The 46,838-nt window shown below is 67.9% G+C and carries 38 protein-coding genes; 18 read left to right on the forward strand and 20 right to left on the reverse strand.

Going from position 1 to position 46,838, the window contains the following annotated elements:
• Positions 1 to 616 precede the first annotated feature (616 nt).
• From E1J61_RS30760 to E1J61_RS30780, 5 genes are all read right to left on the reverse strand, one after another.
• Entirely contained in the window at positions 617 to 889 is a 273-nt protein-coding gene (locus E1J61_RS30760) for a hypothetical protein (protein WP_133097657.1), read from the reverse strand.
• Between the two features lie 147 nt (positions 890 to 1,036).
• Complete coding sequence (locus E1J61_RS30765) at positions 1,037 to 2,113, reverse strand: phosphotransferase (protein ID WP_133097658.1); 1,077 nt, start codon at positions 2,111 to 2,113, stop codon at positions 1,037 to 1,039.
• A gap of 50 nt (positions 2,114 to 2,163) precedes the next feature.
• A complete protein-coding gene (locus E1J61_RS30770) occupies positions 2,164 to 2,889 on the reverse strand; it encodes a histidine phosphatase family protein (protein ID WP_133097659.1) in 726 nt (241 codons plus the stop codon).
• Positions 2,890 to 2,971: 82 nt separating this feature from the next.
• On the reverse strand, positions 2,972 to 3,751 hold the full coding sequence (locus E1J61_RS30775) for an oxepin-CoA hydrolase, alternative type (RefSeq protein WP_133097660.1): 780 nt from the start codon (positions 3,749 to 3,751) through the stop codon (positions 2,972 to 2,974).
• Between the two features lie 48 nt (positions 3,752 to 3,799).
• Positions 3,800 to 5,323 (reverse strand): 3-hydroxyacyl-CoA dehydrogenase, encoded by a 1,524-nt coding sequence (locus E1J61_RS30780; RefSeq protein ID WP_133097689.1) that lies wholly within the window; start codon positions 5,321 to 5,323, stop codon positions 3,800 to 3,802.
• Between the two features lie 187 nt (positions 5,324 to 5,510).
• Here E1J61_RS30780 and E1J61_RS30785 point away from each other — a divergent pair, with 187 nt between their 5' ends.
• Positions 5,511 to 6,152 (forward strand): glutathione S-transferase, encoded by a 642-nt coding sequence (locus E1J61_RS30785; protein WP_133097661.1) that lies wholly within the window; start codon positions 5,511 to 5,513, stop codon positions 6,150 to 6,152.
• 85 nt (positions 6,153 to 6,237) lie between these two features.
• On the opposite strand, the gene E1J61_RS30790 is transcribed toward E1J61_RS30785, so the two are convergent.
• Both E1J61_RS30790 and E1J61_RS30795 read right to left on the reverse strand, forming a co-directional pair.
• Positions 6,238 to 7,410, reverse strand: a complete 1,173-nt coding sequence (locus E1J61_RS30790; protein ID WP_133097662.1) for a pyridoxal phosphate-dependent aminotransferase — start codon at positions 7,408 to 7,410, stop codon at positions 6,238 to 6,240.
• 71 nt (positions 7,411 to 7,481) lie between these two features.
• Positions 7,482 to 8,051, reverse strand: a complete 570-nt coding sequence (locus E1J61_RS30795) for a putative toxin-antitoxin system toxin component, PIN family (RefSeq protein ID WP_133097663.1) — start codon at positions 8,049 to 8,051, stop codon at positions 7,482 to 7,484.
• A gap of 49 nt (positions 8,052 to 8,100) precedes the next feature.
• Between E1J61_RS30795 and yaaA the strand changes: the two genes are divergently transcribed.
• Both yaaA and E1J61_RS30805 read left to right on the forward strand, forming a co-directional pair.
• Positions 8,101 to 8,886, forward strand: coding sequence for a peroxide stress protein YaaA (gene yaaA, locus E1J61_RS30800; protein WP_133097664.1), 786 nt, complete (start codon positions 8,101 to 8,103; stop codon positions 8,884 to 8,886).
• Between the two features lie 41 nt (positions 8,887 to 8,927).
• Positions 8,928 to 10,070 carry a M14-type cytosolic carboxypeptidase gene (locus tag E1J61_RS30805; RefSeq protein ID WP_133097665.1) on the forward strand — a complete coding sequence of 381 codons (1,143 nt, stop codon included), beginning with the start codon at positions 8,928 to 8,930 and terminating at the stop codon, positions 10,068 to 10,070.
• 92 nt (positions 10,071 to 10,162) lie between these two features.
• On the opposite strand, the gene E1J61_RS30810 is transcribed toward E1J61_RS30805, so the two are convergent.
• From E1J61_RS30810 to E1J61_RS30820, 3 genes are all read right to left on the reverse strand, one after another.
• The gene (locus tag E1J61_RS30810) at positions 10,163 to 10,942 is read right to left on the reverse strand and encodes a BspC domain-containing protein (protein ID WP_371704887.1); all 780 of its coding nucleotides are present in this window, start codon (positions 10,940 to 10,942) and stop codon (positions 10,163 to 10,165) included.
• Between the two features lie 266 nt (positions 10,943 to 11,208).
• Complete coding sequence (locus E1J61_RS30815) at positions 11,209 to 12,096, reverse strand: N-formylglutamate amidohydrolase (protein WP_133097666.1); 888 nt, start codon at positions 12,094 to 12,096, stop codon at positions 11,209 to 11,211.
• A 16-nt stretch (positions 12,097 to 12,112) separates the two neighbouring features.
• A complete protein-coding gene (locus tag E1J61_RS30820; protein WP_133097667.1) occupies positions 12,113 to 13,099 on the reverse strand; it encodes a tripartite tricarboxylate transporter substrate binding protein in 987 nt (328 codons plus the stop codon).
• A gap of 128 nt (positions 13,100 to 13,227) precedes the next feature.
• Between E1J61_RS30820 and E1J61_RS30825 the strand changes: the two genes are divergently transcribed.
• Positions 13,228 to 14,175, forward strand: coding sequence for a LysR family transcriptional regulator (locus E1J61_RS30825; RefSeq protein ID WP_133097668.1), 948 nt, complete (start codon positions 13,228 to 13,230; stop codon positions 14,173 to 14,175).
• On the opposite strand, the gene E1J61_RS30830 is transcribed toward E1J61_RS30825, so the two are convergent.
• A complete protein-coding gene (locus E1J61_RS30830; protein WP_243737055.1) occupies positions 14,172 to 15,080 on the reverse strand; it encodes a LysR family transcriptional regulator in 909 nt (302 codons plus the stop codon). The genes E1J61_RS30825 and E1J61_RS30830 overlap by 4 nt on opposite strands.
• A 105-nt stretch (positions 15,081 to 15,185) precedes the next feature.
• On the opposite strand from E1J61_RS30830, the gene mdlC reads away from it, so the two are divergent.
• The 3 genes from mdlC (at position 15,186) to E1J61_RS30845 (ending at position 19,372) form a co-directional block, all read left to right on the forward strand.
• Complete coding sequence (gene mdlC, locus E1J61_RS30835) at positions 15,186 to 16,790, forward strand: benzoylformate decarboxylase (RefSeq protein ID WP_133097670.1); 1,605 nt, start codon at positions 15,186 to 15,188, stop codon at positions 16,788 to 16,790.
• A gap of 55 nt (positions 16,791 to 16,845) precedes the next feature.
• Positions 16,846 to 18,297 carry an aldehyde dehydrogenase gene (locus tag E1J61_RS30840; RefSeq protein ID WP_133097671.1) on the forward strand — a complete coding sequence of 484 codons (1,452 nt, stop codon included), beginning with the start codon at positions 16,846 to 16,848 and terminating at the stop codon, positions 18,295 to 18,297.
• Between the two features lie 85 nt (positions 18,298 to 18,382).
• Positions 18,383 to 19,372 (forward strand): tripartite tricarboxylate transporter substrate binding protein, encoded by a 990-nt coding sequence (locus E1J61_RS30845; protein WP_133097672.1) that lies wholly within the window; start codon positions 18,383 to 18,385, stop codon positions 19,370 to 19,372.
• 256 nt (positions 19,373 to 19,628) lie between these two features.
• On the opposite strand, the gene E1J61_RS30855 is transcribed toward E1J61_RS30845, so the two are convergent.
• From E1J61_RS30855 to E1J61_RS30865, 3 genes are read right to left on the reverse strand one after another with little or no spacing between them, the layout of a single operon-like run.
• On the reverse strand, positions 19,629 to 20,804 hold the full coding sequence (locus E1J61_RS30855; RefSeq protein ID WP_133097673.1) for a VWA domain-containing protein: 1,176 nt from the start codon (positions 20,802 to 20,804) through the stop codon (positions 19,629 to 19,631).
• A 30-nt stretch (positions 20,805 to 20,834) separates the two neighbouring features.
• Positions 20,835 to 21,428 (reverse strand): GNAT family N-acetyltransferase, encoded by a 594-nt coding sequence (locus E1J61_RS30860; RefSeq protein WP_133097674.1) that lies wholly within the window; start codon positions 21,426 to 21,428, stop codon positions 20,835 to 20,837.
• Between the two features lie 14 nt (positions 21,429 to 21,442).
• The gene (locus E1J61_RS30865) at positions 21,443 to 22,333 is read right to left on the reverse strand and encodes a MoxR family ATPase (RefSeq protein WP_133097675.1); all 891 of its coding nucleotides are present in this window, start codon (positions 22,331 to 22,333) and stop codon (positions 21,443 to 21,445) included.
• Positions 22,334 to 22,878: 545 nt separating this feature from the next.
• On the opposite strand from E1J61_RS30865, the gene E1J61_RS30870 reads away from it, so the two are divergent.
• On the forward strand, positions 22,879 to 23,226 hold the full coding sequence (locus E1J61_RS30870; protein WP_133097676.1) for a cytochrome c: 348 nt from the start codon (positions 22,879 to 22,881) through the stop codon (positions 23,224 to 23,226).
• 10 nt (positions 23,227 to 23,236) lie between these two features.
• On the forward strand, positions 23,237 to 23,635 hold the full coding sequence (locus tag E1J61_RS30875) for a c-type cytochrome (protein ID WP_133097677.1): 399 nt from the start codon (positions 23,237 to 23,239) through the stop codon (positions 23,633 to 23,635).
• An 86-nt stretch (positions 23,636 to 23,721) separates the two neighbouring features.
• Here E1J61_RS30875 and E1J61_RS30880 read toward each other — a convergent pair whose 3' ends face one another.
• The gene (locus tag E1J61_RS30880; RefSeq protein ID WP_371704893.1) at positions 23,722 to 24,735 is read right to left on the reverse strand and encodes an FAD:protein FMN transferase; all 1,014 of its coding nucleotides are present in this window, start codon (positions 24,733 to 24,735) and stop codon (positions 23,722 to 23,724) included.
• 291 nt (positions 24,736 to 25,026) lie between these two features.
• On the opposite strand from E1J61_RS30880, the gene nosZ reads away from it, so the two are divergent.
• The 6 genes from nosZ to E1J61_RS30910 all read left to right on the forward strand — a co-directional run bounded on the left by nosZ (position 25,027) and on the right by E1J61_RS30910 (position 33,204).
• Complete coding sequence (gene nosZ / locus E1J61_RS30885; RefSeq protein ID WP_133097678.1) at positions 25,027 to 26,964, forward strand: TAT-dependent nitrous-oxide reductase; 1,938 nt, start codon at positions 25,027 to 25,029, stop codon at positions 26,962 to 26,964.
• 68 nt (positions 26,965 to 27,032) lie between these two features.
• Entirely contained in the window at positions 27,033 to 29,648 is a 2,616-nt protein-coding gene (locus E1J61_RS30890; RefSeq protein ID WP_133097679.1) for a NosR/NirI family protein, read from the forward strand.
• Entirely contained in the window at positions 29,645 to 30,898 is a 1,254-nt protein-coding gene (locus tag E1J61_RS30895; RefSeq protein ID WP_133097680.1) for a nitrous oxide reductase family maturation protein NosD, read from the forward strand. Before E1J61_RS30890 ends, E1J61_RS30895 begins: the two co-directional genes overlap by 4 nt.
• Before the next feature lies 1 nt (position 30,899).
• Positions 30,900 to 31,835, forward strand: a complete 936-nt coding sequence (locus tag E1J61_RS30900) for an ABC transporter ATP-binding protein (protein ID WP_195428085.1) — start codon at positions 30,900 to 30,902, stop codon at positions 31,833 to 31,835.
• Positions 31,832 to 32,671: an ABC transporter permease gene (locus E1J61_RS30905; RefSeq protein ID WP_207951284.1), complete on the forward strand. Its 840-nt coding sequence runs from the start codon at positions 31,832 to 31,834 to the stop codon at positions 32,669 to 32,671. The genes E1J61_RS30900 and E1J61_RS30905 overlap by 4 nt, the downstream gene beginning before the upstream one ends.
• The gene (locus tag E1J61_RS30910) at positions 32,671 to 33,204 is read left to right on the forward strand and encodes a nitrous oxide reductase accessory protein NosL (protein WP_133097682.1); all 534 of its coding nucleotides are present in this window, start codon (positions 32,671 to 32,673) and stop codon (positions 33,202 to 33,204) included. The genes E1J61_RS30905 and E1J61_RS30910 overlap by 1 nt, the downstream gene beginning before the upstream one ends.
• Before the next feature lie 34 nt (positions 33,205 to 33,238).
• Here E1J61_RS30910 and aroG read toward each other — a convergent pair whose 3' ends face one another.
• On the reverse strand, positions 33,239 to 34,318 hold the full coding sequence (gene aroG, locus E1J61_RS30915) for a 3-deoxy-7-phosphoheptulonate synthase AroG (protein WP_165971581.1): 1,080 nt from the start codon (positions 34,316 to 34,318) through the stop codon (positions 33,239 to 33,241).
• A gap of 470 nt (positions 34,319 to 34,788) precedes the next feature.
• Between aroG and E1J61_RS30920 the strand changes: the two genes are divergently transcribed.
• Positions 34,789 to 35,862 (forward strand): class I SAM-dependent methyltransferase, encoded by a 1,074-nt coding sequence (locus E1J61_RS30920; protein WP_133097684.1) that lies wholly within the window; start codon positions 34,789 to 34,791, stop codon positions 35,860 to 35,862.
• Between the two features lie 43 nt (positions 35,863 to 35,905).
• Here E1J61_RS30920 and tldD read toward each other — a convergent pair whose 3' ends face one another.
• The 3 genes from tldD to E1J61_RS30935 all read right to left on the reverse strand — a co-directional run bounded on the left by tldD (position 35,906) and on the right by E1J61_RS30935 (position 42,741).
• Positions 35,906 to 37,366, reverse strand: a complete 1,461-nt coding sequence (gene tldD / locus E1J61_RS30925) for a metalloprotease TldD (RefSeq protein WP_133097685.1) — start codon at positions 37,364 to 37,366, stop codon at positions 35,906 to 35,908.
• Positions 37,367 to 37,492: 126 nt separating this feature from the next.
• A complete protein-coding gene (locus E1J61_RS30930; protein WP_133097686.1) occupies positions 37,493 to 38,314 on the reverse strand; it encodes a carbon-nitrogen hydrolase family protein in 822 nt (273 codons plus the stop codon).
• Between the two features lie 53 nt (positions 38,315 to 38,367).
• Complete coding sequence (locus E1J61_RS30935) at positions 38,368 to 42,741, reverse strand: YhdP family protein (protein WP_371704892.1); 4,374 nt, start codon at positions 42,739 to 42,741, stop codon at positions 38,368 to 38,370.
• A 165-nt stretch (positions 42,742 to 42,906) separates the two neighbouring features.
• Between E1J61_RS30935 and glnE the strand changes: the two genes are divergently transcribed.
• Both glnE and rrtA read left to right on the forward strand, forming a co-directional pair.
• Positions 42,907 to 45,933, forward strand: coding sequence for a bifunctional [glutamate--ammonia ligase]-adenylyl-L-tyrosine phosphorylase/[glutamate--ammonia-ligase] adenylyltransferase (gene glnE, locus E1J61_RS30940; protein ID WP_207951285.1), 3,027 nt, complete (start codon positions 42,907 to 42,909; stop codon positions 45,931 to 45,933).
• Between the two features lie 7 nt (positions 45,934 to 45,940).
• Complete coding sequence (gene rrtA / locus E1J61_RS30945) at positions 45,941 to 46,594, forward strand: rhombosortase (RefSeq protein ID WP_133097687.1); 654 nt, start codon at positions 45,941 to 45,943, stop codon at positions 46,592 to 46,594.
• Between the two features lie 37 nt (positions 46,595 to 46,631).
• Here rrtA and mprA read toward each other — a convergent pair.
• The coding region (gene mprA, locus E1J61_RS30950; protein WP_133097688.1) for an MprA protease, GlyGly-CTERM protein-sorting domain-containing form at positions 46,632 to 46,838 on the reverse strand (207 nt) is incomplete at its 5' end.

The raw sequence follows: 46,838 nt of genomic DNA on the forward strand, positions 1-46,838 counted from the left end.
AGATGGGAAGGTCGTTTGGGCGGGTGGGGCGGATCCGCGGAGGGAGGGGGTGGCGGTGGGGGATTAAGGGGGGCGGTTTTCAGCGTGCTATCGTGGTCGCTGTTTGTGACATGCTGTCGGCCGTTGAACCGCCTGGTTCCGCCCTCCTGGGCGGGTTACTTTTTGGCCGAGCGCCAAAAAGTAACCAAAAAACGCGTCGCCTGAGCGGCTGGCTATCAAGTTGGCGGCGTGGGTGGTTCAGGCGGTGGTGATTTCCGTTTGGGCTTCGTCGCCGTTCGAGCCTGCTAACGCCAGGTGAGTTAGGGATAGTGCCTGGCGTTAATCGACTATTGAACGATCCCCATGCAGGGCGTAGGCCGCCTGCTGCATGCCGTATCGGTGGGACGCCTTCGGCTGCGCTACGCGCGGGCCCAAGGTGGAAGGGCGGCAGGTCTCGCTCTGGCTACCGTCGCCGCCCAGCGAGCGCAGCGATGCGGGTTCGGGCCAGGACACCTCACCCGCGAGACTGAGCCGCGCGCAGCGCAGCCGTAGGCGATGATGCGATACCGCAGGTAGCAGGCGGCCTACACCCGTCCTGGGGATGGTTCAAAAGTCGGGATTCGTCAGGCACCCACACTCACTCACCTGGCGTAGCAGGCTGGAATTGCGACCACGCCTCACTGAGACCAAAATCGCCCATATAACCAGAAGCGCCAAATTGGCTCAGCCAGCCGCAGGCGACGCGCTTTTTGGTTACTTTTTGGCGCTCGGCCAAAAAGTGACCCGCCCAGCAGGGCGGAACCAGGCGGCTCAACGGCCGACAGCATGTCACAAGCAACGACAGCGGACGCCTAAACAGCCGATAGCATGTCACCATCAGCGACAGCGACGCATCAACGGCCGACAGCATGTCACCAACAGCGACAGCGACGCAGCAACGGCCGACAGCATGTCACCAACAGCGACAGCGACGCAGCAACGGCCGATAACATGTCACCATCAGCGACAACAGCGGTTCAACGGCTAGCGACCAAGATGCCCGAGCATAACTATTTCCTTACCCCCCAGCCTTCCTCGCATACTCCCACCCCATCTCCGCCATCGGCCGCGCCCGCTTACCCGCATCCGTAGCCTGCGCCGACGAAGCCGTTCCATCCACCACGCGCTTCATGATCCCCTGCAGAATCCCGGCAATACGGAACATGCTGAAGGCAAGATAGAAATTCCAGTCACCAGTGATCGCACGCCCGGTGCGCTGCTCGTACATGCGGCGATACGTCGCCTCGTCAGGAATCCCCAGCCCCGCATAGTCCAGCCCCGCAATCCCGCGGAACTGCCCCGGTGCGATATGCCAGCTCATGCAGTGGTAGCTGAAATCCGCCATCGGATGCCCCAGCGTGGACAGTTCCCAATCCAGCACCGCCAGCACGCGCGGCTCGGTGGGGTGGAACATCAGGTTGTCGAGCCGGTAGTCGCCATGCACGATCGACGTCAGGTCCGCGTCTTCCTGGGGAATATGCTGCGGCAGCCAGTCCATCAGCGCATCCATGGCCGGGATCGACTCGGTCTCCGACAGCTTGTATTGCTTGGTCCAGCGCTCGATCTGGCGCTGGAAGTAGTTGCCGGGCTTGCCGTAGTCCCCCAGCCCGATGGCGTTGTAGTCGACGGTATGCAGCGCGGCGATGACGCGATTCATCTCGTCATAGATGGCACTGCGCTCGGCATTGTCCATGCCGGGCAACGACTGGTCCCACAGCACCCGGCCGGCGACGAATTCCATGATGTAGAAGGCCCGGCCAATTACCGATTCGTCTTCGCACAGCGCGTACATGCGCGCCACCGGCACGTCGGTGCCGGCGAGGGCGGCCATCACGCGGTATTCGCGCTCGATGGCATGCGCCGACGGCAGCAGCTTGCTCTTGGGGCCGGGCTTGGCGCGCATCACATAGGTCTGGCCCGGCGTGACCAGCTTGAAGGTCGGGTTGGACTGTCCGCCCTTGAATTGCTCGACGGTCAGCGGGCCGGCAAAGCCCTCCACGTGCTGGCGCATCCAGGCTTCCAGCGCGCCGGTGTCGAAGCGTTGCTGGTCTGCCACCGGGCGCGTGCCCTCGAAGTGCGATACGTTGCTCGTCATGCTGTCTCCGTTGGTTTTCTGTTCGGGTTCGGTTGGATGGCTGGGGTGACTCAGGCGGCCGGCTGGCGTCCGCGCAAATACTGGTGCAGCAGCACTTCCATGGTGGTGTGGCGCGAGCCGCTGTGGACGGGCGTGGGCGGCGAGTAGTTGGTCATGCGGACCACCCAGTCGAGCGGGCCGTCGCCCATGTCGAGCACATTGATACAGCCCGCCGTCTGCAGCAGCGAGCCGAACAGCACGCGCCGCCCGCAGGTGATGGCCTGCGACAGGATGGCGCGGTTGGTGCCGCCGTGCAGCACCATCAGCACGGTATCCCATTCCGGGTCTTCGCGCAGGCGATCCAGCCCGGGCAGCACGCGGTCGAGAAAGGCGCCGATGGTCTCGCCGTTGAGGAAGCGCTTGTCTTCCGGCACCTCGCCTTCGAAGGCGCCGACGAAGGCGTCGCGCAGGTCGGCGTCGGCGATCGCGGACAGATCGCCGCCGCGGATCTCTTGGAATTCGGGCCAGACTTCGGGCACCACGCCGTCCATGTCGGGCAGTTCGGCCAGCACGCGCTCGGCAGTCTCCACGGTGCGCGGCAGGCCGCTGACGATGACGCGGTCGAAGCGGATGTGCTCCGCGGCAAAGGCGCGTCCGGCGGCCGTGGCCTGCATGCGGCCGGTTTCGTTGAGCGGCACCATCTCCGGCAGGGCAGGGCGCCCGGCTTCATCGAAATACGAGACGGCACCGTGCCGCATCAGGTAGATGCGGCGACGCGAGGACGGCGGCAATTCCATGCGTTGTCTCCTTGTGTTGTAGCTGGCCTGCCCGTCTGCCGCGGGATTGCCATGAAGACGGGCAGCCGCCCGTCCGGGTCCGTCAGCGGTACTGCGGCTTGCGCTTTTCAAGGAAGGCGCTGATGCCTTCGCCGCCATCCGGGTGATGCAGCGCGGCTACAAAGTTGTCGCGCTCGGCCAGCAAGTGTTCGTCGAGCGAAGCCGTGGCCGCATAGTTGATCAGGCCCTTGATGCGGCCGACCGCATGTGGCGATTGCCTGGCCAGCCCTGCGGCAAGGCGCAGCGACTCGGCCAGCGCCTCGCCCGGCGGCGTGACGCGGTTGACGAGACCGAACTGGGCCAGCCGCTCGCCGCTGACGGGCTTGCCTTCCATCATCATCTCGCTGGCGAGCTGGCGCGGCAGGGCGCGCGCCAGTTCGTACGAGCCGCCGCCGTCGGGCGTGAGGCCGACCGAGACGTAGGCCATCACGAACTTGGCGTCGCTGGCCGCGACCACGAAGTCGCACGCCAGCACCAGCGACAGGCCCGCGCCCGCGGCCGCGCCTTCCACCGCCGCGATGATCGGCTTGGGAAAGGCGTGCAGCGAGCGGATAAAGCCGTTCAGCACCTCGATGCTGGCGGCCTGCACCTCGGGCGGCTGGCTGCGGTTGCCCAGCAGCCGGTTCAGGTTGCCGCCGGCGCAGAACATGCCGTCGGCGCCGGTGAAGATCACCGCGCGGATCGTATCGTCGGCGGCGGCCGCGTCCAGCGCCGCCTTGGAGCCCGCATAAATGTCCGGGTGCAGCGCGTTGCGCGCCTCCGGGTTCGAGATGGTCAGGACCAGCGTCGAGTCGACGCGTTCGGATAGCAGTTGTGCGGGCATGGGGGCGGACTCTGGAAAACCGGGCTCTTAAAACGATAAGGAACGGGCTTACTGCTCTTCGGCCAGCAGCGACAGGCCGAGGCCGGCACGGCGCCACAGCCACGGGCTCGGGCGGTAACGCATGTCGCCGGTCAGCGCTTCCATGTTGCGCAGAGTCTCCAGCACCAGTTGCGGGCCGACCGCGTCGCCCAGGGCCAGCGGGCCCTTCGGGTAGCCGAGGCCGAGGTTCACGGCAAGGTCGATGTCCGCCGGCGTGGCGATGCGCTGCTGCGCGATATCGCTGGCGATATTGATGATGCAGCAGAGCACGCGCTGGGCAACAAAGCCGGCAGAATCGCGGATCAGCGTGACCGGCACGCCGTCGCTGCCAAAAAGGCCATGCGCGGCGTCACGCGCGGCGGCGCTGGTGGCGGGCGTGGTCATCAGCGTGCGGCGCCTGGTGGCCTCGAACGGCAGCAGCGTGTCGATGGCGACGGTGCGGGCCGGGTCCAGGCCCTGCTGCAGCGCGCTGGTGGTGGCATCCAGGCCCAGCGGCGTGACGATGATCAGCGCGTCGGCCGACGGCTTGTTGCCGCCTTCCGGGGTCACGCCCAGCGCGCCCAGCAGCTTGGTCACCATGGCGTGGCCGCGCTCGCTGTCATGGCTGACCCACACGCTCGACGGGCGCGCGCCCGGCACAGCGGCGGCCGCCGGCACCTGCTTCTGGCCATCGGCGTAGCGGTAGAAGCCGGCGCCGGCCTTGCGGCCGATCAGCCCGCCGACCGCGCGGATCGCGGTGATCGGCGACGGACGGTAGCGCGGCTCCTGGTAGAACTGGTTGTAGATCGACTCCATCACCGGGTGCGACACGTCCAGCCCGGTCAGGTCCATCAGCTCGAAGGGGCCCATGCGGAAGCCGGCCTGCTCGCGCATGATGTTGTCGATGTCGGCAAACTCGGCCACGCCTTCCTGCGCGACCTTCAGGCCTTCGATGTTCATGCCGCGGCCGGCATGGTTGACGATGAAGCCCGGCATGTCCTTGCAGCGCACCGGCGTATGGCCCATGCGGCGCGACAGCGCCATCAGCGCGTCGCCCACCGCGGGGTCGCCCGACAGGCCGTCGATGACTTCGACCACCTTCATCAGCGGCACCGGGTTGAAGAAGTGGTAGCCGGCGACGCGGCCCGGGTGCTTCGCGCCGACGGCAATCGCGGTGATCGACAGCGACGAGGTGTTAGAGGCGATGATGGCGTCCTCGCGCAGGATCGCTTCCAGCTTGGCGATCAGGTCGCGCTTGACTTCGAGCTTCTCGACAATGGCTTCCAGCACCATGTCGCAGCCGGCCAGGTCTTCCAGCGCGCCGCAGGGCTTGACGCGGGCCAGCGTGGCCTGGGCGTCGGCGGCGCTGATCTTGCCCTTGTCGGCGAGCTTGGCCAGCGTGTCCTGCAGGTACTGGCGGGCGGCGGCCACAGCTTGCGGGTTGGCGTCGTACAGGTTCACGGTCAGGCCAGCCTGGGCGGCGATCTGCGCAATGCCGCGTCCCATGGCGCCGGTGCCGACGACACCCAGCGTGTCGATGGTGAAAGTGCTCATCATTCGTCCCAAAAGTTGTGGTTAAATTAGCACGATCGTACGTTTTTTGCATCTTTCCGAACAGACCGGAAGGGCAGGCGGCGTGCGCTGATCGGCCAGGCCGGACACGGCAGGCTACGGATGGTCCACAATCCCCCTCAGACCCGTGCTCGCGCGGGCGATCATTCCAACAACGGAGAGAGACGACATGCTGAAGCTCTGCGGTTTTGCCGCCAGCAACTACTACAACAAAGTGAAGCTGGCGCTGCTGGAAAAGAACGTGCCGTTCGAAGAGGTGCTCGCCTGGATCGGCGAGACCGACCCGGCCGCTTCGCCCGCAGGCAAGGTGCCCTACATGATCACCGAATCCGGCTCGCTGTGCGAGTCGGAAGTCATCGTCGAATACCTGGAGGCGGCTTTCCCGCAGACGCCGCTGCTGCCGAAAGATCCGCTGCAGGCCGGCAAGGTGCGCGAGATCGTCACCTTCCTGGAGCTGTACCTGGAGCTGACGGCGCGCGAGCTGTATCCGGAAGCGTTCTTCGGCGGCAAGGTCAGCGACAACGTCAAGGAGCGCCAGCACAAGCTGCTGACGCGCTATATCCCGGCGTTTGCCAGGCTGGCGAAATTCTCGCCGTATATCGCGGGCGAGAGCTTCACGCTGGCCGATTGCGCGGCGGCGGTGCACCTGCCGCTGGTGTCGTCGTGCACCAAGATCATCTATGGCACGGACATGCTGGCTGACCTGCCGGTCAAGGATTACCTGAAGACGCTGTCGCAGCGCGAGTCGGTGCAGAAGGTCAATGCGGACCGGAAGGCGAATACGGAACTGATGATGAGCCGGAGCAAGTAAGCGTCGGCGCATCCTCGCGACAAAGCAAAACGCCCGCGATGACATCGTGGGCGTTTTTGTTTTGGGGGCAGGGTCCGCGGCCTGCTCAGAGCCTGGCGAGCCGTTCCAGCGCCAGCGCCAGCGTCTCTTCCTTCTTGGCAAAACAGAATCGCACCACGCCCGACTCGCGCGGCTGCGTATAGAACGCCGATACCGGAATCGCCGCCACGCCGATCTCGCGCGTCAGCCACATGGCGAAGTCCGCCTCGCTCAGGTCGGAAATGGCCGAATAATCGACGCACTGGAAGTAGGTGCCATCCGACGGCAGCAGCTTGAAGCGCGAGCTGGCCAGCCCCGCGCGGAAGAAATCGCGCTTGGCCTGGTAGAAGGCCGACAGCTGCAGGTACGGCGCCGGATCGGCCATGTAGTCGGCCAGCCCGTGCTGCACCGGCGTATTGACGGTGAACACGTTGAACTGGTGCACCTTGCGGAACTCGGCCATCAGCGCGGCCGGTGCGGCCACGTAGCCGATCTTCCAGCCGGTCACGTGATAAGTCTTGCCAAAGCTCGAGATCACGAAGCTGCGCCGCGCCAGTTCGGCATGGCGCGAGACCGATTCATGCCGCTGGCCGTCGTAGACCATGTGCTCGTAGACCTCGTCGGAGAGCAGCAGGATGTCGGTGCCGGCCAGGATCTGCGCCAGCTCGTCCATGTCGCCCGCGCGCCAGATCGTGCCGGTGGGGTTGTGCGGCGTGTTGATGAGGATCATGCGCGTGCGCGCCGTGATCGCGGCGGCGAGCTTGTCGAAGGGCACGCGGAACTCGGGCGCCTCCAGCGTGACCGGCACGGCGGTGGCGCCGGCCAGTTCGATCGCGGGCAGGTAGCTGTCGTAGCAGGGCTCGAGCACGATCACTTCGTCGCCCGGGTGCACGGCGCACAGGATCGCGGTCAGGATGCCCTGCGTGGCGCCGGCGGTGACGGTGATTTCCGACTCCCAGCTGTACTGGTGGCCGTACAGCGCGGCGATCTTGTCGGCGATGGCCTGGCGCAGGCGCGGCACGCCCGCCATCGGCGGGTACTGGTTATGACCGGCGCGCATGGCCCCTGCGACGGCATCGACGATCTTCGGGTCGCAATCGAAATCCGGGAAACCCTGGCCCAGGTTGACGGCGTTCTTCTCGATGGCCAGGGCCGACATCACGGTAAAGATGGTGGTGCCGACGCCGGGCAGGCGCGAGGGTGGCGGGGTCAGCGGGGCGAGCGTGGTGTCTGCGGACATGTTGCGGGCGTATCGATGCGGTAAGGGGAGGGCGCGCGTGCCGGACCGGCCGCGCGCGCGATCCGGCAATTCTAAAGCGGATCGGCCGTGGTGTTGGCTGTGATGTCGGCGGTGCTGGCGGCGGTGTCGACCCGCGCGGCCAGCCAGGCGCCGAAGCCCGGCGGCGTCAGCACCTCGACGCCGCTGGAGCGGCGCAGCCGGCTGCGCAGCTTGAGCACCGCCTTGTCCTTCGACACCAGGCACGCCGCGCCGGCAAAGTGGGCCAGTTCGACAAACTTCTGGTCGTCGGTGTCCTTGCAGCGGGGCAGCCTGATGGCGTCGGCCTCGTCCTGCGGCGGCAGCGGTTCGAGGCGGGCCAGGCGGTCGACGGTGGCCAGCGCGGCGTCGATATCCACCTCGAAGCGGGCAAATTGCGGATAAGCCAGCACCCGGCGCAGTTCTTCACGGCAATCGGCGCGGATCACCGGGGCGATGGCGCCGGCTTCGAGCGCGTGCCGGATCGGCTCGACATGCGGGTCGCGAAATACCAGCAGGTCGACCCAGATATTGGAGTCGAGCACCACGCAGGGTGCGCCCGCTGGCGCGGATGTGATGCCGGCGGGGCTGGCGGGATGGTCGGTTCCGGTACTGTCGAGGCGCATTCGCTACAATCTTGGCTGGTTTGTCCTTGGCTATAGCCGCGATTTTGCCATGCTCATCGTTTTGTCTCCCGCCAAGTCCCTGGACTACGAGACACCCCCGCGCATCAAGACCCATACGCTGCCGCGTTTCATCGACCGTTCCGCCACGCTGATCGAGCGCCTGCGCAAGCTCGCGCCGCAGGACGTGGGCACGCTGATGGACATCTCCGACAAGCTTGCCGTGCTCAACGTCACGCGCTATGCCGAGTGGTCGCCCGAGTTCACCGCCGCCAACAGCAAGCAGGCGGTGCTGGCCTTCAACGGCGACGTCTACGACGGTCTCGACGCGAAGACGCTGAGCGCCGAGGACCTCGGCTTCGCGCAGAAGCACCTGCGCATCCTGTCCGGCCTGTACGGCGTGCTGCGTCCGCTGGACTGGATGCAGCCCTACCGGCTGGAAATGGGGACGCGCCTCGACAACGCAGCCGGCAAGGACCTGTATGCATTCTGGGGCGACGAGGTCACGCAGACGATCAACGGCGACATGGCTGCGCTGAAGCAGGAAGGCTCGCCAGTGCTGGTCAACCTGGCCTCGGAAGAGTATTTCAAGGTGGTGCGGCCCAAGGTGCTGCAGGCACGCATCGTCACGCCGGTGTTCGAGGACTGGAAGGGCGGGCGCTACAAGATCATCTCGTTCCACGCCAAGCGCGCGCGCGGCACGATGGCGCGCTACGCGGTCACGCACCGCATCACCGAGCCGGAAAAGCTCAAGCGCTTCGCCGGGGACGGCTATGCCTTCGACGCCTCCGCTTCCGACGCCGGCCGCTGGGTGTTCCGCCGCCGCCTGGAAGACTGAACCCCGGAAGACCGAACCCTAACGAAACGAGACCGCCAGCCATGCCTTCCGCCCTGCATATTTCCTCGCATTTCGATTCGGGTGCCATCGAGGTCGAGGCGCTCGACCGTGCCGACGATATCCGCCTGCGCATCCGCGCCGATTCGCACGCCGACTTCCGGCAGTGGTTCCATTTCCGCCTGCAGGGCGCGGCGGGGCAGGCGTGCCGGATGCACTTCCTCAACGCGGGCGATTGCACTTATCCGGATGGCTGGCGCGACTACCGCGCGGTGGCCTCGTATGACCGCGCGCTCTGGTTCCGCGTGCCGACCAGCTTCGACGGCAAGGTGATGACGGTGGAGTTCACGCCGGAGCACGACAGCGTCTGGTTCGCGTATTTCGAGCCCTATCCCGACGAGCGCCACCTGTCGCTGCTGGCGAGCTGCCAGCGCTCGCCGCTGGCGCAGCTGTCGCACCTGGGCAGCACCGTCGACGGGCGCGACATGACCCGCGCCACGCTGGGCCAGCCCGGCCCCGGCAAGAAGACCATCTGGATGATCGCGCGCCAGCATCCGGGCGAGAGCATGGCCGAATGGTTTGTCGAAGGCGTGCTGCAGCGGCTGACCGGCACCGGCATCTGGGCCGGCGATCCGGTCGCGCGCAGGCTGCTCGAGCGCGCCGTGTTCCATATCGTGCCGAACATGAACCCGGATGGCTCGGCGCGCGGCAACCTGCGCACCAACGCCGCCGGCGCCAACCTGAACCGCGAATGGATGTCGCCCAGCGCGGATACCAGCCCGGAGGTCTACCACGTGCGCCGCGCCATCGAGGCCACGGGGTGCGACATGTTCTTCGATATCCACGGCGACGAGGGCCTGCCGTACAACTTCGTCGCCGGCAGCGAGATGCTGCCCGGCTTTACCGAAGCGCGCCGGCGCGAGCAGCAGCGCTTCATCGAAGCCTTCAAGCGTGCTTCGCCGGACTTCCAGGACGTGCACGGCTATGCCGCCAGCAAGTACAACGCCGACGCGCTCAAGCTCGCGTCCAAGTACATCGGCCATACCTTCGGCTGCCTGGCGCTGACGCTGGAAATGCCGTTCAAGGACAACGCCGACTTGCCCGATCCGGCGGTGGGCTGGAACGGCGCGCGCAGCGCGCTGCTGGGTACGGCGATGCTGCAGGCGATCCTGGATTACCTGGGCTGAGGCGGTGTCTCTCTCGCACGCTGAGGGTTTGCTCCCCTCTCCCTGATGGGACTGATGGGAGAGGGGCGGGAGAGGGGAGACAACCAGCGAGCTTACTGCTTCTTCTTGGCCGTGCTGCTCGTCTTCGCCGACCCTGACGCCGCTTTCGACGAAGCCGACTTGGTCGACTTGGCCGCCGAAGACTTGCCCGACTTCGACGACGCCGTGCTCTTGCCCTTGCCCTTGCGGCTCTTGCCGGACGACGTGGCCTGGCTCGACGTGGGCACCGCAGGCGCGGCAGCGGGTTCGCTGATGGTGGCGCCGCCGGGGTCCTGCAGTTCGTACGCCAGCATCATGCCGTCGTCGTAGCCGCAGCGCACGCGCACGGGCTGCCAGTCGTCGCCGCGGCGCTTGTGCGCGGTGGCGTTGAACGTCACCACGGTACTGACCGGCACGGCCTGCTTGCCGGGCGAGAAGCGTCCGCTCCAGGGCTCGGTCGTGGCCTGCCCGGCGGCGAGCGCGCCGGTGGGGATCTTCAGGGCATCGTAGCTGGCCGAGCGCGGCACTACCCAACTGGCGTGCGCGGCGCAGTCGGCCACGTCGCTGCTGGCGTTCTCGGTCTTCATCAGCTGCTCGCGCATGCGTGCGCGGTACTCGGACAGGCTGACACGGCCGCGATCGGGCAGGGTGATGGTCTTGGTGGGCGGGGTGGAGGAAGCGGCAGGAGCGGGGGCGGCCCGGGCAGGAGCGGCCGTCGGGGCGGCGGCAGGGGTCTGCGCGGCGGCCTCGTCGGCCGGCATGTTGGCGCAGCCCGCCAGCCCGATCGCACCGGCCACCGCGGCAGCCACCATGCGGAGCCGGCTGCCGAGCAGTTCGGAAATTCGTCGGATCACAGTGTTTGCGGTGTTCGCGTTCTGGGATTGGCTTGCCGGCGCAGGGGCCGGCAGGCCGGGTAGCTTCGCAAAGGAATGCCATGATAGAGGAAACCTATCCGGCAAAGTTCCTAAATCTTGTTACCTATTCTTCTAACGCAATGACGACGCGCAGGAAGGGGCCTGCTTTCTAGCAGATATTTCCCACGCTGCACAACTGCGGGGAACCCGCACAGCCGGTCCGCGGTGATCCCGCGCGGCCCGGCCGTGGTGCGTTGGCAAACGCCTCAGGCCACGCGCGAGGGCATCGCGCGCGTAAAGCGCAGCAAATCGTCGAGCAGTGCGTTCAGGTCATGGCGCAGCTTGGCGAAGCCGGCGGTGTGGGTCAGGCCCACCTCGTCCATGTACAGCTTGCGGTTGACCTCGAGCTGCAGGCTGTGGCGACCGGCCTGCGGCTGGCCGACCACGCGCACGATTTCCACGCCCTTGTATGGGTGGTTGCGCCAGACCTCGTAGCCCATGTCCTTGAGCACGCCTTCGATGCGGTCGGTGAAGCGCTTGTCGCAGGTGGTGCCGTCACGGTCGCCGACGACAAAGTCGGGATGCTCCAGGCCGGGGAACTCGGTCGCGTATGGCGCGGCGTGGCTCGGCATCGAATGGCAGTTGATGTGCCAGGCGCTGCCGTGGCTGGTGACGGCGTGATCGGCCAGTTTCTGCAGCTGCGCGTAGTAGGGCAGGTAGCAGCGGTTGATGCGGGACTGCACTTCTTCGACGCCGAGCTTGCGGTCGTAGATCGCCTCGCCGCTGTCGAGCACGCGCCAGACCAGGCCCTTGCCAAGCCGGGTCTTGGAGGTTTCCTGCTTCGCGCCGGGCCAGGGGGCGTCGAGCAGGGCTTCGTCGATTTCCTCCAGCGCGCGGTTGGCGTCGAGGTAGCTGCGCGGGAAGCCCGCGCACAAGAGCGGGATGCCGCGCGCCGGCGCGCCGGCGTAGAGCTCATCGACGAAGGTGTCCTCGGCCTGCCGCAGCAGCTGCAGCGGCAGGGCGGGATCGGGGCGGAAGTCCGTCGGGTAGGTGGTCGCGCTGTGCGGCGAATCCAGGAACAGCGGGGCGGGCTCCCCCTCCGGCTGGTACAGGAAGTACGGACTATCCGCGGTGGTTCGGTCGGTATCGGTCATGGTGCTGCGCCAGTGGTCAGTCGAGCGAGATCTTGGCAGCCGCGGCCACGCGCTTGTTCTTGGCCACTTCGCTCCTGATCTGCGCGGCGAAGTGAGCCGGGGTGTCGCCCACCGGGGTCGCGCCCAGTTTTTCCAGCTTGGCCTTGACTTCCGGCGTTGCCAGCACCTTGACGGCGGCGGCATGCAGCTTGTTCTGGATGTCGGCCGGCAGGTTGGCCGGCGCGATCAGGCCGAACCACGCGGCGTCGTTGACCTCGCCCAGGCCCAGCTCGGCGAAGGTCGGCACGTTCGGCAGCGCCGCCACGCGCTTGGGCGCGGCCACGGCCAGCGCGCGCAGCTTGCCGCCTTCGATGAACGGCAGCGACGACGGCAGGTTGTCGAACAGCACCTGCACCTGGCCGGCCAGCGCGTCGTTCAGCGCCGGGCCCACGCCCTTGTACGGCACGTGCAGCAGTTCGGTCTTGCTGCTCATCTTGAACAGTTCCCCCATCATGTGCGAGACGCTGCCGTTGCCGGCCGAGCCATAGGCCAGCTTGTTCGGCTGCGATTGCGCCAGCGCGATGAAGGACTTCATGTCGGTGGCCTTGACCGCCGGGTTGATGCTCATCACGTTCGGCACCGAGGCCAGGTTGGTGATGGTGGTGAAGTCCTTGGTTGCATCGTAGGACAGGCGCGGGTAGACCGCAGGGTTGATGCCGTGGGTCGAGGCCGTGGCAATGCCCAGCGTGTAGCCGTCGGGCGCCGCCTTCGACAGGAAGGTGGTGCCGATGCTGCCGCCGGCGCCGCCGCGGTTGTCGACCACCACGGCCTGGCCCAGTTGCTGGCCGAGCTTGTCGGCAACGATGCGCGCGACGATATCGGTGGTGCCGCCGGCGGGGAAGGGCACGACCAGCGTGATCGGCTTGGTCGGGTAGCCGGACTGGGCGGCGGCGCTGAACGACAGGCCGGTGGCGAGGGCGGCCGAGGTGGCGGCCAGGACGCGGAGGAGGTGGCGACGTTGCATGATGTGTGGGGAAAGGTATCGAGAAAGAGACAAAGGCGTTTTCACGATTCTGCTCGTCCAGGCAGGACCCTCGCAAACGAAATAAAATCCCTAGCTCATTCCATTTGGTCGTGAAGTAGAGGTGAATTATGCGACGCATGTGTCCGTCGCTGACCGAGTTGCAGGCCTTCGAGGCCGCGGCCCGGCACAACAGTTTCACTGTCGCCGCACGCGAACTGCATGTGACGCAGGGGGCGGTCAGCAAGCAGGTGCGCAGCCTGGAGGCTTACCTTGGCGTGGAGCTGTTCGAGCGCGTGCGTCAGCGCCTGGTGCTGACCACGGCGGGAGAGCGCTACCTGGAGCGCATCGGGCCAAGCCTCAACGAACTGGAGGCCGCCACCGTCGAACTGATGGCGCGCCAGGGCCGCGGCGGCGTGTTGCATATCGCAAGCATGCCGACATTGGGCGCGAAGTGGCTGATCCCGCGCCTGCCGCAGTTCTTTGCGCGGCATCCGGAGGTAACGCTGGAATTCGTGCCGCATGCGCAGGGCTACGATTTTTCCGAGCCGGATCTGGATGCGGCGATCCGCTTCGGCGATGGCGTCTGGCCAGGCAGCCTGGCTGACTACATGACCGGACGCGAAGTGCTACCGGTATGCCGGCCGGGCCTGCTGGCACAGGAACCGCACGGCGTCGCGCGCACGCCGGCCGCCTTGCTGCACTATCCGCTGCTGCACCACACCACCGTGCCCGAGGCCTGGCCCGACTGGTTCGCCACGCTCGGCGTAACCACGCGGCAGGCATGGAGCGGCGCGCGTTTCGACCAGTTCTCGTTGCTGACGCAGGCCGCGCTGTCGGGGCTGGGCATTGCGCTGATCCCGCGCTGCCTGATCGAACAGGAACTCGCCAGCGGGGCGCTGGTGGTCGCGCATCCGGCGCAGGTGCTAGCAAAGAAAGGCTATTACCTGTGCTATCCGGAGCAGAAACAGCACCTGCCGGCGCTGCAGATTTTCCGCAAGTGGGTGATGGAGGGTGCAGATGTGCCGGCCGCCGGATCACGGGCCGCCTCGTCCGGGCAAGCGGGTCCGGCGCGCTAGGCTTGCGTTGCAGTCAGGTTACGCAGTTGCTCCAGCAGCCTGACTGCCGGCGCTGGCAGGATGCCGTGCCGGCGCCGGTAGACGGTCAGCCGGCGCGGCGCGCTGGCGCCGGGTATCGGCAGCGTGTGGATCAGCCCGGCCTTCTGCTCGGCCTGGTACATCGGCTCGGCAATCCAGCTGAGGAAGCCGGCGCGCGCGACCAGGCTCTTGAGCGCGATGATCGAGCGCGTTTCGGCAACGATCTCGGGCGGCGCCAGTTCATGCCGCGCGAACAGACGCAGCAGTTCCTCGAACGGCGCGGTGCCGCGCGGCGGCATCACCCAGTGGCAGCCCCGCGTATCGGCCAGCTTCAGGCCGCGCTTGCCCATCAGCGGATGGCCGGTTGCGGCCACCACGTAGCTGGTATCGCTCCAGCCAACATCGCTGACGGCGCAGATCTCGTCGTTTTCCGGCAGGGCAATGCCGATGGCCAGGTCGATCTCGCGCTTGGCCAGCGCATCGGCGAGGAAATCGCCCACTCCTTCGATGATGCGCAGCCGCAGATTGGGCCAGCGCGCCAGCACGGCCTCGATGGCCTGCGGCAGCACGCCGCTGACCACGCTGGCGACGGCGCCGACACGGATGGTGCCGCTGGCCAGCCCGCGCAGCGCGCGGACGGCCTCGATGGCGTGGTCGGCTTCGTGGCGCAGCAGGGTGGCGTGGGGCAGCAGCGCCTCGCCGTAGGCGGTCAGCACCATGCCGGTGGAATAACGTTCGAACAGCGGGGCACCCAGTTGGGCTTCCAGCCGCTGGATGGTACGGCTTAGCGCCGGCTGGGTCAGGTTCAGGTGGGCCGCGGCGCGCCCCAGGCTGCGGTGCTCGCAGACAGCAAGGAAGGCCTGGATTTGGCGCAGATCGAGGGTCATGCAAAATGGTAATGACTTTGCCCGGAATTGGCAATTTTCAGGCAAGGGCAGCGTGTCCATACTGTAGCGCAAGTCAACCCATCCCAGCCCTAGGAACCGACCGCCATGGCGCCTATCGCCCCTTCCAGCCCACCCCAGCTGCCTGTCACTGTCCGCGGCGCCGTCCTGGACCTGCTCCGGGCCTTTGGCATGACTTCGGTGTTCGGCAATCCCGGCTCGACCGAACTGCCGCTATTCCTGGATTTCCCTGCTGATTTTCGTTACGTGCTGGGCCTGCAGGAGTCGGCCGTGGTCGGCATGGCCGACGGCTACGCCCAGGCCACGCGCAACGCCGCCTTCGTCAACCTGCACTCGGCCGCCGGCGTCGGGCATGCCATGGGCAGCATCTTCACTGCCTTCAAGAACCGCACGCCGCTGGTGATCACTGCCGGCCAGCAGGCGCGCTCGATCCTGCCGTACGAACCGTTCCTCTATTCGGCGCAGGCAACGGAGCTGCCCAAGCCATACGTGAAGTGGAGCTGCGAGCCGGCACGCGCCGAAGACGTGCCGCTGGCGATTGCGCGCGGCTACTACATCGCCATGCAGCCGCCGCGCGGGCCGGTGCTGATCTCCATTCCGGCCGATGACTGGGCCCGTCCCTGCGAGCCGGTACTGCCGCGCACGGTCAGCACCGAGATCGGGGCCCAGCCCGCGCTGCTCGCGCAGATCGGCGACGCGCTCGACGCCAGCCGCCGTCCCGCTTTGGTGGTCGGCGCGGCCGTCGATCGTGACGGCGCCTGGGATGACGTCGTGCGGCTGGCCGAGCGGCACCAGGCTTCGGTGTGGGTCGCGCCGATGTCGGGGCGCTGCGGCTTTCCCGAAGACCATCCGCTGTTTGCCGGATTCCTGCCGGCCATGCGCGAGAAGATCGTCGCGCTGCTGGCCGGGCATGACCTGATCTTTGCCGTGGGCGCACCCGCGTTCACCTATCACGTGGAGGGCTTCGGCCCGCACGTGCCGCCGGGCGCGCAGCTGGTCCAGCTGACCGAGGACGCCAGTGCCGCAGCCTGGGCACCGGCGGGCACGAGCGCGGTCGGCAGCATCCGCCAGGGTGTGGCCGGCCTGCTGGCCCGTCCCGCCCCGCCGCGCCGCGAAGCCCCGCCGCCAAGGCAGCCCGCGCCGCGCGCGCAGCCGGGCGCGCCGATGAGCGTGGCCTACGTGCTGCAGACCCTGGCCGAGCTGCGCGATCCGGAGTCGATCATCGTCGAGGAAGCGCCGAGCGCGCGCCCGGTGATGCATCGCTACCTGCCGATCGTGCGCAGCGAGACCTTCTACACGATGTGCAGCGGCGGCCTGGGCTTCGGGCTGCCGGCGGCTGTTGGCGTGGCATTGGGCAAGCCAGGGCGCAAGGTGATCGGCCTGGTCGGCGACGGGTCCAGCATGTACGCGATCCAGGCGTTGTGGAGCGCCGCGCAGCTGAAACTGCCGATCACGTTCATCGTGCTGAACAACCGCCGCTACGCGGCGCTGCAGGAATTCGCGCCTACCTTCGGCTTCGGCCACGGCGATCCGCTGGTGGGCACGGCTCTGCCCGACCTCGATTTCGTGGCGCTCGCGCGCGGCCATGGCTGCGAGGCGGTGCGGATCCGCACCGCGTCAGCGCTGCCCGATGCGCTGGCCACGGCGCTGCAATCCAGCGTGCCGACCGTGGTCGAGATCGAGGTGGCCTAGCCGCTTTCCCTTTCCATGCCGCGCCGGCATGCCAGAACAACAGAGGAGACAGACCATGCAGACCATCACCATGCTGATCGGCGGCGAGCGTACGCCGGCCGCCAGCGGCGCAACCTTCGAGCGCCGCAACCCGCTGGACCAGAGCGTCGCCACGCGCGCCCCGGCCGCCGGCAAGGCGGATGCGCTGGCCGCCGTGGCGGCAGCGGCCGATGCCTTCCCGGCGTGGCGCGATACGGGCCCGGGCGATCGCCGGGCGCTGCTGATGCGCGCCGCGCAGTCGCTGGAAAGCAAGGGGGCGGCGATCGCGGCGGCGATGGCGGCGGAGACCGGCGCCTCGGCCCAGTGGGCCGGCTTCAACGTGCATCTGGGCGTCGGCATGCTGCAGGAGGCGGCCGCCCTGACCACGCACATTCATGGCGACGTGATTCCGTCTGACGTGCCGGGCAGCGTTGCCATGGCGGTGCGGCAGGGCGCGGGCGTGGTGCTTGGCATCGCGCCCTGGAACGCGCCGGTCATCCTCGGCGTGCGTGCGGTGGCGACCGCGCTTGCCTGCGGCAACACCGTGGTGCTCAAGGGCTCGGAGATCTGCCCGGCAACGCATGGCCTGATCATCGATGCGCTCGCGCAAGCTGGCTTTCCGCCGGGCGTGGTCAACTTCATCACCAATGCGCCGGCCGACGCCGCCGAGGTGGTGGAGGCCATGGTGGCCCATCCGGCGGTACGGCGCGTCAACTTCACGGGTTCGACGCGCGTGGGCCGGCTGATTGCGCAGGCCTGCGCGCGCCACCTGAAGCCGGCGGTGCTCGAACTGGGCGGCAAGGCGCCGCTGGTGGTGCTCGATGATGCCGACCTCGATGCCGCGGTCGACGCCGCCATCTTCGGCGCCTTCGCCAACTCGGGCCAGATTTGCATGTCCACCGAGCGCATCTTGGTGGATGCTGTCGTGGCGGACGACTTCGTTGCCAGGTTCGCCGCACGTGCCGCCGCGTTGCCGCTTGCCGATCCGCGCTCGGGGCCGGCGGTGCTGGGCTCGGTGGTGGACATGAGCACGGTCGAACGCTGCAACGCCATGATCGACGATGCGCTGGCCAAGGGCGCGAAGCTCGCCTGCGGCGGCAAGGCCACGGATACGCTGATGGCCGCGACCGTGCTCGATCATGTCACGCCGGAGATGGACATCTACCACGAGGAATCGTTTGGGCCAGTCAAGGCGGTCGTGCGCGTCAGTGGCGTGGAAGCGGCCATCGCCTGCGCCAATGATTCGGAGTACGGGCTTTCCGCCGCCGTGTTCGGGCGCGACATCGCGCGCGCCATGCAGGTCGCGCGGCGCATCGAGTCGGGCATCTGCCATGTCAACGGGCCCACCGTGCATGACGAAGCCCAGATGCCGTTCGGCGGTGTCAAGTCCAGCGGCTATGGCCGCTTTGGCGGCAAGGCCGGCATCGAGGCCTTCACCGAACTGCGCTGGATCACGATGCAGACCACGCCGAGGCAGTATCCGTTCTGAGCAGGACGGCCGGTGGTGGCCGGTGGTGGCCGGTGGTGGCCACTGGCCGCTCGCACATAACGAGAACATTCAGGAGACAAAGCATATGCGATTCCCTTCCCGCATTGCGCGCCCCATTGCCGTGGCAATGTGCGCGCTGGGCCTGGCCGGCAGCGCGGCTGCACAAGGCAATGCCACGCCGTGGCCCGTGAAGCCGATCCGGCTGGTGGTGAACTTCCCGGCCGGCGGCGCGGCCGACACGCTGGCCCGCGGCATTTCACCGACCCTGTCCGAAGCGCTCAAACGCCCCGTGGTGGTGGATAACCGGCCCGGCGCGAACGGCATCGTCGGCGGCGATGCCGTGGCCAAGGCACAGCCGGATGGATACACCTTCCTGCTGACCTCCGGCGGTGCGGTGGCGATCGATCCCTTCCTCTACAAGAAGATGCCCTACGACCCGCTCAGGGACCTGACGCCCGTGGCATCCGTGGCGCTGGTGCGGGTCTACCTGCTGGTGCATCCCTCGCTGCCGGTCAAGACGCTGGGCGAGTTCGTCAGCTACGTGCGCGAGCATCCGGGCAAGCTCAGCTACGGCTCGGCCGGGAACGGCAGCACGCCGCATATCGCGGCGGAAATGTTCAAGCGGTCGGGTGGGCTCGATGCCGTGCACGTGCCGTACAAGGGCGCGGCGCCGGCTTTGGGCGACCTGCTCGCGGGGCAGGTCCAGTTCATGTTCGACCCGGGGCCGGGGCTGCAATACGTTGCCAGCGGCAAGCTGCGCCTGCTCGCGGTGGCCAGCGCCCGGCGCGCACCGCAGTTCCCCGATGTGCCCACGCTGGCCGAAGCTGGCCTGCGGGATGTGGACGGCGATTCGACCTTCGGGGTCTATGCGCCTGCAGGCACGCCGCCGGCCATCCTGGAACGCATGAACCGCGAGATCAACCAGGCACTGTCCGCTGCGCCGCTACAGGAAAGCGTCAGGAAGCTGGGCGGCACGGCGGAGCCGATGAGCATCCGCGCGTACGGTGAGCGGCAGATTGCCGACCGGGCGCGCTATGGCAGGTTCATCCGGCAGGCAGGGATCACGGTGGACTGACTCGCCGCAGCCAAGGCGGGCGCCGCTGCGCGGCTCAGCGCTCGACGCCGGCAACTCCAACCAGGGCGGCCGGCTGTTCGGGCGCCAGGCCATGGTGTCGATGCCGGCCCGAGCCCGGCCGGCACCAACTGCGCCGGGGAGAACCCGGCCGACAAGAAGGCCTGCCGCGAGTGGTCTGCGCTGCTGCAGTACGAAAGCAGCGGGTGATGCCGCGCAAGGGAACAGGCCGATCGTCCCTAACGCGGCATTCACTCACTCACTTCGACAGCACCTTCATCGCCGATTCCAGCCCCGCCAGCGTGACCGGGTACATGCGCCCCTTCATCAGCTGGTTGATCACCGTGATCGACTGGCGGTACTGCCACAGGCCTTCGGGCTCGGGGTTGAGCCAGACGAAGTGCGGGAACTGCTCGGTCATGCGGTTCAGCCACACCGCGCCGGCCTCGGCGTTGTTGTACTCGACCGAGCCGCCGGGCTGCAGGATCTCGTACGGGCTCATGGTCGCGTCGCCGACGAAGATGATCTTGTAGTCGGACGTGTACTTGTGCAGCAGGTCCCACGTGGCCAGTTTCTCGGCGTGGCGGCGGCGGTTGTTCTTCCACACGTAGTCGTACAGGCAGTTGTGGAAGTAGTAGTACTCCAGGTGCTTGAACTCGGTCTTGGTGGCCGAGAACAGTTCTTCCACGCGCTTGATGTGGTCGTCCATCGAGCCGCCCACGTCCATCAGCATCAGCACCTTGACCTTGTTGTGGCGCTCGGGCCGCAGCTTGATGTCGAGCAGGCCGGCATTGGCCGCGGTCGAGTGGATAGTGTCGTCCAGGTCCAGCTCGGTGTCGGCCCCGTCGCGCGCAAAACGGCGCAGGCGGCGCAGCGCCACCTTGATGTTGCGCGTGCCCAGTTCGACCTGGTCGTCGTAGTCCTTGTAGGTGCGCGCTTCCCACACCTTGATCGCGGTGCGGTTGCCCTTGCTCGGGCCGCCGATGCGGATGCCTTCGGGGTTGTAGCCGCCGTGCCCGAACGGCGAGGTGCCGCCGGTGCCGATCCACTTGTTGCCGCCCTCGTGCTTTTCCTTCTGCTCCTCGAGCAGTTGCTTGAGGCGCTCCATCAGCTTGTCGAGGCCGCCCATGGCCTCGATCCTGGCCTTTTCCTCGGCCGACAGCTCGCGCTCCAGCGTCTTCTGCAGCCAGTCGAGCGGGATGTCGGACTTCCAGTCAACCAGGCTTTCCACACCCTTGAAGTAGGCGGCAAAGGCCTGGTCGAACTTGTCGAAGTGCTTCTCGTCCTTGACCAGCGTCATGCGCGACAGGTAGTAGAACTCGTCGATCGAGGGCGTGATGACCTGCGCCTTGAGCGCTTCCAGCATGGTCAGGTATTCCTTGACCGAGACCGGCAGCTTGGCGTGGCGCAGCGAGAAGAAGAAGTCGATCAGCATGATGCCTTGCTCAGGTGATAGGCGGCCGCTTCAGCGCGGACGGTCAAGCTGGAATTGCAGGTGTTGACGCACCGTCGGCCATTCGCTGGCGATGATCGAAAACACCACGGTATCGCGCAACGAGCCGTCCTGCATGCGCTGGTGGTTGCGCAGCACGCCGTCCTGCTTGGCGCCGAGGCGCGCAATCGCGGCGCGGCTCTGCTGGTTCATCCAGTGCGTGCGGAATTCAACGGCGATGCAGTCGAGCTGGTCGAAGGCATGGCCGAGCAGCATCAGCTTGCACTCGGTGTTCAGCGGCGTGCGCTGGACCCGGCGCGCGTACCAGGTCGAGCCGATCTCCACGCGCCGGTTGGCCGCGTCGATATTCATGTAAGTGGTCATGCCCGCCAGTTCGCCCGCGGCGTCGCGCACCGCGAACGGCAGCATCGAGCCCTGCTCCTGCAGGCCCAGGCGCCGCACGATCTCGGCTTCCATGCGCTCGGGCGCGGGCACGCTGGTGTACCAGAGCTTGTACAGCTCGCCGTCGGCGCAGGCGGCGCGCAGGCCGTCGGCATGCTCGGGTCGCAGCGGCTCCAGCGTGGCGTGCTTGCCGGCCAGGGTCACGGGTTTGGCAAAAGCGGTCATGACAGAATGCTCGCTCAGCGGTTGGCGCGGTTCATGAACACCAGGCGCTCGAACAGGTGCACGTCCTGCTCGTTCTTCAGCAGCGCGCCGTGCAGCGGCGGGATCGCGGCCTTCTTGTCGGGGCTCTTCAGCGCATCGGGCGGGATGTCCTCGGACATCAGCAGCTTGAGCCAGTCGATCAGCTCGGAGGTGGACGGTTTCTTCTTCAGGCCCGGCAGGTTGCGCATCTCGTAGAACGATTCCAGCGCGGCGGCGACCAGCTCGCGCTTGATGCCGGGGTAGTGCACGTCGACGATCTGCTGCATGGTGTCGGCGTCCGGGAACCTGATGTAGTGGAAGAAGCAGCGGCGCAGGAAGGCGTCGGGCAGTTCCTTCTCGTTGTTCGAGGTGATGATCACCAGCGGACGGTGCTTCGCCTTGACCAGTTCGCGCGTCTCGTAGACGTAGAACTCCATGCGGTCGAGTTCGCGCAGCAGGTCGTTGGGGAATTCGATGTCGGCCTTGTCGATCTCGTCGATCAGCAGCACCACTTGCTGGTCGGCCTCGAAGGCCTGCCACAGCACGCCCTTGACGATGTAGTTGCGGATGTCGTGCACGCGGTCGTCGCCGAGCTGCGAGTCGCGCAGGCGCGAGACCGCGTCGTATTCGTACAGGCCCTGCTGCGCCTTGGTGGTCGACTTGATATGCCACTGCAGCAGCGGCATGCCGAGCGCGGCGGCCACTTCCTCGGCCAGCATGGTCTTGCCGGTGCCGGGCTCGCCCTTGATCAGCAGCGGGCGCTGCAGCGTGCGCGCGGCGTTGACGGCCAGCTTGAGGTCGTCGGTGGCGACATACTGGTCACTGCCCTCGAAACGGGCCTGCTGGGCGGAAGAAGCTTGGGCGGAAGCGTTGGCGGTGTTTGACATGAGGCAACCTGGAGGTGACGGCCCTGTCTTGGTCGGTTCGGGCCGGGTTGGCGTGTTTGGCGCAGTCTCTTCGCGCTGTCACGCGCGCTTTCATTATGGGCGGTATGGTTCGTCCGGGCCTGCCATCGAGCGTCTGCGAACGGTCGTGCGCTTTCCCGGAGTGGGCCAGTATAAAAGACCTTTGTGGTTCGTGTTGGGCGGGCCTGACAGGCGGCCTGCAACGAGGGGCGGTTGCTGGACTGCCAGGTGCCGCCTGCTGTACAATGCGCCGGTTTGACGCGCCCCCACGTCCAGTTCTCCAGTATCCGGCAGTCCGCGCTCAGAAGTCCCAGCGGCCCGCCCGGGTCGCGGCGATTGCGCGAGGTGGTTCCAGAATGTGTTCCACATCACGGCAATGATCCCGGATGCCGAATGTCTGGGCGGGTCTGGCGGGTTGCACCTCTTGCAACCCCACCGACAAGCCAGGCTTTCCCAGAAGCATTCTGAAACCGTCTCCGCCCGGCAGGGCAGGTCACGCACGGTTTAATTTCCAATCCGCAAAGACAATGAAAAAGCTCCTCACGATGGTGGTGCTGGGCGCGGCTGCAATGGGCGCGCAGGCACAGGAAGTCAAGGGCAATGGAGACGCTGCCAAGGACAAGGTTGCAATGTGCATCGGATGCCACGGCATTCCGGGCTACCGTGCGTCATTCCCCGAGATCTATGAAGTGCCGATGCTGGGCGGCCAGAGCGCCAAGTACATCGAAAACGCGCTGAAGGCGTACCAGAAGGGCGAGCGCAAGCACCCGACCATGCGCAGCATCGCGGCCACGCTGACCGAGCAGGAAATCGCCGACGTGGCGGCCTACTACTCGCAGCAGAAGCCGAATACCCAGAACAACGCCCTGAAGTAAGAGACCCATCATGAAGACGCTCAAGACGCTTTCGATCGCGCTCGGCGCACTCGTGCTGGGTGCCGCCGCACTGCCGGTTTCGGCCGCCGACCTCGCCAACGGCAAGGCGCTGGTGGAAAAGGGTGCCTGCGTGGCCTGCCACGGCGCGGGCATGAACAAGCCGATTTCCCCCGACTATCCCAAGCTGGCCGGCCAGCATGCCGACTACCTGTACCACGCGCTGCTGTCGTACCAGGTGTCGGGCAACGCGCTGGTGGGCCGCTCCAATGCAATCATGGCCGGCCAGGTCAATGCCAATCCGGCCGTGACCGGCAAGGATGGCAAGCCGCGTCCGTTCACGCGCAAGGAGTTGAAGGATATCGCTGCGTATATCGAGTCGCTGCCGGGCGACCTGGTGCTTAAGAAGTAAGCCGTAGCGGCGACCGTCGCGCCGTTGCAGAGGAAAAGGCCGCCTTGGACAGGCGGTTTTTTCTTTGGGCGGCGCGCCGGCGCGTCCTACGCCGCCACACCTGCCAGCCGGCGGCGCATCCCTGCCGTAAGCCAGGGCTCACCGTCGCCGACGACCAGCGCATCGACGCCGGCCGCATCGAGCAGCAGGCCGGCCGCGGCGGACTTGCCAGCCACCATCAACGCGGCACCGAGTCCATTGACCGCCACAGCCGGTGAAGCCACCAGCGTCACGCCATGCGGGCCCGACGCCGGCATGCCGGTGGCGGGGTCGAGCACGTGGTGGTAGCGCCTGCCGTTGGCGACGAAGCAGCGCTCATAGTCGCCCGATGACGCTACCACGGCGTCGGATACCTCCAGTACGCCCAGCAGCCGTGCCGGTGCGCGCGGATCGCGCACGCCCACGCGCCAGTCGCGCCCTTGCAGCTGGCCGCTCGCCAGCACATCGCCGCCGCCATTGATCATGGCATGATGCAATCCATGCCTGCGCAGTGCCTGCATGCCGGCCTGCAGGATCGGCAGCTTGGCGATGCCGCCCAGGTCCAGGCGCATGCCGGGGCGCAGCAGCATCGCTTCGCCCCGGCGTTCGTCGAGCATGACCTGCCGGTAGTCCACCAGCGTCCGTTCGCGTGCCAGCTCGGCGGAAGCCGGTACGCGTGCATTGCCTTCACCGAAGTGCCAGCCGGCAAAGGCGCCGACGGTGATGTCAAACGCGCCACCGGTGCGCGCCGACAGTGCTGCCGCCGCTTGGAGCACTGCCATCAGTTCCGGTGCGACCGGCACCGGCTGCCGGCCCGCTGCGCGCTGCAGCGCGCTGACCTGGCTGTCCGGCCGGTAGCGCGACATCAATTGCTCCAGGCGCGCCATTTCCGCAAAGGCGGCGGCGATGCCGGACCTTGCAGCCTGGTAAGAACTGTCCTGCACCACGATATCGACCTGCGTGCCCAGCAGGCGCCGCGATGCGCGCGTGACCGTGGCATCGGCCAACGCGGGCCTGACGAACATGGCGGTGGCAAGCATCGGCATGGTGGCCGCGGCGGCGCGCAGAACGTTGCGCCGCATGGCGTCGATGCGAGAGGAGGAAGACAGCGTTGCCGGCAGGGTCTTGGCGCGCATGACAGGATGGGCGGCGCATGCCGCGTTAGTCGTTGACGTTGTGGTGTCGCCATTCTCCGGGCAGTCTTCCAAAAAAACATGCATCAAAAATGAATATTTAAGATATCCATGACGACCGTCAACCTCGTTCACGCCAACTGCTTCGACTATCTGTAACCGGCAACATCAGGCCACCCACACAACGAAGAGAGCAGGCGGAGCCCTCCGCCCATTGCAATGACGGTTCGAGGATCGAAGATGACGAGGCATTCGCAAGACCCACTGGCACACACCGATGCACCGGCGGCACCGGGACGAAGGCGCTTTATCAATACCGCGGCGCTGGCCGGGCTGGCCGGCGTGGCGGCGTGCACGGACAAGGGCGCCGCGCCCGCCGCGGCCACCGCGGCAAGCGTTGCCCAGGCAGGACATGGCGGCGCCCCTGCCGGCGTGTCGGTGCACCTGAAGCCGGGCGAGCTCGATACTTACTACGGCCTGTGGAGCGGCGGCCATGCGGGCGACGTGCGCGTGCTGGGCCTGCCCTCGGGGCGCGAGCTGCACCGCATCCCGTGCTTTGTGCCCGATGCACTGACCGGCTGGGGCATCACCAATGAATCCAAGCGCGTGATGGGCACGCGCCCCGACGGCAACGTGCTGTACACCGTCGGCGACACGCACCACGTGCATGCCTCGTACAAGGACGGCAACTACGATGGCCGCTACGCGTGGATCAACGACAAGATCAACGCGCGGCTGGCGCGCATCCGGCTCGACTATTTCGTCTGCGACAAGATCACCGACCTGCCCAACGTGCAGGGTTTCCACGGCATCTTCCCGGACAAGCGCGACCCCGTCGACGCGAACATCAACTACACCACGCGCGTGTTCTGCGGCGCGGAGTTCGCCCTGCCGCTGCCCAATACGCCGACCGAGGACGCCGGCAAGTACCGCTCGCTGTTCACCTGTGTCGATGCGGAGACGATGGCGGTGCGCTGGCAGGTGCTGATCGACGGCAATTGCGACCTGGTCGCAACCTCGTACGACGGCAAGCTGGCTGCCACCAACCAGTACAACGTCGAGATGGGCGCGCGCTATGAAGACATGATGTCGGCCGAGCGCGATGCCTGCCTGTTCTTCAACATCGCCCGCATCGAGGCTGCGATCAAGGATGGGAAATTCAAGACCATCGGCGATTCGAAGGTGCCGGTGGTCGACGGCACGCACGCGGCCAACGCCGACCCGAAGACCGCGCTGACCACCTACGTCTCGGTGCCGAAGAACCCGCACGGCGTCAATGCCAGCCCGGACCAGAAGTACTTCATCTGCGCCGGCAAGCTGTCGCCGACCGGCACCGTGATCGAACTGGCGAAGGTGCTGGACTGGTTCGACGGCAAGCTGGAGACGCCCGACGATGCCATCGTCGCCGAGGTCGAGCTGGGCCTGGGGCCGCTGCATACCGCCTTCGACGGGCGCGGCAATGCCTACACCACGCTGTTCCTCGACAGCCAGATCGTCAAGTGGAATATCGACGCGGCGATCCGCTTCCACAAGGGCGACAAGAACGCCAAGTACGTGGTCGACCGGCTCGACGTGCAGTACCAGCCCGGCCACCTGAACGCCTCCCAGTCCGAAACCGTCGCCGCCGACGGCAAGTTCCTGGCAGTGGGCTGCAAGTTCTCCAAGGATCGTTTCCTGCCGGTGGGGCCGCTGCATGCCGAGAACGAGCAGCTGATCGATATCTCGGGCGACAAGATGGTGCTGCTGGCGGACCATCCGGTGCACAGCGAGCCGCACGATTTCATCATCTTCCGTCGCGAGCTGCTGCGGCCGAAGCAGGTCTATGCGCTGGATGATTTCCCGCTGGCGGTGAAGGATCCGCAGCAGTCGGGCGTGTTCCGCAACGGCAGGAAGGTGACGGTGAAGATCACGTCGCAGGCGCCGGTGTTCTCGCTGCGCGAAATCAAGTTGAAGAAGGGCGACGAGGTCACGCTGATCCTGACCAACCTGGACAAGATCGAAGACCTGACGCACGGGTTTGCCATCCCCAAGTACAACATCAACTTCATCGTCAATCCGCTCGAGACCGCGTCGGTAACCTTTGTCGCCGACAAGCCGGGCGTGTTCTGGTGCTACTGCACCCACTTCTGCCACGCGCTGCATCTTGAGATGCGCAGCCGCATGATCGTCGAGGCCTGAGACGGCATGCGTGGATGACCTGGCGCGGTGCCCGCTGCTGCGCCGGTCGTCCCTTGCCCCCAATTCCCATGATCCACGCAATTCTCGAACGGCTTGCGGCGGGCTTCGCCGTGTGCCTGCTGGCGCTTGGCTTTGCCGTGCCGGCGCACGCCGGCGCTTACGAGGCGGCCTTGCCGCCGGAACTGTCCACCGCGGCGGACCTGTGCGCGCTGGTGTCCTGCACCGAAGTGCTGCCCGGCGCCACCAGCTTCTCTCCGCGCAAGGGACAACCGCCCTACGTCGAAGGCTATCGCACTGGCGCGGACGGCAAGCGCGAGGTGCTCGGGTACGTGATGTTGTCCACCGACATCACCGATACGCCAGCGTATTCCGGCAAGCCGGTGGTGACGCTGATCGGCATGGATACGCGAGGGCAGTACACCGGAGTCAGGGTGCTGAAGCATTCCGAGCCGATCCTGCTGCTGGGCATCCCGGAATCGGCGCTGCTCGATTTCAACCAGCAGTACGTCGGCAAGTCGGTTGCCGACAAGATCGAGGTCGGGCAGTCGCGGCCGGACGAAGGCGTGGTCGGTGTCGATGCGATTTCCGGCGCCACCGTGACGGTGATCGCGCAGAACCAGGTGCTGACCACGTCGGGCGCGGCAGTGGCGCGGCAGGTTGGCATCCTGGCGCCGGCGAAGCGGGCACCGGCGCGGTTCGCCGAAAGCGGAAAACAATATGGCTGGCAGCAACTGGTGGCCGGCGGACTGGTGCAGCGGCTGCTCGTGCAGCCGGCGCAGGTCGGGCTGCCCGGCAGCGGCGAGCCCTTTATCGAACTGTGGTTTGGCGATCTCAATCATCCCGACATCGGCCGCAGCGTGCTGGGCGATGCCGGCTGGCAGGGGCTGCGCGCGCAGCTAAAGCCTGGCGAGCACGCCATTTTCGTGGTCCGCACCCGGGGGGCGGAATCGTTCAAGGGCTCGGGCTTCGTGCGCGGCGGCATCTACGATCGCGTGCAGGTGCGCCAGGGTGCCGACGCGTTCACCTTCCGCGACCTGGACTACCTCAACCTCTACGGCGTCGCGGCGGAGGGCGCGCCGGCGGTGACGGAGTCGGCGATCTTCGTGATCCGGTCGCCGGCGTTTTCCGCGGCGTATCCGTGGAAGCTGTCATTCCTCGGCAATCGCGTCGACCGCGCCACCGGCACGCGCAGCTTCGCCAGCTTCGATGCGCCATACTGGCTGCCGGCAGCGATGCTGCAGGGCGGCCGGCCGCAGCTCGACGAACCCGAGGCGCCGTGGCGCAAGGTCTGGCGCAAGCAGGCCACCGCAATTGGCCTGTTCATCGCGCTGCTCGGCGCGGTCACGCTGGTCTACGCACTGCGCGACCGCCTGACGCGGCGCGCTACACACAAGAACAAATGGCCGGTCAATGCGTTCAAATACACCGCCTGGGCGCTCAGCATTGTCTTTGTCGGCTTCGGCGCGATGGCGCAGCCATCGATCACGCAGGTGCTGACGTGGTTCCATGCACTGCTGCTGCGCTGGGACTGGGCGTTGTTCCTCAGCGATCCCTTTATCTTCTGCTTCTGGATCTTCATCATCATCACCGTGTTGCTGTTCGGGCGCGGGCTGTTCTGCGGCTGGCTGTGCCCGTTCGGCTCGCTGTCCGAGGCGATCTACAAGCTGGGCCGTTTCCAGGGCCTGAAGCGATGGCAGCGGCAGTTGCCGCGCCGCTGGCATGACCGGCTCAAGTGGGTCAAGTACGGCGTGTTCTTCGGGCTGCTGGCGGTGTCGGTGTTTTCGATGGCTCTGGCCGAGATGCTGGCGGAGATCGAGCCGTTCAAGACGACCTTCCTGGTCGGCATCCCGAACCGCGCGTGGCCCTACGGGCTGTTCGCCTGCACGCTGCTGGGACTGTCGCTGTTCATTGAACGGCCTTACTGCAAGTACCTGTGCCCGCTCGGCGCCGCACTGGCAATGCCCAGCACGTTCCGCTGGTTTGGCCTGCGGCGCAAGCCCGACTGCAACCACTGCAAGGCATGCGCGGTGGGCTGCGGCGCGCAGGCGATCGATGCCGATGGCCGCATCGACCATCGCGAATGCCTGCATTGCCTCGACTGCATGGTGCTCTATACCGATACGCGCGGCTGCCCGCCGCTGGCGCGCGAGCGCAAGCGGCGCGAACGCGACGGGCTGCCGCTGACGCCGGTGGGACGCAACGGGTATTTCATCCCGCTGGTGCCGGTGCCGGTGCCGGCTGAAGCGGCGCAGCCGTCGGGCCCGGATCCGCGCATGCCGACGGACCCGGTGGCGCCCCCCTACGCGGTAACGGCCGGCGTCGCGCGCTGGGTCGCCGAGCTGTGGGACCACTTGTGTCCATGGAGCGGGCAGGGCTGGCGCACCGCTGCCGCACTGCAGCTGGCGGGCCTCGCGGTGGCGCTGGCCGCAACCGTTGCGTGGGCACTGGCGGCCAGCGGACAGATGCGCGCCGGCGCGGTGATCGGCTGGTGGCTGGGCTGGAGCCTCTATGAAATGCTGATCCGCCTGTCCGGCAAGCGCTATGTCAAGGATGGCCCGTGGTGGCGCGGCCGTTACCGGCGCGCAACTGTGATGGACATGCTTAGCTATGTCGGCTTCAAGAACCTGCTGGTCGGCGCGTTGCTGTTCCTGGCGCTGAAGGCGATGGGGATGCTGGCCGCATGAAGCTGCTGCCTGGTATCGTGCTCCTATGGATAAGCTGCGCGCAGGCCGCGACCTGGCGCGTGCAGCCCGGCCAGTCGCTGCAGGCAGCGATCGATGCCGCCGGCGCGGGGGACACCATCGAGATCGCGCGCGGCCACTACACCGGCAACTTCGTCATCGACAAGCCGCTGGTGCTGCGCGGCATCGCGCGGCCCACGCTCGGCGGCGCGCTGCGCGGCGATACGCTGCGCATCACGGCGCCGGACGTGACCGTCGAAGGCCTGATCGTGCGCGACTCCGGCGACAGCCTGAAGGACCAGAACGCCGGCATCTATATCCGCCCCGGCGCGCACCGCGCCGTGGTGCGCCATTGCGACCTGACCTACAACCTGTTCGGGCTGTGGATCGAGAAGGCCGACGATGTCCGCATCGAACGCAACACCATCACCGGCAAGCGCGACTACAACTCGGCGCAGCGCGGCAACGGCGTGCAGCTCTACAACACGCGCGGCGCACGCATCCTCGACAACAACATCAGCTTCGTGCGCGATGCACTCTATGTCGATGTCTCGCACCACGCCATCTTTCGCGGCAACCGGCTGCACCACAGCCGCTACGGCACCCATTACATGAACTCGTACCACAACCTGTGGGAAGGCAACGACAGCTACCGCAACCGCGGCGGGCTGGCGCTGATGGAGGTGCGCGACCAGGTCGTGCGCAACAACCGCACCTGGGGCAATGCCGACCACGGCATCATGCTGCGCACGCTGCAGGACTCGGTGATCGAAGGCAATGTGGTCGCCGGCAACCAGCGCGGCTTCTTTATCTACGACGTCGAGTACGCGACGCTGCGCGGCAACCTGGTGCTGGGCAATGCGATCGGCGTGCACCTGTCGGCCGGCTCGACGCGCAACGTGGTGCAGGGCAACGATTTCATCGGCAACCGCGAGCCGGTGCGCTACGTGGGCGCGCGCGACGAGCCGTGGGGCGGGCGCGGACAGGGCAACTACTGGAGCGGCTACCTGGGCTGGGACCGCGACGGCGATGGCGTGGGTGACGTGCCATACCAGGCCAATGACCTCGTCGACCGGCTCGGCTGGCGCTACCCCGGGGTGACGCTGCTGCTGGGCAGTCCGGCGCTGCAGGCGCTGCGGCTGGCGGCACGGCAGTTCCCGGTGATCCGGGCGCCGGGCGTGGTCGATGCCTATCCGCGGATGCGCCCGGTGCGCGCCAACTGGAGGGACTGGGATGCTCAGACCGGCAACTGAAATGATCACGGATGCCATTGCGCTGACCGGCGTCAGCCGGCACTTCGGCTCGCTGCGCGCCGTGGACGATGTCAGCCTCAGCGTGGGGCAGGGCGAACTGATCGGGCTGATCGGGCATAACGGCGCGGGCAAGAGCACGCTGTTCAGGATGATGCTGGGGCTGTTGCCGCCCACGCATGGCACCTTGCGCGTCGCCGGTGCCGACGTGGGCAGCCGCGCCTTTCGCGCCGCGCGGCGCGGCATCGGCTACCTGCCCGAGCATCTGGTGCTGTATGACAACCTGAGCGGGCTCGAAACGCTGCGCTTCTTCGCGCGCCTGAAGGGCGTGAACGCGGATGCCTGCGCGCCGATGCTCGACCAGGTCGGCCTGTCCGCCGCCGCCGCACGGCCGGTGCGCGAGTATTCGAAAGGGATGCGCCAACGGCTCGGTTTCGCGCAGGCGCTGCTCGGCGCACCGCGCGTGCTGTTTCTCGACGAACCGACCAACGGGCTGGACCCGGCGGCAATCCGCGACTTCTACCGGATGCTCGACGCGCTGCGCGAGCGCGGCGTGACCATCGTCATCACCTCGCACATCCTGGCCGAGCTGCAGCAGCGCATCGACCGCTTCGCCATTCTTGCCGGCGGCCGCTTGCAGGCCACCGGCAGCCTGGAGGCGCTGCGCGCGCAGGCGGGGCTGCCGCTGACACTGCGGTTGCGCCTCGAACCGGGCGCGCGCGAGCACGCGCTGCGCCTGCTGCGGACGCAAGCGTACGGCATGATCGAAGTGGTGGACGAGATGGAGGAAGGGCCGGATGAACTGACCGTGCGCTGTCCCGTTGCCGCCAAGATGCCGATGCTCGCCGCATTGCAGCCGCTTGCGGGCCGCCTGCGTGACCTGCAGATCCGCGAGCCCTCGCTCGAAGACCTGTTCCTCGGCATGCGGGGGCAAGCATGAGCGCGCGCATCGATGCAAGGCAGGTGGCAGCGATCGCCGCCAAGGAATTCCGCGACCGCATGCGCAACCGCTGGGTGCTGGCCGTGGCCGTCGTCTTCACCGCGCTGTCGGTGGCGATCGGCTATTTCGGCGGCGCCGAGCAGGGTGTGCTCGGACCGCGTTCGCTGGAGTTCGTCATCACCAGCCTGGCGAGCCTGGTGATCTACCTGGTGCCGATGATCGCGCTGCTGCTCGGCTTCGATGCCGTGGTGGGCGAGCGCGAGCGCGGCTCGCTGGACCTGCTGCTGTCGTTGCCGCTGACGCGCGGCGAGCTGTTGCTGGGCAAGTACCTCGGGCTGGCCGCCGCATTGCTGCTTGCCACCGCCGGCGGCTTTGCCTTGATGGCGCTACTGCTGGCGCGCCAGTTCGGCTGGGCCGGCCTGTACCACTACCTCGGCTTTGTCGCCAGCGCCGGGCTGCTCGGCCTGGCGTTCCTGAGCCTGGCGCTATGGCTGTCGGTGCTGTCGCGCGACCGCGCGCAGGCATCGGGCCTGGCGATCGGCCTGTGGTTCTTTTTCGTGCTGGTGTTCGACCTGCTGCTGCTCGGGCTGCTGGTCGCCGGCGCGGGCGAGGGCGGCGCCAGCGGGTCCGGCACCGATTGGATCGCGTGGCTGCTGCTGCTGAACCCCGCGGACCTGTTCCGCATCGTCAATGCCTTTTCACTCGACCAGTTGCGCAGCGCCGGCGGCGTTGCCAGCATCGTGCCGCCGGCGCTGGCCAGCCCCTGGCCCACCGGCGCGGCGCTGCTGGCGTGGATTGCCGTGCCGCTGGTCCTTGCTGCCAGGAGATTCCGCTGATGTGTTCCCCATCCTCTTTGCGCCGCCGCCACCTGATGCTTGCCATGGCCGGCGCCACGGTCCTCGTTGCCGCCTGCGGCAAGAAGCCGGAAGGCACCGCGCAGCCGCAGGAAATCGAATCCGCCACCGCCTGCGTGCTGGATGGCATGCTGCTGGCCGACTATCCCGGCCCCAAGGCGCAGATCTTCTACGCCGGCGACGCGCGCCCGCAGTGGTTTTGCGACACAGTGGAAATGTTCCACGCACTGCTGCGGCCCGAGCAGGTCAGGCCGGTGCGCGCGGTGTTCGTGCAGGACATGGCGCGGGCTGACTGGGAACGGCCGCGCGGCCACTGGTTCGATGCCACCACCGGCGTGTATGTCGCCGGCAGCGGGCGCCACGGATCGATGGGGCCGACGCTGGCGAGCTTCCGCGCCGAGAGCGATGCCAGCGCCTTTATCGCCCGCCATGGCGGCAGGCTGCGGCGCTACGCCGAGGTGACGCCGGAACTGGCGGACCTCGGCGGCGGCGCCATGCACGACAGCCGGATGTAGCCGGCGGTCATGCGAGGCGCGCGCCTCTGATGCCTCAGTTGCCGCTGCCCGGCACCAGGCGGCGCTGGCGCACCGACTCCGCCAGGCCTTCCAGCACCTTGACCGATTCATCCCAGCCGATGCAAGCATCGGTGACCGACTGGCCGTAGGTCAGGTTTTCCACCGGCGTGCCTTGCACGTGGTCCTGGCGGCCCGCCACCAGGTGCGATTCGACCATCACGCCGATGATGCGCTGGTCGCCGCCGGCGATCTGGCGGCCGATGTCTTCGCACACCGGGATCTGGTTCTCATGCTTCTTGCTGCTGTTGGCATGCGAGGCATCGATCATCAGGCGCGAGGCCAGCCCGGCCTTGGCGATGGCGTCGCACGCTTCCTGCACGCTGGCGGCATCGTAGTTGGGCGCCTTGCCGCCGCGCAGGATCACGTGGCAGTCCTCGTTGCCCGAGGTCGACACGATCGCAGAGTGGCCGCCCTTGGTCACCGACAGGAAATGGTGCGGTTGCGACGCGGCCTTGATCGCGTCCACCGCGATCTTGACGTTGCCGTCGGTGCCGTTCTTGAAGCCCACCGGGCACGACAGTCCGGAGGCCAGCTCGCGGTGCACCTGCGACTCGGTGGTGCGCGCGCCGATCGCGCCCCAGCTGACCAGGTCGGCGATATATTGCGGGCTGATCATGTCGAGGTACTCGGTACCGGTCGGCACGCCCAGCTCGCTGATGTTCAGCAGCAGCTCGCGCGCGGTGCGCAGGCCGTCGTTGATCTTGAAGCTGCCGTCCATGTGCGGGTCGTTGATCAGGCCCTTCCAGCCCACCGTGGTGCGCGGCTTCTCGAAGTAGACGCGCATCACCACTTCCAGCTCGTTGGCGAAGCGGTCGCGCTGCACCTTGAGCAGCTTGGCGTATTCCAGCGCGGCGCGGGTATCGTGGATGGAGCACGGGCCGATGATGACGATGAGCCGGTCATCCATGCCGTGCAGGATGCGGTGCATGGCCTGGCGCGCGCCGTAGATCACGTCCGAAGCCGCTTCTGAGCAGCCAAATTCGCGGATCAGGTGCGCCGGCGGCAGCAGCTCCTTGAGTTCGCGAATGCGCAGGTCGTCGGTGTTCTTCAGCATGATGGCTCCGTGAATCTTGTGAGGTCGTGAGAGTGGGGAAGCAATGGGGTATAAAAAAACCGCCAGGGTCGCTGGCGGTTTTTTTTGTATTCGGGGCGCTTACAGCCGTCCCTCCCTATCCGCCAGCGGTGTGAGATCGCTAAAGAAGTAAAAGTAAAACTTAGCGGACATGGCGGAAAAGGATGTTGGCTGAGGTCAGCTTGATTCGATTTTGTGGATAGGCGCTGGATTCATGCTGCACTGCGTGGCAGAAAGGCAGAAAATTGCGCGCCGGTCGACAATTGTTCGGCGTGCCTCGGTTGCCTGCGGCGCGACGAAGCATCTTTATAGCGCCTTTTGCCGGGGTTGGCAAGTGTCCGCGGCGCCGCGTGCGGCACCGCACGGTAGCTGTCGTGGCGCGCCGCTTCCTGCTGTATCGCCTGAGGCCGCCGCCTATATTGAACGGGAGGGAGCGCACGGGGAGGTGCATCATGAGCGTCGACGAGGCGAGGCTGAATGCCTTCATGGAGAAGTTCGTCCACGATATCGGCGCGGTGATGCACGCCGCCACCGTGGTGGTCGGCGATGAACTGGGCCTGTACAAGGCCATGGCGGAAAAGCCGATGACCGCCGATATGCTGGCGCAAAAAACCCGTACCGACGTGCGTTACCTGCGCGAATGGCTGTCGGCCCAGGCCGCCAGCGGCTACGTCGACTACGATCCCGACAGCGCGGAATTCAGCCTGAACGAAGAGCAGGCCTTTGCACTGGCGCAAGAGGGCAGCACGGCGTTCATTCCAGGCGCGTTCCAGATAGCGGTGGCGCAGTTCCGCGCTATCCCGAAGATGATCGACATCTTCCGCAACGGGCGCGGGCTGGGCTGGCATGAACACGACCCGGCGCTGTTCCACGGCACCGAGCGCTTTTTCCGGCCGGGCTATTCCGCGCACCTGGTCTCGGAATGGATCCCCGCGCTCGACGGCATCGAGGCGCGGCTCAGGCGCGGGGCCAGCGTGGCCGATCTGGGTTGCGGCCATGGCGCCTCGACCATCATCATGGCGCAGGCCTATCCGGCCTCGCGTTTTGTCGGCTTTGACTACCACGAGCCTTCGGTACGCCATGCCACCGAGGCCGCGCGGCGCGCGGGGGTAGGCGACCGCGTGCGCTTCGAAGTGGCCAGCGCCAAGGACTACGCCGGCAAGGACTACGACCTGGTGGCGGTGTTCGACTGCCTGCACGACATGGGCGACCCCGTGGGCGCGGCACGGCACGTGCGCGAGACGCTGCGGCCGGACGGCGCATGGATGATCGTCGAACCGTTCGCCAACGACAAGCTGGAAGACAACCTCAATCCCGTCGGGCGCGTGTTCTATTCCGCCTCCACGTTCATCTGCACGCCGGCGTCGCGCTCGCAGGAAGTGGGGCTGTGCCTGGGGGCGCAGGCAGGCGAGGCGCGCATGCGCGGCGTGGCCGAGCAGGCCGGCTTCGGCAGCTTCCGCAGGGCGGCGCAGACGCCGTTCAACCTGGTGTACGAGGCGCGGCCGTTCGCCCCCGACACACTATGAAAAACGGGACCCGCGGGTCCCGTTTCGTTGTGGCGATGCGGCGTCAGGCCGTGCCGCCCACCGTCATGTTTTCGATCCGCAGCGTCGGCTGGCCCACGCCCACCGGCACGCTCTGGCCTTCCTTGCCGCAAACGCCAACGCCGGAATCCAGGCGCATGTCGTTGCCGATCATGGTCACGTCCTTCAGCGATTCGGGGCCGTTGCCGACCAGCGTCGCGCCCTTGACCGGGTACGTGATCTTGCCATCCTCGATCATGTACGCCTCGCTCGCAGAGAACACGAACTTGCCGTTGGTGATATCGACCTGGCCTCCGCCGAAGTTGACCGCATAGAGGCCCTTCTTGACGCTGGCGATGATTTCCTGCGGGTCCCTGTCGCCGTTGAGCATGTAGGTGTTGGTCATGCGCGGCATCGGCAGCGCGGCATAGCTTTCGCGGCGCGCGTTGCCGGTGACCGGCATCTTCATCAGGCGCGCGTTGAGCGTGTCCTGCATATAGCCGCGCAGGATGCCGTCCTCGATCAGCGTGGTGCACTGGGTCGGGTTGCCTTCGTCGTCCAGGTTGAGCGAGCCGCGGCGGTTGGCCAGCGTGCCGTCGTCAACCACCGTCACGCCCTTGGCCGCGACGCGTTCGCCCATGCGGCCGGAAAATGCCGACGAGCCCTTGCGGTTGAAGTCGCCTTCCAGGCCATGGCCGACCGCCTCATGCAGCAGCACGCCGGGCCAGCCCGGGCCCAGCACGACGGTCATCGCACCGGCCGGGGCGGGGCGGGCGTCAAGGTTGACCAGCGCTGACGACACGGCTTCCTCCACGTACTTCTGCAGCAGGTCGTCAGTGAAATAGCCATAGGCATAGCGGCCGCCGCCGCCCGACGAGCCGATCTCGCGCCGCCCGCCCTGTTCGGCGATCACTGTCACCGACACGCGCACCAGCGGGCGCACGTCGGCGGCGATCACGCCGTCGCTGCGCGCCACCAGCACCACGTCGTACTCGCCGGCCAGGCCTGCCATCACCTGCACCACGCGCGGGTCCTTGGCGCGCGCCATGCGTTCGATGCGCTCGAGCAGCGCCACCTTTTCGGCGGCGGTCATCGAATCGAGCGGGTCGTTGGGCGCGTACAGGTTGCGGCCGGCGTGCGAGGCCAGCTCGCCCGCCACCTTGACGCGGCCGTTGCCCGCGCGGCCGATGGTGCGGGTGGCGGCAGCCGCCTGCGACAACGCGGCCAGGCTGATGTCGTCCGAATAGGCAAAGGCGGTCTTGTCGCCCGACACGGCGCGCACGCCCACGCCCTGGTCGATGCTGAAGCTGCCCGACTTGACGATGCCTTCTTCCAGGCTCCAGGCCTCGTTGCGGGTGTACTGGAAGTACAGGTCGGCGTAGTCGACCTTGTGCGTGAAGATATCGGCCAGCACGCGCTGCAGCTTGGCCTCGTCCAGGCCGTATGGCGCCAGCAGCAGTTGCTGCGCGGTGGCCAGGTTGCGGATTCCGAGATCGCCGGCGTTCATGAGATGTCCTTTCTTCTGTTTGCCGCCCCGGCAAGCCATGGAATTGCCGGTGGCATGAAATACCTGGTGCGGGTGCCGGATGAGATCAAATGCGCGATCACATGCGGCCCCGCGGTTGCGTACATGCTACAGCACCCGGTGACGCAATGCCGGCAGGTTTTGCCGGACCTCTTCGAGCCGCGTCGGGTCGATGGTGCCGGCCACCACGCCTTCGCCTTCGGGCAGCATGGCCAGCACTTCACCCCACGGGTCGACCAGCATCGAATGGCCCCAGGTGCGGCGGCCGTTCTCATGCTTGCCACCCTGTGCGGCGGCCAGCACATAGCACTGGTTTTCAATGGCCCGTGCGCGCAGCAGGATTTCCCAGTGCGCCTGGCCGGTGGTGTAGGTGAAGGCGGCCGGCATCAGGATCAGGCTGGTGCCCGCGCCGGACGCCAGCCCGCGGTACAGCTCGGGAAAGCGCAGGTCGTAGCACACCGACATGGCCACGCGGCCGCACGGTGCATCGAAGCTGACCGGGGTGCGGCCGGCCAGGATGGTGCGCGATTCGTCATAGCTTTCGGCTCCGCGCGTGAAGCCGAACAGGTGGATCTTGTCGTACCGCGCCACGCGTTCGCCGCGCGGGTCGAAGGCGAGCGAGGTGTTGTACACGCGCTCCGGGTCGTCGCACCACATCGGCAGCGTGCCGCCCACCAGCCAGATGCCATGGCGGCGCGCGGCGCCGGCCAGGAACTGCTGGACCGGGCCATCGCCGTCGTGCTCGCGCACCGCCACCTTGTCCGCTTCGGAGCGGCCCATCATGCAGAAGTATTCGGGCAGCAGCACCAGCTGCGCGCCGCCGGCTGCGGCCTCGGCGATCAGCGCCTCGGCGCGCGCGAGGTTGGCATCGAGCGAAGTGCCGGTAACGGTCTGCACGGCGGCCACGCGGAACGGGGCGGGGGCGGTCATGGGCGTTGGTTTCCTCTTTGGACTCTCTTGAGTTCTCTCGGACGGCAGCGGCTTCAGTGCGGGAGCGCGGGCTCGGCGCGGTTCTGGAAGCGGGGGGCTTGCATATTATTCTCCTCCACTTTGCCGATCTGCGGGTTGGCCCAGCTGCCGGTGATGCGGTAGTGCTGGGTGAATACCTTGGAGAACTCGTCGGCAAACAGCAGTTGCGCGGCGAGCGTGCCGATGCCCAGCACCGGGTTGATAAAGGCGGCCGCCACCGAGGTCGAGGTGGCATTGATGCGCGGCACCACCTCCACGCGCAGGTCCTGGGTCTCGCGCAGCAGGTTGGCGGTGCCGCTCATGCTGGCGATGATCTGCGGGCTCTTGAGTTCGAAATCCTGGATGGTGCCGACCCCGTTCTCGATCGTGCCAGAGCCCGAAATGCGGTCGAACAGCAGTCCGCGCCCCGACAGGCTGCGGAAGTCCAGCGTGGCAAAGCGCAGCAGCCCCTGCAGGCTGAGCACGCCCAGCAGCCGCGCTGCGCCCGGTTCGACGCTCAGGATCTGGCCATTCTCCAGGTCGAGCGACAGCTTGCCGGACAACGTCGGGTAGTCGATCGACAGCGGCGAGCCGCGCCAGGCCACGCGGCCTTCCAGCTTGCCCTTGCCGTCGCGCAGCGTGTGCGGCAGCCCCAGGCGGTCGAGCGTGGCGCCGGCGTCGCCCATGTCGATGACGAACGACAGCAGGGTGCGGCGCTCGGTACTGCCGTCGGCGCGCAGCCGGCGCGGCACGCGCCAGCTGCCGTGGCCGGTCAGCGTGGCATCGGGCTGTTCGATCCTCAGCTTGTCCAGGGTCCAGACCGGGTCGGTGCCGCTGGTGCCGGTATGCGCCTTGACCTCCAGCTTGCCGAAGTCGTGGCCGCGCAGCATGAACTGCTCGGCGACCAGGTCGATGGCGGGCAGTTCGTCGATGCTGCTGGCGAGGGCGTCGACCACGTTCTGCTCGTCGCTGGCGTCGGGCACGTTCAGGCGCGACAGTCGCAATTGCAGCGCGCCCGTGGCATTGGCGCCAGCGGTACCGGCGGCCGGCTGCCACTGCACGGCGCCGGCGATCTGGCGCGATTCGATCCTGGCATTCCAGCCGTCGCGCTCGCGCGTGGCGTCGAGCGCGACGTCGTCGAGCGTGCGGCCCATGCCATGGAGCGTGCCGGCGCGCAGCGCAATGCGCCCGGGCAGGAAGGGCGAGGGGCGCCCGCCGTCGCCCGTGGAGGCCGGTCCGGCAAAGGCCGCGCGCCAGGCGTCTATGTCAAGCCGGTCGAAGGTCGCCGCGGCGCTGACGCCGGCCATCGGCGCGGGCGCCGCCTGTTGCACGCCAATGCCACCGGCGACGACTTCGATGCCATTGCCGCCGTTCTGGTCGCGGCGCAACAGGTAGCGTGCGTTGAGGGCGTTGCCCAGCTGCAGCGCCAGTTCGTCGATGCCGGCGCGGCCGGGCGCGGGGCGCAGCTCGAGGCGCAGCGGCAGGTCGTGCGCCGCCGCCTTGGCCAGCGGTGCCGGCAATCCGATCGCCATGCCGTTGAGCGATGAATTCAACTGCACCTGCAGCTCGTGTTCGCGCATCGCGATCACGGTGTTGTAGCCGGTGCTGCCTTCCAGCCTGGCCGCCAGCGGCGCCAGTGCCGAGCCTGCCGCGGCCTCGCGCAGGCCCGCGGCCGAGACGGTGCCGCTCGCGGTGACGCGCGTGGCCCCTTCCGGCTGGGTGCCGCCGCCGAGCTTGACTTCGCCGCCCAGGAAGCGCGCGCGCAGGTTCTCCAGCCCGAACCCGTGCTCGTTGAACGTGATGTCGCCGCTGGCATTGCCGAATGCCGGCAACTGCGGGCTGAGCACCACGTCGTTGCCGGGGAAGCGGAAACGGCCCTCCACCTTGGCCGCGTTGGCGTGCTCCAGCGGCATGTCGAGCTTGAGCCTGAGTTCGCCGTTGCCATGCGCGCGTGCCGCGTCGGCCACGCGCGCGGTCCATTCGCGCACCGGCGAGGCGGCGATATAGCGCAGGAAGCCCTGCACCGGCCCGCTGGCGCCGCCGTCGATGGCGAGGCGGCCATGCTCGCTGAGGTCGTCGATGCGGCCGCTGACGTCCTGCAGCACCACGCCCGGGATGTCGTGCACCGAGGCGCGCCGTGCCAGGAAGGTCATGCCGCCGCGGTCAAATGTGACCTGTCCGGCGATGTCGGTGAACACCGGCCACAGCGGCGCGCCCCCCGCGCCAGTCTCGTGCGGTGCAATCTGGTAGCTGACGCGCTCGATCGGCACGTCGACGCGGAACTCGCCCGCCTTCTCGAACGGCGCGTGGAACGGGAAATGCTCCAGGTCGCCCCTGAGCACGAAGCTGACGCCGGCCGCGTCGCCGCTCATCAGCGCGCCCGCGAGGTAGTGCCGCGTGCCCGCCGGGATGGTCTGCGGCAGGTAGCGCGGCACGCGCGCGACCTGGGCGCGGGTCATCTCGCCGCTCAGGTCGGCGATGCCGGAGGTGCCGTCGCCACCGGCGCGCCAGGTGCCGCGCACCGAGCCCGCCGCATCCGCGTTGGCAAAACGGATGCCGTCCAGCGTCACCACCAGCTTGCCGCCGGCATGGTGCCAGCGCACGTCGCCGCCGATCTGGTCGAACGGCACGCGCGGCTCCTCGAACAGCCCGGGCACCACCAGCGATGCGTTATTGCCTTCGAAGCGCGCACTGCCTTGCTGGTCGTCGAACGAGAACGTGCCCGACAGGCGCGAGAAACCGGGCGTGCCCAGCCGCGGACGGCCCTTGGTATCCAGGGCCGGCACCGCCGCCTGGCCGTTGACCGAGACGTCGCGCAGCGTGCCCTGCAGGCTGTAGTGGGGCTTGCCACCGCTGCGGTCGAGCATGCCGGCGCGCTCGCGGCTCCAGCTGACGTTGAGGTTGTCGATGTGGCCGGCCGGCTGCAGCGCGCGCAGCCGGCGCAGCACCGCGGTCTCCAGCGGCATCGAGCTGGCCAGCGCGCGCACCGTGTTCAGGTCCAGCGTGGGCGCCTTCAGCGTGAACTTGCGCAGGTTGCCGTCCTTGGCATAAGCCCAGCCGAGCTCGACCTTGCGCATGCCTTCGCGCCAGCTGGCGTCGGCCGGAGCCGCCTGGCCGCTGGCAGGCTGCGGCTGCGGCTGCCACAGCAGCGTGTCGACGGTGAGCAGGTTGCTGCCGTCGCGTTCGGTCCGGTGCAGCAAAAAGGCCTGCGCATTGGCCAGCCGCAGCGGGGCGGCGGCGCCGGCCAGCTGCAGGTCGACGCTGCTGGCGCGCAGACGGGTCTGGCTGCGCACGATGCGGCCCTGGCGGAATTCGATGCTGCCGTCGGTGCTGAAGGTGCCGCTGGCCACGCCCTCGAACATGGCCAGGTAGCGCTGCAGCACCGGCAATTCCAGCTGGGCCACGTCCCAGCTGGCCTGGCCGCTCCAGTAGCGCCAGTTGCCGGCGCTGTGCAGGTAATCGTTGCTGAAGGTGGACTTGACCACCAGCGGGCGCGGGCCCAGCGCCGGCGAGCGCGCTTCCAGCGTCACGGTATGGCGCGAGCCGTCGCGGCGGGTGTCGAGGAGGATTTCGCCGATATCGAGCTGCGGCAGGCCTGCCTTCTCGTCGAGCCAGCGCAGCCTGCCGTCGGACAGCGACACGCGGCCCTGCGACATCAGCCAGCCCAGGAAGCGGTCGTCTTCCTGCTGGCCGCCGGTGGCATCGACCTGCATGCCGCCGACCAGCAGCTTGCCCTCGGGCGTGCGGCGCACCAGGATGTCGGTGCCGGTGGCGCCCAGGCTGACGAACTGCAGGCCCATGCTGAACAGCGAGCGCCACGACAGCTTGCCGTCTAGCGTGGCGGTCGCAAGCAGCACGCGCTTGCCATTGTCCACGGCGCGCAGGTCGCGGGCGCGGAAGGCGGGGTGCCAGCCGTCCCAGTAGGTATCGAGCGCGCCGATGGTGACCTGTGCCGACAGCGCGAGCGAGCCGCGTTCCTCCAGCCATTCGCGCGCGGCCGATGCCTGCGGCCATAGCACGAAGCGGATCAGCAGGCCCGCCACCAGCGCCAGCACGCCCAGCACCAGCGCCAGCCGTACCAGCGCGCGTCCCAGGCCGCGCCAGAACGGGTGGCGCACCATGCGAACGACCGCGCGCGCACCGGCGCCGGCGAGGCCGCGCAGCCGCGCAAGGCCCGACGCGGGGCGCGTCAGGGCAGGGGAATCGATACCTGTAGCAGCCAAGGAATGAGCGGGTGGTGGCGAAGCGGGGTTGTTCGCGGCGTTGTCAGCGGATTTGTTGGCGGAACTGGTAGCGGAACTTTTGACGGTGTCGTTGGCCGGAGCCGGCAGCGTAGCGGCGGCCATATGCCCGCCCGCGCCGCCATTGGGGGGAGCACCGTCAGCGGGTTGTGGGGCGCGGCTGGACATGCGCAGATTATCCGACAATACTAGCCGCTCTCCAATCTGGTGCCCGGCCGGCTACAACAAGAATGCGCGCACCGCGCGCGGCGTGAACCGATGCGGCATGACCCGGGCTCGCCCGCTTTGCCGCCGGTACCGGCCGCACCTTTTCTCGCATTTCAAATTACTGGAATGACTGTCTCTGACCCGACGAGTTCCGCCGCTGGCGATCCCTCCGACCAACATGGCGCGGGCGCCACACCGGGACCGGCTGACCTGGCGGATCCGGCGGCGGCGCTTGCCCCCGGCGAAGGCCCCGGGACCATGACCGCCGGCGCCTTTGCCGTCACTGCGGCGCAGGCTTTGCCGCAGGGTCTGCAGACGGCCGACTGTGGCGGCCACGTATTGTACTCGGCAGCGTATTCGCACTACGCGCGGCGTGTGCTGCTGGCCCGCCCCGAACTGCCCGCGGTGATCGCGGCGGCGGCCGGGCAGCCGCTTACGCGCGCGTGGATGGAGGCGCGGCTGCAGGCGCTGCACGAACCTTCGGCCGATGCCGAGGAAGCCACCAAGCGCACCTTGCGCCGGCTGCGCGCCGAAGTCATGTGCGCGGTGATCGAGCGCGACCTGCGCGGCCTGGCCGCGCTGGGCGAAATCACCGGCGCCATGACCGACCTGGCCGAACTGGCGATCCAGCATGGCCTGGCGGTGCTCGGCGCCGATCTCGCCGCTACCTTCGGGCGCCCGGTCGGCGAGCAGAGCGGCGAGGTGCAGGAGCTGGTGGTGGTCGGCATGGGCAAGCTCGGCGGGCGCGAGCTCAATGTCTCGTCCGACATCGACCTGATCTTCCTGTATGACGAAGACGGCGACACGCAGGGCGGCACGCGCAGCCTGTCCAACCATGAGTATTTCATCCGCCTCGGCCGCCGCCTGATCAACCTGCTTGCCGAGGTGACCGCCGATGGCTACGTGTTCCGCGTCGACATGCGGCTGCGGCCCAATGGCGACGCCGGCCCCCTGGCGTGCAGCCTCGGCATGCTGGAGGAATACCTGGTGGTGCAGGGGCGCGAGTGGGAGCGCTACGCCTGGATCAAGGGCCGTGTGGTGTCGGCGCTCGGCACGCCGCACGCGCAGCGCACCGCCGGCCTGCTGGCGCGCCTGACCACGCCGTTCGTGTTCCGGCGCTACCTGGACTACGGCGTGATCGCGGCGATCCGCTCGCTGCATGCGCAGATCCGCAGCGAGGCCGCCAAGCGCAGCGGCGGGCTGGCGGGCCACGGCATGAATATCGGCAGCCAGCGCTCGTTCAATATCAAGCTCGGCCGCGGCGGTATCCGCGAGATCGAATTCATGGCGCAGGTGTTCCAACTGATCCGCGGCGGCCAGGATCCCGCGCTGCGCGTGCGGCCCACGCTGGAAGTGCTGGGGGTGGCGGTCGAGCGCGGCCTGCTGCCCGCCGGCCAGGCCGGACAGCTGGGCGACGCCTACCGCTTCCTGCGCCAGCTGGAGCACCGCCTGCAGTACCGCGACGACGCCCAGACCCATCACCTGCCGACCTCGGAAGACGAGCGGCTGGCGGTGGCGCGGATGATGGGCTGTGCCAGCTGGAACGAACTGCTGGCGCGGCTGGCGGCGCTGCAGGAGCCGGTGGCGCAGCAGTTCGAGGCCACCTTCTCCGACCCCGACGCCGCGCCCTGCGAGGCGCTGTGGCCCGACATCGTGCTCGACGACAACGCCGCGCGCGCGCAGGACAACCAGCAGGACGCCGCCGCGCCGGCGTCGGGCGGGGAGGATGCGTGCGACGATGCCACGCCGTGCCGGCGCCTGCAGGCGGCCGGCTTCACCGACTGCACCGGCCTGTTCGACCGGTTGCGCGCGATCGCGTCGTCGCTGCGCTACCGTGCGCTGTCCGAGTCCAGCCGCGCCCGCTTCGACCAGCTGGTGAACCGCGCGCTCGACCTGGCCGCGCGCCAGGACGACGCCGACAGCACCATCGCGCGCTTTATCGACTTTCTCGAGGCCATCAGCCGGCGCGCCTCCTACCTGTCGCTGCTGTCCGAGTACCCGCAGGCGATGGACCGCGTTGCGCAGACGCTGCATGCCTCGCGCTGGGCCGCGGCCTACCTGACGCGCCATCCGCAACTGCTGGACGAACTCCTCGACAGCGATGCGCTGGCCGGCGCGCCCGACTGGGCCGCGTTCCGCAAGCGCCTGCACGAGCGGCTGCTGGCCGCCGAAGGGCAGGTCGAGCACCAGATGGACATCCTGCGCCGCGAGCACCACGCCGAGACCTTCCGCGTACTGCTGCAAGACCTGCAGGGCATGCTGACGGTGGAACAGGTGGCCGACCGGCTGTCGGACCTGGCCGACGCCATGCTCGATGCCACGCTGCAGACGGTGTGGCGCCAGCTCGCCACGCGCCATTGCGACACGCCGCGCTTCGCGGTGATCGCCTACGGCCGGCTCGGCGGCAAGGAGCTGGGCTATGCCTCGGACCTCGATATCATCTTCCTGTATGACGACGAGCACGAGAGGGCGCCCGATGCCTACGCCGCCTTCGCGCGCCGGCTGATCACCTGGCTCACCAGCCATACCGCGGCGGGTGCGCTGTTCGACGTCGATACGCGGCTGCGCCCCAACGGCGCGGCCGGCCTGCTGGTCACCGGCTTCGACGCCTTCCGCCGCTACCAGCTGCGCGAGGGCGACAATACCGCATGGGTCTGGGAACACCAGGCGCTCACGCGCGCGCGCTTCTGTGCCGGCGATGCGGCCATCGGCGAGCGCTTCGAGGCGCTGCGCGACGAGGTGCTGCGCCAGGAGCGCGATGCCGCGGTGCTGCGCGGCGAGATCGTGCAGATGCGCCGCAAGGTGGCCGAGGGCCATCCCAATCCCACCAGCCTGTTCGACCTCAAGCACGACCGCGGCGGCATGGTCGACATCGAGTTCACGGTGCAGTACCTGGTGCTGCTGCACAGCCGCGCGCATCCGCAGCTGACGCGCAACGCGGGCAATATCGCGCTGCTGCGCGAGGCCGGCGCGCTCGGGCTGATCGATGCCGCGCTGGCCGTGGCGGTGGGCGACGCCTACCGGCTGTTCCGCGCGCGCCAGCACCAGTTGCGGCTCGACGGCCAGGCGCACGCGCGCTTGGCGGCGGAATCGGTTGCCGGACAGAGGGCGCAGGTGCGCACGCTGTGGCAGGCCGTGTTCGGTGAGGACTGAGGCCACCATGGCCACGAAGGCCACGCCCGCCGCGGCGGCCCCGGGCCGTCCCGCCGGTGCCTCGTGGCCGGGGCTGCTGGCGGCGAGCGCGCTGGTGTGGGCGCTGTCGGCCTGCTTCACCTTCCTGCCGTGGTGGCACGCCCACGGCCTCTATCTGCGCGATGCAGTACGGCTCGACGGCCAGTGGTGGCGGCTGGCCACCGCCATGTGGGTGCACCTGGGCGCGATGCACTGGCTGGCCAACGCACTTGCGGCCGCGGGGCTGCTGGCGCTGGCCGGGCGTGCGGCGCGGGCGCGCGCCATGCTGCTGGTGTTGCTGGCGTGCGGCCTTGCCGTGCAGGCCGCGCTGCTGCGCGTGCCATCGGTCGGCTGGTATGGCGGCTTGTCCGGCGCCTTGCACGGGCTGGCGCTGTGGGGCGGGCTCAGCCTGTTGCGCGCGCCCGGGTTGTCGCGCGTGCTCGGCGTACTGCTGTGCCTGGGCGTGCTGGCCAAGGTGTGGCTGGAGCAATCGTGGCTGGCGCCGGTGATCTTTGACCCGTCATGGGGGTTCGGCGTGGTGCGCGCCGCGCACGCAGCCGGCGCGGTGGCCGGACTGCTGTGCTGGGTCGTGCAGGAGTGGTGGCTGGCGCGGCGGCCGCTGCGCAGCGCCGACGGCGACTGAGCCGCATCCGCGGCAGGGCAAGCTGGCAGGGCAAGCTTTATGCGCGCCGGCGCAGCGCGAAGCCGAGCAGGCCGGTGCCGGCCAGCGCGAGCGCGAGCCAGCGTGGCACCGCGCCGCCACCGCCACCGCCGGACGGTGCCGGCGCGGCGGCCGCCGGCGGGGCCGACACCGCCGCGGCCAGCGCGTTGTCGGCATCCAGCAGCCCGGCGCCGCACACGCCTGGATTGGTGGTGCAGAAGGTGCC

Source organism: Cupriavidus sp. L7L, assembly GCF_004353535.1.
Classification (GTDB): Bacteria; Pseudomonadota; Gammaproteobacteria; order Burkholderiales; family Burkholderiaceae; genus Cupriavidus; species Cupriavidus oxalaticus_A.

Coding starts and splice junctions, on each gene's coding strand:
- E1J61_RS30760 (WP_133097657.1), bottom strand. CDS start 889: ATGCTGTCGGCCGTTGATGCGTCGCTGTCGCTGATGGTGACATGCTAT.
- E1J61_RS30765 (WP_133097658.1), bottom strand. CDS start 2,113: ATGACGAGCAACGTATCGCACTTCGAGGGCACGCGCCCGGTGGCAGAC.
- E1J61_RS30770 (WP_133097659.1), bottom strand. CDS start 2,889: ATGGAATTGCCGCCGTCCTCGCGTCGCCGCATCTACCTGATGCGGCAC.
- E1J61_RS30775 (WP_133097660.1), bottom strand. CDS start 3,751: ATGCCCGCACAACTGCTATCCGAACGCGTCGACTCGACGCTGGTCCTG.
- E1J61_RS30780 (WP_133097689.1), bottom strand. CDS start 5,323: ATGAGCACTTTCACCATCGACACGCTGGGTGTCGTCGGCACCGGCGCC.
- E1J61_RS30785 (WP_133097661.1), top strand. CDS start 5,511: ATGCTGAAGCTCTGCGGTTTTGCCGCCAGCAACTACTACAACAAAGTG.
- E1J61_RS30790 (WP_133097662.1), bottom strand. CDS start 7,410: ATGTCCGCAGACACCACGCTCGCCCCGCTGACCCCGCCACCCTCGCGC.
- E1J61_RS30795 (WP_133097663.1), bottom strand. CDS start 8,051: ATGCGCCTCGACAGTACCGGAACCGACCATCCCGCCAGCCCCGCCGGC.
- yaaA (WP_133097664.1), top strand. CDS start 8,101: ATGCTCATCGTTTTGTCTCCCGCCAAGTCCCTGGACTACGAGACACCC.
- E1J61_RS30805 (WP_133097665.1), top strand. CDS start 8,928: ATGCCTTCCGCCCTGCATATTTCCTCGCATTTCGATTCGGGTGCCATC.
- E1J61_RS30815 (WP_133097666.1), bottom strand. CDS start 12,096: ATGACCGATACCGACCGAACCACCGCGGATAGTCCGTACTTCCTGTAC.
- E1J61_RS30820 (WP_133097667.1), bottom strand. CDS start 13,099: ATGCAACGTCGCCACCTCCTCCGCGTCCTGGCCGCCACCTCGGCCGCC.
- E1J61_RS30825 (WP_133097668.1), top strand. CDS start 13,228: ATGCGACGCATGTGTCCGTCGCTGACCGAGTTGCAGGCCTTCGAGGCC.
- E1J61_RS30830 (WP_243737055.1), bottom strand. CDS start 15,080: ATGACCCTCGATCTGCGCCAAATCCAGGCCTTCCTTGCTGTCTGCGAG.
- mdlC (WP_133097670.1), top strand. CDS start 15,186: ATGGCGCCTATCGCCCCTTCCAGCCCACCCCAGCTGCCTGTCACTGTC.
- E1J61_RS30840 (WP_133097671.1), top strand. CDS start 16,846: ATGCAGACCATCACCATGCTGATCGGCGGCGAGCGTACGCCGGCCGCC.
- E1J61_RS30845 (WP_133097672.1), top strand. CDS start 18,383: ATGCGATTCCCTTCCCGCATTGCGCGCCCCATTGCCGTGGCAATGTGC.
- E1J61_RS30855 (WP_133097673.1), bottom strand. CDS start 20,804: ATGCTGATCGACTTCTTCTTCTCGCTGCGCCACGCCAAGCTGCCGGTC.
- E1J61_RS30860 (WP_133097674.1), bottom strand. CDS start 21,428: ATGACCGCTTTTGCCAAACCCGTGACCCTGGCCGGCAAGCACGCCACG.
- E1J61_RS30865 (WP_133097675.1), bottom strand. CDS start 22,333: ATGTCAAACACCGCCAACGCTTCCGCCCAAGCTTCTTCCGCCCAGCAG.
- E1J61_RS30870 (WP_133097676.1), top strand. CDS start 22,879: ATGAAAAAGCTCCTCACGATGGTGGTGCTGGGCGCGGCTGCAATGGGC.
- E1J61_RS30875 (WP_133097677.1), top strand. CDS start 23,237: ATGAAGACGCTCAAGACGCTTTCGATCGCGCTCGGCGCACTCGTGCTG.
- E1J61_RS30880 (WP_371704893.1), bottom strand. CDS start 24,735: ATGCGGCGCAACGTTCTGCGCGCCGCCGCGGCCACCATGCCGATGCTT.
- nosZ (WP_133097678.1), top strand. CDS start 25,027: ATGACGAGGCATTCGCAAGACCCACTGGCACACACCGATGCACCGGCG.
- E1J61_RS30890 (WP_133097679.1), top strand. CDS start 27,033: ATGATCCACGCAATTCTCGAACGGCTTGCGGCGGGCTTCGCCGTGTGC.
- E1J61_RS30895 (WP_133097680.1), top strand. CDS start 29,645: ATGAAGCTGCTGCCTGGTATCGTGCTCCTATGGATAAGCTGCGCGCAG.
- E1J61_RS30900 (WP_195428085.1), top strand. CDS start 30,900: ATGATCACGGATGCCATTGCGCTGACCGGCGTCAGCCGGCACTTCGGC.
- E1J61_RS30905 (WP_207951284.1), top strand. CDS start 31,832: ATGAGCGCGCGCATCGATGCAAGGCAGGTGGCAGCGATCGCCGCCAAG.
- E1J61_RS30910 (WP_133097682.1), top strand. CDS start 32,671: ATGTGTTCCCCATCCTCTTTGCGCCGCCGCCACCTGATGCTTGCCATG.
- aroG (WP_165971581.1), bottom strand. CDS start 34,318: ATGCTGAAGAACACCGACGACCTGCGCATTCGCGAACTCAAGGAGCTG.
- E1J61_RS30920 (WP_133097684.1), top strand. CDS start 34,789: ATGAGCGTCGACGAGGCGAGGCTGAATGCCTTCATGGAGAAGTTCGTC.
- tldD (WP_133097685.1), bottom strand. CDS start 37,366: ATGAACGCCGGCGATCTCGGAATCCGCAACCTGGCCACCGCGCAGCAA.
- E1J61_RS30930 (WP_133097686.1), bottom strand. CDS start 38,314: ATGACCGCCCCCGCCCCGTTCCGCGTGGCCGCCGTGCAGACCGTTACC.
- E1J61_RS30935 (WP_371704892.1), bottom strand. CDS start 42,741: ATGTCCAGCCGCGCCCCACAACCCGCTGACGGTGCTCCCCCCAATGGC.
- glnE (WP_207951285.1), top strand. CDS start 42,907: ATGACTGTCTCTGACCCGACGAGTTCCGCCGCTGGCGATCCCTCCGAC.
- rrtA (WP_133097687.1), top strand. CDS start 45,941: ATGGCCACGAAGGCCACGCCCGCCGCGGCGGCCCCGGGCCGTCCCGCC.